Below are 57,671 nucleotides of genomic sequence, written 5' to 3' on the forward strand. Positions count from 1 at the left end.
AACTGCTGGAAGATCGACAGCCCGAGGCCGACCCACACGATGCCGTAGATCCCGCCGGTCGGCTTCTTCAGATCGCGCAGGGACGGCTTGTCCTCGCGTTCCAGAGACTCCTTGATCCGGTCGATGGTGATCTCGAGGTTCTTCTCGCCCAGCAGCATGTTGAGTACCCGCCGCGCCTCCGGAATCTTGTGACTGGCAACCAGATACCGCGGAGATTCGGGAATGGTGAAGGCCAGGACCCCGTAGAGGATGGCCGGCAGCGCCATCGCGAGGAACATCCAACGCCAGGCGTCGAGACCGAACCACAGAACTTCGTTGGGTCCACCCGCCAGCCGTTGCAGCAGATAGTTGATGGCGAACGACAGGAAGATGCCGGACACGATCGCCAGCTGCTGCAACGAACCGAGTCGGCCGCGGATCCGCGGAGGTGAAGTTTCGGCGATGTAGGCAGGGGCGATCACCGACGCCACGCCGACGCCGATGCCGCCGACGATGCGGAACAGCACCACCGTCCAGACCTCGTGCGCGAAGCCGGTGCCGAATGCGCTGATGAGGAACAGCACTGCGGCGATCTTCATGACCGCGATGCGGCCGATCTTGTCGGCGATCCAGCCTGCCGTCATCGCCCCCGCTGCCGCACCCAAGAGCGCTGAGGCGACGGCGAAACCGAGTTCGGCGTTGCCGATGCCGAAATCCTCTTGGATCGAGTCGACCGCACCGTTGATCACCGCGCTGTCGTAACCGAACAGCAGGCCGCCGAGCGCGGCGACAGAAGCGATTCGGACGGCAGTGCCGCCCGACGAGAAGTCATCGTCGGCGATCGGTAGTGAGGATTCATCCCCGGCGGGGGTGTTGGAGCCTGCCATGGGCGTCCCTTTCGCAGCGTTGCGTGACCCAGGTCACATGAGTACCCCTGTCTTACCACTGGCAGGTGCGCTGCGGGGTGAACTTAGGCCGAGCGTTCTCCTGCGCCGCCGACGAGGGCGGCATGGATACGTCGCAGCGCGGCGGCGTCCACCCCGCTCAGCGAACTCAAGTGAGTTCGCCCCATCCCGCGGGGCACTTCGACGTCGTTCGGCACCACAAGGACGGGGCACCCCGCGCCCTCGGCCGCCGCTGTCCCCGTCACCGAGTCCTCGACTGCCAGGCACTGCCGCGGCGCCATTCCCAGCAACTCGGCGGCCCGCAGATACGGGTCCGGAGCGGGCTTGCCGTTGACGACCTCGTCGCCGCAGACCGTGGCCGCGAAATAAATTCGGCCGATGCCGTTGAGCGCACGCTCGGTCAGCTCGCGCTGTGTGTTGGTCACCAGCGCCATCGGAGTGCCTTCGGCGGCAAGCTCTTCCAGTAACTCGTGCGCCCCCGCGCACCACGGCAAACCGCCATCGAACAGGTCGGCGGTGTAGTCGTTGAGCCAGCGACTGGACTCGGCCATCGCCTCGGGATCGAGTTCGAGCCCGAGGTCTGTGTAGACGATCCGCATGGTGTTCTCCGCGACGCTGCCGACCATCGACGCCCTGACCTCAGGCGTCAGTTCGCCGCCGAGTTTCTCGTACAGGGCGGCCAACGACACGTCCCACACTTTTTCGGAGTCGACGAGGGTGCCGTCCATGTCCCACAGCACCGCTTTCACGTCCGCGATTGTGTCACGGGCGGCACGTAGCGTGAAATCATGACCATTCTTGTGACCGGGGCCACCGGCAACATCGGCAGGCGCATCGTCGATCACCTTATCGACATGGGCGCCAACGACATCCGCGCATTGACCACCGATCCGGTCAAGGCGAACCTGCCCGCCGGTGTCACCCCGGTGATCGGGTACCTGGGCAGGCCCGAGTCGATTTCGGCTGCTTTGGCCGGCGTCGATCGAATGTATCTCGCGCCGCTGCCCAAGACGCTGGACCTGACACTCGAACTGGCCAGGGCGGCCGACGTCTCCTATCTCGTTGCGCTGTCCGGCGTCGGACACTGGCAGGCCCACGCCGACGCCGTCGCTTCCTCCGGCCTGGCTAATACGCAACTCGGGCCGGGCGAGTTCCTGGAGAACCTTGCCCTGTGGGCCGACCAGATCAAGACCACGGCGACCGTGCGCGACCCGTATCCGGGTGTGGTGGAGGCACCGATCTCGATGGACGACATCGCGAGGGTCGCCGCGGCGCTGCTGATGAATCCGGAGCAGTCTCATCACGGCCGGATGTATGCGATCACCGGCCCGGAGTCGTTGACCCGCGCACAGATCGCCGAACAGATCGGGGTCGGTATCGGCGTCGACGTCGCGTTCGAGCAGTGCAACCGGGATGAGGCGATCGAAGCACTGCAACCGGCGATGGGCGCCGAGGCCGCCTGGTATCTCGACACCGTTGCCGATTTCATCGACAAGCCGCAGGCTGCCAATCAGCTGGTTGCCGAGCTCACCGGCGTGCCCGCCCAGTCGGTCGCCGACTGGGCGCGACAGAACGCCGCGCTGTTCGGCGTGGGTTAGACGTTGAAGTACTTGGCCTCCGAAGGTGAACCGAAATCGTTCGGCCGCATGGTGTTTCGGCTCGGTGAGCGCAACGACGCCGTCACAGCTCAGTCCTCCGGGTTGTAGCCTAGGTTGGGGCCGAGCCAGCGCTCGGCTTCCTGCAGGGTCCAGCCCTTGCGCCTCGCGTAGTCGGCGACCTGGTCCTGGGCCAACCGGCCGACCACGAAGTACTGCGATTGCGGGTGCGAGAAATACCAGCCGCTGACGGCGGCACCGGGCCACATCGCCATCGACTCGGTCAGCTCGATGCCGGTCCGCTCCTGGACGTCCATCAACTCCCAGAGCGTCGCCTTCTCGGTGTGCTCCGGGCAGGCCGGGTAGCCGGGGGCGGGGCGGATGCCCACGTACTTCTCACCGATGAGCGCCTCGTTGTCCAGCTGCTCGTCGGGCTGGAATCCCCAGAACTCCTTGCGGACCCGTTGGTGCATCCGTTCGGCGAACGCCTCTGCCAGCCGGTCGGCGAGCGATTCCAGCAGGATCGCGTTGTAGTCATCGTTGGCCGCCTTGAACTCGGCGATCAAGGCTGCGCTGCCGAGCCCCGTGGTGACGGCGAACGCGCCGACGTAGTCGGCCAGACCGGTGTCCTTGGGCGCGACGAAGTCGCCGAGGCTCCGGTTCGGGATACCGTCCCGGTGCTCACCCTGCTGGCGCAGGTTGTGCAACGTGGTCAGCACTTCGGTACGGGTCTCGTCGGTGTATACCTCGATGTCGTCGCCGACCGCGTTGGCCGGGAAGAACCCGATCACGCCGTTGGCGGTCAGCCACTTCTCCTTGATCAGGGTGTCGAGCATCTCCTGGGCGTCGTCGTACAGCTTGCGGGCCGTCTCGCCCGAGACCGGGTTGTTGAGGATGTCGGGGAACCTGCCCTTCATCTCCCAGGCGTTGAAGAACGGCTGCCAGTCGATGTACTCGCGCAGCTCGGCGACGTCGTAATCCAGGAACTCCCGCACGCCGAGCCCCTGGGCGGGCACCGGCGGTGTGTAGGCGTCCCATTCGATCGGCGTCCGGTTGGCGCGGGCCTTCTCCAGCGTCAGCATCGGCCGCTCACTCTTCTGGGCGTGCCGTTCGCGCAGTGACGCGTAATCCTTCTCGGTGGCCTCGAGGAGGGCCGGCCGCTGCTTGTCGTCGAGGAGCGCGGCGGCCACCGGCACCGAGCGAGAAGCGTCTTTGACCCAGACCACCGGACCGGTACGACGCGGCGACACCTTTACGGCCGTGTGAGCCCGCGAGGTAGTCGCGCCACCGATCAGCAGTGGGATCTCCAGCTCCTGACGCTCCATCTCGACGGCGAAGTTGACCATCTCGTCCAGGGATGGGGTGATCAGGCCGGAAAGCCCGATGATGTCGGCGTTGTGTTCCTTCGCCGCGTCCAGGATCTTCTGGGCAGGCACCATCACACCGAGGTCGATCACTTCGTAGTTGTTGCACTGCAGGACGACCCCGACGATGTTCTTGCCGATGTCGTGGACGTCACCCTTGACGGTCGCCATGATGATCGTGCCGTTGGTGTCCTTGCTCGCGGCGGCACCGGACTGTTCCTTCTCCGCCTCGATGAATGGCAGCAGGTACGCCACGGCCTTCTTCATCACCCGGGCCGACTTCACGACCTGCGGCAGGAACATCTTGCCCGAACCGAAGAGGTCACCGACGACGTTCATGCCGTCCATCAGCGGGCCCTCGATGACTTCGATCGGGCGACCGCCTGCGGCCTCGATCTCGGCCCGCAACTCCTCGGTGTCCGCATCGACGTTGGCGTCGATCCCCTTGACCAGGGCGTGCGTAATGCGCTCACGGATCGGGAGGTTGCGCCACTCGGCTGCCACCGGGTCGTCGGCCTTCTCGGAACTATTGAACCGTTCGGCGATCTCCAGGAGCCGCTCGGCCGCGTCCTCGCGCCGGTTCAGGACGACGTCCTCGATCCGGTCCCGCAGCTCGGGGTCGATCGAGTCGTAGGGCACCAGCGCACCCGCGTTGACGATGCCCATGTCAAGGCCGGCCTTGATGGCGTGGAACAGGAACACCGCGTGGATCGCCTCGCGGACGGGGTTGTTGCCTCGGAACGAGAACGACACGTTCGAGATACCGCCGGAGATGTGCACCCCGGGAAGGTTCTCCTTGATCCAGGCACAGGCCTTGATGAAGTCGATCCCGTACGTCGCATGCTCCTCGATACCGGTCGCCAGCGCGAAGCAGTTCGGGTCGAAGATGATGTCCTCGGCCGGGAAGCCGACCTCGTCGGTCAGGATCCGGTAGGCGCGTCCGCAGATCTCCTTGCGGCGCTCCAGGTTGTCGGCCTGACCCTGTTCGTCGAAGGCCATCACGACGACGGCGGCGCCGTACTTGCGGCACAGCCGAGCCTCGCGGACGAACTTCTCCTCGCCCTCCTTCATGGAGATCGAGTTGACGATCGGCTTGCCCTGCACGTTCTTCAGGCCCGCCTCGATGACCTCCCACTTCGAGGAGTCGATCATCACCGGGACGCGGCTGATGTCCGGCTCGGCGGCGATCAGCTTGGTGAACCGGTCCATCGCGGCGACGCCGTCGATCATGCCCTCGTCCATGTTGATGTCGATGACCTGAGCACCGACCTCGACCTGCTGCAGGGCGACCGACAGCGCGGTGTCGTAGTCCTCGGCCTTGATGAGGTTGCGGAACCGAGCGGAACCGGTGATGTTGGTTCGCTCACCGATGTTGACGAACAGGGAGTCGTCGGTGATGTTCAGCGGTTCCAGGCCCGAGAGCCGGGTGGCCACCGGGATTTCCGGCAGCTCGCGCGGCGGTTTGCCCTCGACGACCTTGGCGATCTCGGCGATGTGCGGCGGCGCCGTTCCGCAGCAACCACCGACCAAGTTGACCAGGCCGGCCTCGGCGAACTCGGCGATGTAGCCGGCCTGAGCCTCCGGGGACTCGTCGTACTCGCCGAAGGCGTTGGGCAGGCCGGCGTTCGGGTAGCAGGACACGAAGGTGTCCGCGATCCGCGCCACCTCGGCGATGTATGGCCTCATCTCCGGCGCGCCCAGGGCGCAGTTGAGGCCGACCGCGATCGGCTTCGCGTGCCGGATCGCGTTCCAGAACGCTTCGGTGACCTGACCGGACAACGTCCGCCCCGAGGCATCGGTGATGGTGCCCGAGATGATCAACGGCCAGCGGCGTCCGCGCTCCTCGAACAGCGTCTCGACGGCGAACACCGCCGCCTTGGCGTTCAGCGAATCGAAAATCGTCTCGATGATGAGGAGATCGGCACCACCATCGACCAGTCCGTTGGCGGCATCGAGGTAGGCGGCGACCAGCTGGTCGTAGGAGACGTTGCGGGCTCCGGGGTCGTTGACGTCCGGCGAGATCGACGCGGTCCGCGTCGTCGGCCCGAGGGCGCCGGCCACGTAGCGGGGCTTCTCCGGAGTGCTGAACTCGTCGGCGGCCGCCCGCGCAAGCGCGGCTCCGGCGTAGTTCAGCTCGTATGCGAGCTCATGCATGTCGTAGTCGGAGAGCGACACCGCGTTCGCGTTGAACGTGTTGGTCTCGAGGATGTCGGCACCCGCCTCGAGGTACTCGCGGTGGATCCCCTCGATGATCTGCGGCTGGGTCAGGTTGAGCAGGTCGTTGTTGCCTTGCAGAGCGGTCGGCCACTCGCTGAACCGTTCGCCGCGGTAGCCGGCCTCGTCGGGGCGGTCCCGCTGGATCGCCGTGCCCATCGCGCCGTCGATCACCATGATCCGCTGGCGCAGAGCAGCCGTCAGTTCATCGGTGCAGTCGGGGCGGATGTTCGGCTCCCCGATCTTCGGCTCAAGGACGTTCACGTGCGTTCCTTCCGTAACGGAAGGCGTCCTTTACTCCGTCGAGCGTGGCGGCTACCGGTAGCGACCCGGAGCCGTTGCAACGCCTCTCGACCAGGAAAGTCTACGTCGTCACCCGATCGACGTCCGGACGCCCAGTTCATTGCACTTGAGCGACAGCTCGCGAACCTTATCGGCAGTGTCAGCCGCAATGTCGTGCCCCAGAGGTTAACCAGATTGCAGGCGAACGTATTTCGTATCGACCGCGCCCTCACCGTTGTTGACGTCGCCGAGGGTCGGGTCGTACGGATGGTCGTTCGCGAATGTCACATAAACAGGGTAGTCGGTCTACCAAGTCGGGCTCGTGTCCAGTAGGGCTCGCCAAGCCCGTTCAAGCCTTAGGCTGGCGTAGTGACCCCGTCGGATGCGACCGGCCGCAAGCCCGCCGACCTGCCCGAACTCCGCAACACCATCGTGGTTGCGGCGTTCGAGGGGTGGAACGACGCCGGCGACGCGGCCAGCGACGCGCTGGAGCACCTCGACGCCATCTGGGAGGCCGAACCGATCATCGAGATCGACGATGAGGCCTACTACGACTACCAGGTGAACCGGCCGGTGATTCGCCAGATCGACGGCGTGACCCGTGAGCTGGTGTGGCCGTCGATGCACATCTCGCATTGCCGCCCGCCGGGCAGCGAGCGTGACATCGTGCTGATGCACGGCGTCGAGCCGAATATGAGATGGCGCACATTCTGCGCCGAGCTTCTGGCCATCACCGACAAGCTCAACGTCGACACCGTCGTCATCCTCGGCGCATTGCTCGCCGACACGCCGCACACCCGGCCGGTGCCGGTGTCGGGCGCCGCCTACTCCCCCGACTCGGCGAAGTTCTTCGGGCTGGAGGAGACCCGCTACGAGGGCCCGACCGGGATCGCAGGCGTGTTCCAGGACGCCTGCGTGGCCGCGGGCATTCCCGCGGTCACATTCTGGGCGGCGGTACCGCATTACGTCTCGCAGCCACCCAATCCCAAGGCCACCGTCGCACTTCTGCGCCGCGTCGAGGACGTCCTCGACATCGAGGTGCCGCTCGCCGACCTGCCGACCCAGGCCGAAGAGTGGGAGGAAGCGGTCACCGAGATGACGGCCGAGGACGAGGAAATCGCGGAGTACGTGGCCTCCCTCGAGCAGCGCGGCGACGCCGAGGTGGACATGACAGAAGCGCTTGGCAAGATCGACGGCGACGCGCTGGCCGCCGAGTTCGAGCGCTATCTACGTCGGCGCGGGCCGGGGTTTAGAGGCTAAGAGTCTGCGCGAGCGTGCGGTGTTCTAGACCTTCTCGGGTTTGGGCGCCTTCCAGGTTCCGTTGAGCGCGTCCGGTTTCGGCCAGTAGAGCCGGAGCACCACCACGAACGGGCCCTTCGGCGCGGGCAGCCAGTTGGACTCCTTGTCCGCGCCAGGCGACGCGTTCTGCAGGTAGAAGGTGTACCCGCCGTCCTTGTCGGGAACCAGGCTGGTCAACATCGGCGAGTTGATCAGGTAGCGGTTGATCGGGTTGGCGACGAGCAGGCTCTGCGGCAACTGATACATCGTCAACGACCAGAATGCATTCACCGGAGGAAGCTGATCCTTCGCGAATTTGTACACGTAGTTGTTCGCGCCGGTGAGCGGGGCGCCTGTGGAGTCGGTGAAGGACGAGGGATAGAGCGCCTCGGCGGCGGTGTTGCCGTAGATGCCGAGCACGGCGCCTGCCATCCGGTACAGGTAGTTGCCCTTCAAGTCGGCCGAGGTACCGAACAATTGCGCAGCGGTGACCTGATCGGTGTCGAGCTTTTCCTTCTTGAAGGCGTCGAACTCGGTCCACGCGTCGGCGATGCCGTCCTCGACCGCCTTGCGCATCTCCGGACTGAGCTTGTCGGCGTCGAAGTCGCCGTCGGGCCCGATTCCGATGGATGCGAACCGGTCCCGCAATTCCTTCTCGTCGGGTAGCACAGGGGCGTATCGCATTGCGAAGCCGAGGATTTCGAAGAACTGGGGCGACGTCTTCTGCTGGTCGGGTGTCAGGGGCGGAACGAAGTCGATCGCGGGCGCGGGAGCCGGCGGCGGCTGGTTCAAAAACACCGACAGCGGGGTGACCTGATACCCCGCCTGGATTTCCTTCACCTTGTCGAGGTCGGACGGTCCGAACAGCTGGGTGCGGTACAGCACGAGGTTCAGGTCGGTGTCGGACCGGATGACCTCGTTGACCCCCTCGGGCTTGTCACCCTTCCAGTTCGGTCCGGCCAGCAGATACTTTCCGCCCCCGTTGCCCGTGGTGCGGCTGCCGACGTAATGAAAGTTGGCGGTGTAGGCATCGATGAATTGCAGCGAGAAGTAGCGGTCCTGCTCGATCGGCGGAATCGTCAGGACAAGCGGTTCCGTGCGAAGGTCGGCACCGACCGCCGAATACGGGGTGTCCGAGTTCGGCGTCTGGATCGCGGTGTCCTCGGGCGTGTACACCCGTGCGGTGTTGTGTATCTCGTTCCAGCCGCCCTTGTACTCGGGATCCTGCTTGTTAACGAAGTAGGCGTACTGCACCCGGTAGTTGTCGACCATCGGAAAGCCCCAGATATAGACCTCTTTCGCGATTGCGCGGGCCTGATCGGGGGTGACGGCAGCCGGAGCCGGCGGCGGCGCAGACGTCATCGCCTCGTCTCCCTCCTTGGCCGTGCAGCCGGCAAGTACCACGAGCATGCTGAGCACCGCGAGCAGGCGGACCATCATTTCTGCACTTCCTGGGTGCGTGCACTCAACGACCGGCCCAGCGCCTCGACCTCGGCATCCATCTGCGGCAACAGTGTTGAAACCGACTTCAGTACCGGGGCCTCGCCGAGCCGGGTGGCGAGCAACGGCTTGAGCCAACGCAGCACCGCAACGTATTCGGGGCAGTAGACGTAGCGTTTGCGCTTTTCGATGCCCTTGACCAACGCCTCACCGCACGCCTCGACCGAGGTGGTTTTGCCAAGCGGGCCCGGCAGCGCGCCGAGCATTCTGCGGAAGCTCGGTAGGTCCGACTTGGCGTCCTGCACCAGCGGGGTGTCGATCCACAGCATGTGCGCGCAGCCCACGTCGACGCCGAGATGGGTGACCTCGAGGCGCAACGCGTTGGCGAACTGTTCGACTCCCGCCTTGGCGGCGCCATACGGCGCGAGGCCAGGCGACGCAGCGAAAGCCGCAGCGGAGGACACGATCAGCACGTAGCCGCGCCGGTCGATGACCGCGGGCAGTGCGGCGCGGACCGTGTTGAAGACGCCGACGATGTTGACGTCGACCAGAGTTCGAAATGCTTCGGGGTCGACCTTGAGAACCGAGCCGTAGGTCGAGATCCCGGCGTTGGCCATCACGACGTCGATGCCGCCGAACCGGTCGGTGGCGCGGGACGCCACATCCTGCATGGCCGCAAGGTCACGGACGTCGGCGACGGCCGTGAGCACCCGGTCCTCACCCAAGTCGCTACCGATCTCACGCAGGGCGGCCTCGTCGACATCGGTCAGCACGAGTTGGGCGCCGTTGGCGTGCAGGCGGCGGGCCACTTCCGCGCCGACGCCGCGGGCGGCGCCGGTGATCAGCACGACCTTCTGGTTCACGCCGCTCATCGAGCACTCCCTTTCCGTGGGTCCGCTAGAGCTTGATTCCGAGCAGTGCATCGACCGCTGTGGCCACCGTTTGCGGCGCCTTGCTGTCATGACCACCGTAGCTGAGCGCATCGATGCTCCAACCATCAAGCGCGGCAAGCGCTTTCGGAGTGTCGAGATCGTCGGCCAGATAGCCGCGCACCCGGGCAACCACATCGGTTGCATCGGGTCCGGCCGCCAATGTCGTCGCGTCGCGCCAGCGCTGCAGCCGGAGAGCCGCATCGGCAAGCACCGCGTCACTCCACGACCGGTCTGTGCGGTAGTGACCGGCCAACAGTCCCAGCCGGATCGCCGCCGGTTCGACGCCGTCGGCGCGCAATTGGGAGACCAGCACCAGGTTTCCCCGGCTCTTGCTCATCTTGTGGCCACCCCAGCCGATCATCCCCGCGTGCACGTAGTGTCGGGCGAATCGCCGCTCCCCCGTTACACATTCGGCATGGGCGGCGGAGAACTCGTGATGGGGGAAGATCAGGTCGCTGCCGCCGCCCTGGATGTCCAGCCCGGTGCCGATCCGGTCAAGGGCGATGGCCGCGCATTCCACATGCCAGCCCGGCCTGCCAGGGCCGAACGGCGACGGCCAGCTTGGCTCACCGGAACGCTGCGCCCGCCACAGCAGCGCGTCGAGGGCGTCGCTCTTGCCCGCACGGTCGGGGTCACCGCCACGCTCCCCGAACAGCCGCAACATGGTCTCGCGGTCGTATCCGGACTCGTAGCCGAACTGCGTGGTGGCGTCGGCCCGGAAATAGACGTCGGGGTACTCGGCGTCGTCGACGACGTAGGCCGCCCCCGAGGCGAGCATCTTCTCCACCAACTCGACGACCTCGCCGATGGCTTCCGTCGCCGCGACGTACGCATGCGGCGGAAGGATCCGCAACGCGGTCATGTCCTCGGCGAACAGCGCGGTCTCCCGGTCGGCGAGTTCACGCCAGTCGATGCCGTCGCGATTGGCCCGCTCGAACAGCGGATCGTCGACGTCGGTGATGTTCTGCACATAGTTCACCCGGTGACCCGAGTCGAGCCACAGCCGGTGCACCAGATCGAATGTCAGATAGGTAGCGGCATGGCCGAGATGCGTGGCGTCATACGGCGTGATGCCGCAGACGTACATGGTGGCTTCCTCACCCGCGGATACCGGTCGCACCTGCCGGTCTGCGGTGTCGTACAGCCGCAGCTGTGGACCACGACCGGGCAGTATCGGGATGCTAGGTGGCTGCCACGACTGCATGCCCTCGACTCTAGGGGGTTCGTCCTTGGCGGCCTCTGACGACCGACCGGATCCCGGTCAGCAGCACCTCGGCAAGCTCCAGACGGCACATCAACAGGTCGGGCAGATACGGGTCGCGGCGGTTGTAGATCAGCGGCGAACCGTCCAACCGCGACGCATGCAGACCCGCCGCCCTGACCACCCCCGCAGGGGCGGCCGAATCCCACTCCCACTGGCCGCCCGCATGTAGGTAGGCGTCGACCTCGCCGCTCACCACCGCCATCGCCTTGGCGCCCGCCGAGCCGATCCGGACCAGCTCGACATCCATCTGGTCGGCCAACCGCCACAGCACCGCGGGCGGGCGGCTCGCGCTGGCCGTGATCCGGATCGGCCCTTCGCCGCGCGGCGCGGGCGGGCTGACGGTGTCTGTGCGGAAGACCTTGCCGAACGCGGGCAGCGCCACCGCCGCGTCGGTGATTCCGCCGTCGGATCCACGTGACCCGCCGGCTCCGGTCCGCTGCCAGAGGGCGATGTGCACGGCCCAGTCATTGCGCCGAGTGGAGAACTCCCAGGTTCCGTCGAGCGGGTCGACGATCCACACCCGGTCGGCATCGACCCGCGACAGGTCGTCGACGGCCTCCTCCGACAGCACGGCATCGGCAGGCCGCTGGCGCGCCAACCCGTCCAGGATCAGCGTGTTGGCCCGCTTGTCCCCAGCGTCGCCGAGGTCATACGGATCCCACAAACCCTCCTCCTGCCATACCTCCAGAAGCAGTTCACCGGCTTCGCGGGCCAGCTCTGCGGCCAGCGCTGCGTCGGTGAGGGTCACAGGAGCAGTATTGCCGAATAATGAGGTGGTGACCGATCGGGGCATCAAGACCGCGCAGGTCGCACCACCGACGGTCAAGGTCGCCGACCTCACCGGCCCCGGCAGTTCTGCGGAGAAGTTCGGCGTCGGAGGCACCGATCTCGGCATCGCCGTCGCGCTCGCCGACGGCAGCACCGGGTTCATCTTCGGCGACACATTCGACGAGTGCCGCGCTGGAGGCCCCGGCTGGCGCAGCCCGGTGATGCTGCGGTCCGACGACACCTCGCTGCCCAGCCTGAACGACGGCATCACCTTCGACGATGCGGTCGGCGGTGACTACGCCCGCCAACTGTGGGACTACCAGCACGACGCACCGCCGTGGAAAGGCAGCGGGTACTCGACGGTGCTGCCCGCCGACGCCATCACGATCGACGGCCGGCTCTACCTGTTCGCCATGGTCAACCGCGGACTGCACAACGTGTTGTGGACCGAGATCAACTACAGCGACGATCGCGGCGAAACCTGGCATGACGCAGGGCCGGACGCCCGGCGGCTCGGTTCCCACATCGACGGTCGTCAGCAGCTGATCACCTGGGAGCACGACCCCGACTCCGGCTCGGTGTACGTCATCGCGAGCGCATTCAACCGTTGCGAGAATGCCTACCTCTACCGGGTGAAGGCCGCTGACCTGCTGGACCGCTCGGCATGGCACCCGTGGACCGGCGGTTGGTTCAACAACGACCCGATGCCGCTGCTACCTGCGGGCACCACGGTCGGCGAGATGAGCCTCCGCCGGGTCCAGAACCGTTGGGTGTTCAGCTATTTCGAGTCGAGCTCGGGAACAATTCGGGTCAAGGTGCTCAACCATCCGACCGACGATTTCCAGGCCGCGCACACGACGACGGTGCTCCGTAACACGTCGTGGCCTTCGCCTCGATGCAGCCCACCCGACGGGTGCACCACCGGCGCACTCAGCCAGCTCTACGGCGGCTACATCGTTCCCGGCTCGACGCTGCGCAACCTGCATCTGGTCGTCAGCCACTGGAACACCACCGACGAGTCCAACTGGCCATACCGCGCGATGCAGTACCGGCACAACGCGTCGGGGCCGGTCTAGCTCAGAATGCCGGCCACGGGATCGGGCGGTGCCGGTCCGGTGACGGCATCACCGGATTGTTCAGCAGCGCAACCGCTCTGCGCCGCAACGCATCGACCTCGCGACCAGTGATGTGCTCGCGCAACTGCTCGCCGAGCGTCCCACGCAGGTCGTCGCGCAGTCGGCCGACTGTCTCCAGCGTCTCGTCGTCGACGGGCTTACCCGCCCATCCCCACAGCACGGTGCGCAGTTTGTCCTCGACGTGCAGGCTCACACCGTGGTCGACGCCATAGACATGCCCGTCGACAGCGGACAGGATGTGCCCGCCCTTGCGGTCGGCGTTGTTGATCAGCACGTCGAACACCGCCATCCGGCGCAGCCGTACGTTGTCTGCGTGCACCAGGGTGACCTCGTCACCCGCGTAGTCGTAGGCGCGTAGCACCGGCAGGAAACCTGGCGGAATCCGGCCCGCGGGAAGCAGATCCACCAGATCGGGGCCGGCTTCGGGGTTCTCGCCCACCTCGTCTGCTTCGCTCCTCACGTCCGCGGTGTCGCCGGGTTGGTCCACCCACAGCTGAAGCATTCCTGCGCCTGCAGGCCCATCGCGAATGATGGTGTAGGGCACGATGTCCCAGCCCGAGGCGGCCGACACCAGGTACGCACCGAGCTCACGGCCGGCCAGCGTGCCGTCGGGGAAGTCCCACAGCGGAGCCTCACCGGCGATCGGCTTGTACACGCAATGCACCGTCAGTTCGTCGAGGTGTGCCTCGCAGAGAAATGTGGCGTTGCTCGCGGAACGGATTCGTCCGATGACGGTGAGTTCGCCGCCGCGCAACGCCTCCTCTTCGCTAGGCGTCGGGTTCATCGTCGGGCTCGAGCAGGCTCCGCCGATAGCCGTTGGTGCGCACGCAGATGTGGCCTTCCGGGTCGAGGGGCTCGTCGCAGAGCGGGCAGGGCGGCCTTCCTGCCGAGATGACCCGGTTGGACCGCGTCGCGAACTGACGCGCGGACTCCGGGGTGAGGAACACGCGCACAGCATCGGGCCCGTCCTCGGCGTCGTCGAGCACGACCGAGGCGTCGAACTCGGTTTCAGAGACCGCGAGCAGCTCCACAACCACCGTCTCCGCCTCTGAATCCCAGCCAAGGCCCATCGTGCCGACCCGGAACTCGGCGTCGACGGGCGTGACCAGCGGGCTCAGGTCCTCCACGTCGGCCTCCGGAGGTACCGGGGTGCCGAACCGTCGGTTGATCTCCACCAGCAGCGCCGCGATCCGTTCGGCCAGCACTGCGACCTGCTGCTTTTCCAATATCACGGAGACGACCCGCTTATCGTGTACCGCTTGCAGGTAGAAGGTGCGGTTCCCGGGCTGCCCGACGGTCCCGGCCACGAAACGGTCGGGTGTGCGGAAGACGTGGATTGCGCGAGCCATGGCTACTCCAAAATACCGCGCTCAGTCGGTCGTGCCGCCCACCACCGCGTCGCTCGGCGGCACGTCTTTCGCCTCGCTGTCGGAGGTTTCTGGCGGTTTGGCGGTCAAACCCGAAGCCAGTTGGTCGCCGGTGTGGTTCACGTGAACCACGAAGGGCCGCAGTGTTGTGTAACGGATCACACTCATCGACGCGGTGTCGGCGGTGATCCGCTGGAAACTGTCGAGGTGGGTGCCCAGTGCGTCGGCCACGATCGCCTTGATCACGTCGCCGTGCGTACAGGCAATCCACAGCACGTCGCCGCCGTGCTCCTCGGCGAGGCGACGATCGTGCTCGCGCACCGCCTCAACCGCGCGGGCCTGCACGTGTGCCAGGCCTTCGCCGCCGGGAAAGACCGCGGCGCTGGGCTGCTGCTGCACCACCGCCCACAGCGGCTCCTTGACCAGGTCGCCGATCTTGCGGCCGGTCCACTCGCCGTAGTCCACCTCGGAGATGCGGTCGTCGACGACAGGCTCGAGGCCGAGGGCGGCGGCCAACGGTTCGACGGTGCTCGCGCATCGCAGCAGTGGTGAACGCACCACCGCGCGGATCGGCAGCGACCCGATCCGGTCGACCAGCGCCCTGGCCTGCTCCCGACCCTTCTCGTCGAGGTCGACGCCGTCGCTGCGGCCCGCCAGCGTCTGCGCGGTGTTGGAGGTCGAGCGGCCGTGCCGCAGCAGGATGACTGTCACGTCGCGGCCACCACCCCCGTGCCGAGCAGGATCAGCACCGTCGTGCCGAGAACGACGCGATAGCCGACGAACCAGTACATGCTGTGGTGCGCCAGGAACTTCAGGAACCAGGACACCGCCGCGAAGCCGACGACGAACGCGATCAGGGTGGCCACCAGGAGTTGTGGGCCACTTGCACTCATCCCGTCCCCCACCGGATGAAACGCGTCGGGCAGCGAGAACAGGCCCGATGCGAACACCGCGGGGATGGCCAGCAGAAAGCCGAACCGGGCGGCCAACTCGCGGTTCTGCCCGAGAAACAAGCCTGCGCTGATCGTTGCGCCGGACCGAGAAACCCCCGGCACCAGCGCCAGGCACTGGGCAAGGCCGACGGTCACGCTGTCGCGCCAGCTGAGCTGCTCGACATCGCGGGTCTGCCGGCCGAATCGCTCGGCGGCCGCGATCACCGCCGAGAACACCACCAAGGCGGACGCGATCAGCCAGAGATTCCTTGCCCCCGTGCGGATTTCGTCCTTGAAGAGTAGTCCCAACACGGCGATTGGGATGGTGCCGACGATGACGTACCAGCCAAGGCGGTAATCGGCGTTGCGGGCGGCGGCGTTGAAAAGGCCGCCGACCCAGGCCTTGACGATGCGTACGATATCGCGGGCGAAGTACACCAGCACCGCGAACTCGGTGCCCAGTTGGGTTACCGCAGTGAACGATGCGCCCGCGTCATCGGCGAAGAACACCCGCGAGGCGATCGCCAAATGCCCCGACGAGGACACCGGCAGGAACTCGGTGAGCCCCTGCAGGATCGACAGCACGACAACTTGCAGCCATGACATTGCCGGCGCCTCGATCACGACGACGACCGTACCGTGCGGGTTCGTCAGCGTGCTGTGCGCGGCACCGGTTGTGCGCCGGCCAACGCGTCCCGCACTGCTGCGGTGAGGCTGCGTTCGTCGAACAGGTCGATGTCACCGACCTTGCGCGTCGCGGCGGCCACCACGTCCTCGGCCTGCGGAACCGGCCCCGCGAGCCGGGGACGGTAGATCTCGACGATCAGCTGCTGATGCTCGACGTGGAAGGAGAAACTGCGCCCGTCGCCCAGCTGACCGAAACCGCTGGCGTGCAGACCCGTCGAAATGTCTTCGACGGCGAACCCTTTTTCCCTTTTGTCGGCCGAATCAGGGCTGGGCGCGAGGCTCATGACCGAACCCTACCGCTCGGGCAGGCATGCCTACACTTGCTGTTCGACTGCTGTCCACTTCGCACGCACGAAAGCTACCCGTTGCTAACACGTATCAAACATGCAGGTCAGGTGGCTTGTTGTGGTGTGCTCGTTTTTATCGGGTGTGGTGTGACGGCGTGCACATCGGACGCCACCGACGCGCCGCCGCCGACGATCGCACCCGCCGAGGCCGCGGTTTCCCCTCCCACGAACAAGCCGCCCGCGGGGGTCGTTCGCCCGATCGCGGGTCATGCGAAGTCCGTGCTGTTCGACCCCGCGACGGCGTCGTTGGTGGTGCTCGGGCCCGATAAGGCCGGACCCGCCGTGGTCACCGTGCTGCCTGCCAAGGGTCTTGGCCGCGCCGTGTCCCTACCCGCCGCGGCAACGGCGATGACCGGCGACAACAGTGGCCACGCCTACGCGTCGACGCGGGGCGGGTATTTTGTGGTCGATATCGCGCAGGGCCGGGTGAACCGGGTGCCGGTCGAGGGCCAGGACGGCACCGAATTCACCGCGATCGCCCGCCGCGCCGACGGCAGGCTGGTTCTCGGCAGCGCCGACGGTGCCGTCTACACGCTGAGCTCCGACACCGCCGTCGGGGCAGAGTTGAAGATCTTTGCTCGGGTTGATGCTCTTGTCGCACAGGGGAATACGGCCGTGGTACTGGATCGCGGCCAGACCTCGGTGACGACCGTCGACGCGAGTGGGAGCAAGGCCGAGCACGCGTTGCGCGCCGGTGAAGGGGCCACCACGCTGGCTGTCGACCCGGCGGGCAGGGTATTGGTCGCCGACACCCGTGGAGACGCCCTGCTGGTATTCGGCACCGACCCGCTGATGCTGCGTCAGCGCTACCCGGTGCGGGACGCGCCCTACGGCCTGGCTGGGTCGACCCGGCTGACCTGGGTGTCACAGACCACCACAAATATGGTCATTGGTTACGATCTGGCCACCGGAATACCTGTCGAGAAGGTGCGTTATCCAACCGTGCAGCAGCCGAACTCCCTGGCCTACGACGAGGCGTCTGGCACCCTGTATGTGGTGTCGGGTTCCGGAGCCGGGGTGCAGGTGATCACCGACGCCGGAGGCGCGCGATGACAGAAGACACCGGAGTGAGCCGGTGACGTCAGTTCAGCGTGGCCTCATGCCGCCGGGCTGGGATGCCGACCTGTCAGACGAATACGAGTGGGTGCCGCTGCGCCTGCCGCCTGACCTCACCCGTATCAGCGCGTCCACCAGGTTGTCGATCGAAGCGGAATACCGCGGCTGGGAGCTGACCCGCGTGCGGCTGTACACCGACGGCAGTCGCCGAGTGCTGTTGCGACGCAAGAAGTCCGCCGTCAACAGCCTGGACATCGCCGACCAGCCGGCGATGTAGTCGCGTGATTTACCGCGCCGTTCGGGGGGCGTTCTTCCTTGTCCCCGCCGAGCGTATCCACACCTGGGTCTTCAACGCGCTGCGCACCGCCACGTCCACGACACCTTCCCGTCGCGCGTTGGCGAAGCGGTTGGCGCCGTGCGATCCCGTGCTGGAAAGCGCCGTGTTCGGCGTTCGATTCCCCGGGCCGATGGGGCTGGCGGCCGGCTTCGACAAGAACGGCGCCGGACTGGCCGCCTGGGGCGCGTTGGGCTTCGGATACGCCGAGGTCGGCACCGTGACCGCGCAGGCACAGCCGGGCAATCCCCGGCCGCGGATGTTCCGGCTGCCCCAGGACCGGGCGCTGCTCAACCGGCTGGGCTTCAACAACAACGGAGCGGGCGAGCTCGCGCTGCGCCTGGCGCGGCACACGCCCGATGTGCCGATCGGGGTCAACATCGGCAAGACCAAGGTCGTGCCGGTCGAGCGCGCCGTCGACGACTACCGGGAGAGCGCCCGGCTGGTAGGCCCGCTGGCGGCCTACCTGGTGGTCAATGTGAGCTCACCGAATACGCCCGGGCTGCGCGACCTGCAGGCCGTCGAATCGCTGCGGCCCATTCTGGCCGCGGTGCTGGAAGAGACGAGCACACCGGTTCTGGTCAAGATCTCACCCGATCTATCCGACGCTGATGTCGACGAGATCGCTGATCTGGCAGTCGAATTGGGACTGGCGGGCATCGTCGCAACCAACACGACGGTGTCCCGTGACGGCCTGCTGACGCCCGGGGTGGACGAGCTAGGCGCCGGCGGAATATCCGGCCCGCCGGTCGCCCGCCGGTCGGCGGAGGTGCTGCGCCGGCTTTACCGGCGGGTGGGCGACCGACTGGTGTTGATCAGTGTCGGCGGCATCGAGACCGCCGACGACGCGTGGGACCGCATCACCTCAGGAGCCTCGCTGTTGCAGGGCTACACCGGATTCGTCTACGGCGGCGGCTTGTGGGCCAAGCACATTCACGACGGCATCGCCAGGCGCCTACACGACGGCGGGTTCTCGACGCTGGCTGACGCCGTCGGCTCTGCGGTCCGCTAGCGATTTTTCTACCGTCTACCGTCGCGAGCGCACACCTAGGTACAGAAAAGTGGCTCGAAACCGTACAAGGGTGAGCGCTCGCTAGTTCTGTTCGTAGGTGCCGTGAATGATCGCCCTCGCGATCGCCTGCTGGAACAGGTTGAAGCCGAGATATGCCGGGGTGGCCCCCTGCGGCAGGTCCAGCTTCTCCGCCCCGACCGCGTGCACCACGACGTAGTAGCGGTGCACGCCGTGCCCTGGCGGCGGTGCGGCGCCGATGAAGCGCTTCACCCCTGCGTCGTTCGTCAATGTCATTGCCTCGCCCGGCAACCCGCTACCGTCCCCGACACCGGCAGGCAGGTCGGTGACGGTGGCAGGCAGGTTGGCGACGGCCCAGTGCCAGAAGCCAGATGCCGTCGGCGCGTCGGGGTCGTAAACGGTCACGGCGAAGCTGCGCGTCTCCTCGGGGAACCCCGACCAGCTCAGCTGCGGGGAAACATCCTCGCCGCCCGCGCCCATGATGCCGCTGACCTGATCGTTGGACAACGCGCCACCATCGGTGAACGACTCGGACGTCAGCGTGAATGAGGGCAGCTTCGGCAAGAAGTCGTATGGGTTGTACGGAAAAGCCATCGGTCGTCCTTTCAATTTCATTGATCAGCAGTGCAGCAGGAAGTGCTCGAGAACTTGTGCGCCGAATGTCAGTGCGTCAACGGGTACCCGTTCATCGACGCCGTGGAACAGCGCGGCGAAATCCAGGTCCGGCGGCAGCTTCAGCGGCGCGAATCCGAAACAGCGAATTCCGAGCCTGGCGAAGTGTTTTGCGTCGGTGCCGCCCGACAACATGTACGGCACCGTGCGGGCGTCGGGATCGGCGGCCAGCAGCGCATTGTTCATCGCATCGATCAGGTCACCGTCGAAGCTGGTCTCATACGGCGGCAGTTCGGTGATCCATTCGCGGGTCACGTCGGGCCCGATGATCTCGTCGACCTCCCGCTCGAAGGCGGCCAGCCGGCCCGGCAGGACGCGACAGTCGACCACGGCCTCCGCCGTCGCGGGGATCACGTTGGCCTTGTAGCCGGCCTTCAGCATCGTCGGATTGGCGGTGTCACGCAGTGTCGCGCCGACGATCTTGGCGATCCCACCGAGTTTGGCGATAGCGCCCTCGAGATCCGGCGACTCCACATCGAACGTGTAGCCCGTTTCCTCTGCGACGGCCGTCAGGAACTGCTCGACGGAGTCGGTCAGAAAAACCGGGAACTGATGGCGGCCCAGCTTTGCCGTCGCCTCGGCGACCGCGGTGACGGCATTGTTGTCGTGGATCATCGAGCCGTGGCCCGCCCGCCCACGAGCGCTCAACCGCATCCACATCATCGCCTTCTCGGCCGTCTCGATCAGGTAGAGCGTGCGCTCCCCGCCCTCGCGCCGCGGAATGGTCAGCGAGAAGCCGCCGACCTCGCCGACCGCCTCGGTCACGCCATCGAACAGGTCGGGCCGGTTGTCGACGAGCCACTTACAGCCGTAGTTGCCGCCCGCCTCCTCGTCGGATACGAACGCGAACACCAAGTCGCGCGGCGGCACCGTACCCGATCGTTTGAAGGCGCGGGCGACCGCGATCAGCATGCCCACCATGTCCTTCATGTCGACCGCGCCGCGGCCCCACACGTAGCCGTCCTCGAGGGCACCGGAGAACGGGTGCACGCTCCAATCCGACGCCTCGGCGGGCACCACGTCGAGGTGCCCGTGCAGCATCAGGGCGCCGCGCGAAGGGTCGGCGCCTTTCAGCCGGGCGAAGACATTGGCCCGGCCGGGTGCTCCCGCCTCGATGTACTCGGTCTGGAAGCCGACCTCCTGCAGCTGCTCGGCGACCCACCGGGCGCATTCGGCCTCGCCTTTGGTGGTGGCGAGCTCCCCGGTATTGGAGGTGTCGAACCGGATCAGCGCACGGACGAGGTCGACGACCTCGTCGACTGCGTTGAGAGGTTGGCTCACAGTCACCTTGTCTACCACCTGCACCGCCGTCGGGTTTGAGTGCGGGCTTGTCGATCCGATAGCCTTAGCTGCTCCCAGCACTGGTTTGGGGGCGAGGTCCGAGTGGCGGAATGGCAGACGCGCTAGCTTGAGGTGCTAGTGCCCTATTAACGGGCGTGGGGGTTCAAGTCCCCCCTCGGACACAACATCTAATAGACATCGCGACGCATCGACGCAGCTAGACAGCGGTTATGCGGCGCTTGCGGCGACGGTCGACGGGCGCCTTGGACACCGTTTGGACAGCAACGAGGTTTTTCGCGTCCAAGTTGGCGGCCACCGCATGGAGGTCGCTGTCGAACAGGTCGGCGTAGATCTTCAGCGTGACGCTCGGGTCTTTGTGGCCAAGCATTCGTGACACCGCAAGGACATTCGCGCCGGAACTGACAGCCAGGTCCGGTAGCGCAGCGGTGACGTAGTTTGCTGCCGGGAGGGCCCGCGTTCGGTCAACGTCCGCGTCGGCAGCGATCACCGGCGTCACTTGTGCGTCTCGTTTTCTACAGAACCGAGGCACCGCTTGGGCGAATGATTTTCAGGCGATGTCCGCAACGAGAACACCCATGCGGCGCGCTCCTAGTCGAGCGATTCGCGGCAGTTCCCGCGCCTCGGTCCCGGCGGGCAGGACCCGCAGGTTGGTGATGTGCACCTCACGTCCCTGAATCTGCAGATCCGCCTCGCCCGCCGCGAGCAGGTTCTTGACCCAGTCGGTCTTGCCGTGGCCCAACAGGATCGCAAGCAAGTTCCCTTTGCGGTAGGCGTTCACAATGGTCTCGTAGGGCGCGCCCGACTTGCGACCGCGGTGTTTGACCACCGCGAACGTCGGCAGATGGCGTGACATCCGCCGCACGACCGGATTCATGTACTTCATCTGCCACCGGTCCAACCAGGTCGGAAACAGCATCGGCAGGCCTGGGGCGTTGTTGGGATGATCCTTCGCGGACACGACCGCTCCGTTCGTAAACGCTGGTATGGGGTCTCAGGTGGGCAGTTTGGCGGCGGTTGCCTGCCTGCTGCCCAGTTGCGCTGGCATTCGGGCGAATCCGCGCAGGTTGACCAGTCCGCGCGGCTGTGGCGGCGCGGTCAGGCGCAGATCAGGGAACGACTCGAACAGTGCACGCAGCGCGGTGGCGCCTTCGATGCGCGCCAGCGCGGCGCCGATGCAGGCGTGAATACCTGATCCGAACGCCAAGTGCTCGCGCGCGTTGGGCCGGGTGACGTCGAAGCTCGCGGGATTGGGAAACACGCGCGGATCGCGGTTGGCGCCGCTGAGCAGCAACGCGACCATGTCTCCCTCCTCGATGCGGTATCCGGGGATGTCGATGTCGCACAGTGCGGTGCGTGCGGTCATCTGGACGGGGCTGTCGATGCGCAGGATCTCCTCGACGGCAGCGGGCCAGCGCCCGGGTTGGTCGCGCAGGAGGGTCAGCTGTTCGGGGTGGTTCAACAACGCCTGGATACCGTTGCCGATGAGGTTGACAGTGGTTTCAAAGCCCGCACCGACGAGAAGCGCAGCGTTGGCGGTGAATTCGCGTTCGGACAGGTCTCCGTCGGACGCCAGCCGGGCGAACGGCGTATCGCCGGGCTCGCCGGAGCGCAGTTGATGGAAGCGTTCAAGCAGATCGTGGTCGGCGTCGCGAAGGCCTTCGATTGCGCGGCGATAGGTCGTCCAGCCGATTCCGACGTCGAGTAGCGGCGTGCCGCTGTTGGCCCATTTCAGCATCCGGGGATGCATGTCGGCGGGCAGGCCGAGGATCTCGGCGATGATCGCGACCGGAAGTTGTACCGCGAAATCGGTGATCAAATCGGGGTGCGGCATAACGGCAATGTGGTCGATCAGTTCCTGAGTCACCTCGCTGACGCGGGTCGCAAGGGTCTCGGTCGCGCGCGGGGTGAAGCTTTGCGCCACCAGCTGGCGATAGCGAGTGTGATCGGGCGGGTTGACGATGACCATGGCGGGCGGCTCGACCGGGTTGGCCACGCCAGGATCGGTGCGAGAGATCAATGCGCGCAGCGGCCGCGGCAGGTCCATGTCGGCCGGTGGTGTCACACCGAAACGTTTGTCTCGCAAAATGGCTCGGCATATTTCATGATCGACGCTGACCCACGTGAATCGTGTGCGCACCAGGCGCCCGTTGCCCCGGATCTCCTCCATCATCGGGTAGGGATCATGGCTGTGTCCGTGATTGGCGATCAGCCGCGCGAGCGGATCACCTCGTCGCGCTCGGACCGCCATGTATGCCCGCGGCACGCCATGCATCGCCATCCACCGGGCCCAGAGACCGACGCGCATTGCAACTTCCTCCCTGTGAGCGCGGCACCCGCTAAGATGAAACGTGTGAGACAGAAAGACAATCACTGTCTCTGATGCTTCGGTCACACGATACGGCGACCGAACCGTAGGAGCAAGGGAGACGGAGATGACGTCGACGCGAACGGCGGAGTTCGTCCGGCGAATCGCTGCGCCCGACCCAGCCGTTGTGGCGCAGGTCGACGAGCCCGACGAGATCACCACGCGCATCCTGCGTGCCGCATTCGAGCAGGCCGAACTGATCGGGATGCGGCGCACCACCATGGAAGACGTCGCGCGGCGTAGCGGTGTCGGGCGTGCGACCCTCTACCGGCGCTTCCCCACCAAGGCCGCACTGGTCGACGCCGTCGTGCTCGCCGCGGCACGCCGCTTCTTGGAGGGCAGCGCGCAGGCTCGCTCGCATGCGACCACGCTGGAAGATCGCATCGTCTTCGGCACGGTGTTCACTGTGACGTTCCTGCGTGAACACCGTCTACTCAAGCAGCTGTTGCGCACTGAACCCGAGACGATCATGCCAAGTTTGACCGTCGATGCCGGTGCCATCATCGATTTCGCCACCGACTACTCCGTTGAGTGGTTGCGGACTGAGCTCTACGGCAAGAGGAAGACAACGGCCGCCCAGGAGCGCCACCTGCACACCGTCGCAGAGCTGCAGACCCGCCTCACCCTGTCATTCATCGTCACCCCACATACCAGCATCAACCTGGCCAGCATCGACGACACCCGCGCATACGTGCGTGCCTACCTCCTGCCGATGATCACCGGCTCGGCCTGACCGACCGGCGGTCCCCTGGCTTGAACCACGACCCCAATCCCACCCAACAGTGACCGCCCGCCTCCGCCGCGGCACGCATTGCGATAGCACGAAGAATGTTGCTCGCCAAGGGGTTCGCCCAAGCGAGACCATGGGGTCCGTACAACCTCAGTCCCGAGAACCGCGTCGGTCTGTAACAAGACCTCAAGGTCCGATAAAACTCAGGCGTCCCATCCCAGGGACTGACGGTCGTTCGGATCTAAGGAGATAACTAGCGTGATCTACGGTGACCTCTTTTGCAGCTAGAGCCATGTTCGACCGCCTGGGCAGGTAGCTCTGTGGGGGTTCAAGTCCCCCCTCGGACACAAAATCTAATAGACATCGCGCACGTAACGCTTCTCGGCGACCAGCTCGCGCTTGTAATGGTGGGCAGCCTCGTCAGACATTCCGCCGTGAGTTTTGATCACCGACGTCAGTGCGGCGTCGACGTCGCGGGCCATCCTTGCGGCGTCACCGCACACGTAGAAGTGCGCACCCTCGTCCAGCCAGCGCCACACGTCGGCGCCATAGTCGAGCATTTTGTGCTGGACGTAGACACGATCGGCCTGATCACGCGAGAACGCCAAGTCCAGTCGGTTGAGGAAACCGTCGGTGACCATCGACTCGAGCTCATCGCGGTAGTAGAAGTTGTCACTGCGATGCTGGTCGCCGAAGAACAGCCAGTTCCGTCCGGCATGGCCGAGCGCTCGGCGTTCCTGCAGGAAGCCGCGGAACGGCGCAATCCCGGTGCCGGGCCCCACCATGATCATCGGTCGATCGCCGTCCTCGGGCACCCGGAAGTGCGGCGAGCGCTGCAAGAACACGGGGACGGGCGCCGCTGCCCGATCGGCGAGAAATGTCGTAGCGACCCCACCCCGCGGGCCACCATCGGTGCCGCGGTACCGGATCACCGACACCGTCAACTGCACTTCGTGCGGGCTGACCAACGGGCTGCTCGAGATGGAAAACTGCCGTGGTGTCAGCCGCACCAGCGCGTCCTGCCACTGCGTTGCGTCGGCACGTACGGCGAACTCGCGCACAATATCGATCCCGTTGCGGTTGACGAGCCATTTGTCGAGCTTGTCGCGAGGCGCCAGCAACAGCTTGGCCGCCGAGGGATCCGGGCAGTGTTCGGCGACGAAGCGCAGTAGGTCGGGACTGACCCTGCAGATGTCGTAGCAGGACGTCAGGGCGTCGCGCAGGGGGCACTCCGCTCCGTCGACCTCGACGGTTTCCTCGCCTGTCAGTCCGGTCGACGCCAGCCAGGCGTCGACGGCATACTCGCTGTTGGTGGCGTAGACGCCGACCGAGTCGCCCGCCGAATAGGCCACATCGTGACCGGAGAGGTCAAACCCGAACTGCCGCACTTCCTTTGCCGACATCGGTCCAGACAACCTGGTGTTGGTGCACAGCGGGGCGAGCAGCGGCCTGGCACGCGTGAACGGCTCGGCGATCCTTCTGGGTCTGGTGATCGTCGAAACCGCCGCTCGGCCGTTCGTCGACTCGCCGGTGGCGGAGTCGGCGAGTCGAGTCACCTCGTCGGCCCATCGGGTCATCGGTTCGTCTTCGTGGACTTCGCATTCCGCGCGGTCGAGAAGTCTGGTCGCGCCGAGGTCAGCCAACCTGGTGTCTATCGACTTGGCGTGTCCGCAGAAACTGTCGTAGGACCGGTCACCGATGCCCAACACCGCGTAGCGGACGCCGTCGAGCGGCGGCGCATCCGGTGATTCCAGCCGCTGCCAGAAGTCCGCCCCGTTGTCCGGCGGGCCACCGTCACCGAACGTGCTGGTGATCACCAGGACATGTGCTGCCTGCGCAAGGGATTCGAGTTCGACGTCGTTCATGTTGGCCAGCCGGGCGTCGGACAGCATCTCGGCCACCTGCGCGGCGAACTCCTCGGCGTTGCCGGTCTGGGAGGCCCACAACACAAGCGGCCCATCGGCGTTCGCCGCATCCTGCTCGTCGACGGTCGCACGGCGTGAGTACTGTCCGGCCAGCACACCGTCGATCCACAGGCGCACCTCGCGGCGGACCGGGGCGGTCGTCGGCAGCACCGGCACGCCCGATGGGACCCCACCAAGCCCGGAGAAAAAGCCTGCCAGATAAAGCTTTTCATCTTCGTCGAGCGTCGGCGCCTTGGTGGCAAGCCCGAGTTGAGCTGTGACCGGGTGACTGTGGGCAGCACTGGCGCCCGTCTTGAGCGGGCGCAGGCTGATGGCACACAGCTTGAATTCGGGCTGCAGGGAATCGGGGTCGACCGCGTCGTTTGTCAGCGCGTTGATCGTCAGGTATTCGCCGTGTTCGTCATTCCAGTGAAATGGCACAAAGCAGTTGCCCGGCCGCACGCGGTCGCTGACGACCGCGGGCAGCACCGCACGGCCACGGCGGGATGTCAGCTCGACGGGCTGATCGTTGGTGATCTCGAGCGACACCGCATCCACCGGATGGACCTCGACGAACGGCCCGCTGTTGAGCTTGTTCAGTTTGTCGACTTTGCCCGTCTTGGTCATGGTGTGCCACTGGTGTTGCAGCCGACCGGTGTTCAGAATGAACGGATAGTCGTCGTCGGGCAGCTCGTCGGCGTCCATATGCGGACGCGGGTAGAACACCGCTCGGCGAGACGGCGTCGGGAAAGCCAGCCTTGGTCGGCGTCCGTTCTCGTCGACGAACAGCTCCTGGCTGACGCCGTCGTTGAGGTAGCGGATCGGATGCCGATCGGAATCGTCGTCGGGCGGCACCGGCCACTGCAGCGGGGTCTCCCGCAATCGCGAATAGCTTGCGCCTCGCAGATCGTATCCCGTTGCGGGATTGGAGAACTGGCGGATTTCATCGAACACTTCCGCGCTTGAGGAATAGCTGAAGTGGTCACCGAAGCCGAGCTCCGCTGCCAGCTGGCAGATCAGCAGCCAGTCGGGTCGGGTCTGACCGGGCGCCGGGATCGACTGCTGCAGCAAGGTCATGTTTCGATCGGAATTGACCATGACCAAGTCGGATTCGGCCCACAACGTCGACGGCAGGACGATATCGGCATACCGGTTGGTCGCCGTGTCGCGGTAGGTGTCCTGGGTGATGACGAGCTCGGCGGCCTCGAGACCGGCGATCGTGGTCTTGCGGTTCGGCATCGTGACCACAGGGTTGGTGCAGATGATCCAGCACGCCTTGATTTCACCCGCCGCGAGCCGTTCGAACATGTCGACCGCTCCCGGGCCGAAGTCCGGGCGGATCGTTCCAGCCGCCAGTCCCCACTTGTCCTCGACGAACGCGCGGTCACGGTCCGACAGCACAGACCTCTGACCGGGCAGCCCAGGCCCCATATAACCCATCTCGCGGCCGCCCATCGCGTTGGGCTGGCCCGTCAGCGACATCGGGCCGCTACCCGGCCTGCAGATGGCCCCGGTCGCCAGATGCAGATTGCAGATCGCGTTGGTGTTCCACGTTCCATGGGTGCTCTGGTTCAGCCCGACAGCCCAGCACGTCATCCAGTCGCCCGCTTCAGCGATCATGCCCGCCGCCAACCGCAGGTCCGACTCGCCGAGCCCGGTGATCCGGGACACCACGGCGGGCGGATAGTCGGCAAGGAAGGCCGGCATCACATCCCAGCCCTCGGTGTGCTCGGCGATGAACTGCTCGTCGATATGGCCGTCTTCCACCAACAGGTGCAACAACCCGTTGAGCAGCGCCACGTCGGTGCCCGGTCTGATCTGCAGATGAAGATCGGCTCTCTCCGCGGTCGTCGTGCGCCGGGGGTCGACGACGATCAGCTTGGCTCCGGCCTTGAGCCGATCCGCCATCCGCAGGAACAGGATCGGATGGCAGTCGGCCATGTTCGAGCCGATCACGAAGAAGAGGTTGGTCGCGTCGAAGTCGGTGTAGGAGCCGGGCGGCCCATCGGCGCCAAGCGACTGCTTGTATCCCGTCCCCGCGCTGGCCATGCACAGCCGTGAGTTCGACTCCATATATTTGGTGCGCAGGAAGCCCTTGGCGAGTTTCGTTGCCAGATATTGGGATTCGAACGACATCTGGCCCGAGACATAGAGCGCGACGGCGTCGGGACCGTGTTCGTCGATGATGGCGCGCAGACGCCTGCCCGCTTCTGCGATCGCATCGTCGACAGGTGCCGGCATCGGCTCGTCGTTTCGCGACGGGCGGAGCAGCGCGGACTTCAGCCGGCCGTCGGCCCGCATCATCTCTGCGTGCGTGGCTCCCTTGGTGCACAACCGCCCGAAGTTCGTCGGATGCAGCTTGTCACCCGACACCCGGGCGATGACGGGGTCACCGGTGACCCCGTCGGTCGCCGTGTGCACTTCGATACCGCAGCCGACGCCGCAATACGAGCACGCCGTACGGGTCACAGGTCAGGCCATGCCCGCCGGTTGGGCGACCCCGATGTGCTCGCCTGCCTTGGCCCGCACCGGCTGGATGCGCAGGAACACCACCCAGGTGACGACGGCGCAGACCACGTAGAAGGCCAGGAAGACCCAGAAGGCATTGGTCGCCGACTTCGCTTCACCGACGTAGGACAAGCGCAGCACGACATTGATGAACACCCCTCCGAGCGCCCCGACGGCACCGGCGAACCCGATCAGTGCGCCTGACATCCGCCGCGACCACGCCGCCTTCTCCGCGGCGGTCCATCCGTCCTTGTCCTGCGCCTTGGCTTCGAAAATCGACGGGATCATCTTGTATGTCGAGCCGTTGCCGATGCCCGAGAGCACGAACAGCAGGATGAATCCGACGACGTAGCCGATCATCTGGGTGCTGGTGGCGGCGCCCGCCATCCCGTCGTCGACCATTCCGACAGCTACCAGGATTCCTGCTGCGAACATCATCGCCACGAACGTGTACAGCGTGATCCGGCCGCCACCGATCCGGTCGGCGAGCTTGCCGCCGAACGGGCGCGATATCGAACCGAGCAGAGGGCCGATGAACGAGATCTGGGCCGCGTGCAGGGCGGCCTGCGCGGCCGTGTCACCGCCGGCAAGGAAGTTGATCTGCAGCACCTGACCGAATGCGAACGAAAAGCCGATGAACGACCCGAAGGTGCCGATGTAAAGAAAGCTCATTACCCAGGAGTGCTTGTAGCGCAACGCTTCCGCCAGGGCGCCCAGGTTCGAGGTCTGGTTCTCGAGGTTGTCCATGAAGAGAGCGGCGCCGACCGCCGCGCAGGCAATGAGGACGAGATAGACGGCGCAAACGACTTCGGGAGCCGTATTGCTGACCGCTGCGATGACCAGCAGGCCGACCAGCTGAATGACGGGCACCCCGATGTTGCCGCCACCGGCGTTGAGGCCAAGCGCCCATCCCTTGAGGCGCTGCGGATAGAACGCGTTGATATTGGTCATGGATGACGCGAAGTTGCCGCCGCCGACGCCCGCGAATGCCGCCACCACCATGAATGTGGTGTAAGACGTCCCTGGACTCGTCATCGCCCACCACGCCAACGCTGTCGGGATCAACAGCAGCAATGCGCTCACGATCGTCCAGTTGCGGCCGCCGAACTTGGCGGGCGCAACGGTGTACGGAATGCGCATGAGCGCGCCGATCAGAGTCGGCATGGCCACCAGATAGAACTTGCCTGCGGCATCGATGTGGTAGACGTCCTGCGGCATGAAGAGCACCATGACCGACCAGATGGACCAGATCGAGAAACCCACGTGTTCGGCGACGATCGACCAGATCAGGTTGCGTTTGGCGATGTTCTTACCGCCCTGCTCCCAAGCATCGACGTCCTCGGCGTCCCAGTGCTCGATGTTGCGTTCTCGGTTCAGAATCGACACAGTTCTCCCACCTCTGTTCACCTGTTTGACCTAGGTGTACGCCTGCGGCATTCCGGTGCAGTTGCATGACTATGTCGTCGGGGTCAACACCAACTCACATGGCTTTTCGCCGACGATGTGCGCAACGGGACTCACAGCGGTGTTCGCGACGAAACGATACGGAAACATTTGCGCCCTAGCTTCGACAAGGCATGAGCGACGGCAGCATTCCACATTTCCTGCAGGGCCCCTTCGACTTCGAGGGCAATGGGCTCGACAAACCGCAGCTGATCGACGACTCGTTGCGCTACGTGGTGCCAGGAGGCTCCGTAACGCAGCCGGTCTACTTCCGCGGCGGCAACTCGAGCGACGAGATGATCACGGTGGTGCTCTTCCGGGACGGCAAACCGATGCGGTACTTCCCTATCGCGGCCAAGGGCGCCACCCACGTGGCGTTGCGGGTGGTCGAGGATCTACTCGCCGACACCGTGCTCGAGCTGTACCTGGCCGCACCGAGTGGATGCTCGGGCACCGTCGTCGTGGACCTCGGGCTGGTGGACATCTGATGGCACGAAGGCTTGTTGTCGTCGGCAACGGCATGGCAGGGGTCCGTGCGATCGAGGAGATCCTTGCCCGTGACGGCGAACTGTTCGATATCACCGTTTTCGGAGACGAGCCGTACGGCAACTACAACCGCATCCTGTTGTCGAATGTGTTGGCAGGCAGTCAACCAGTCGATGACGAAGACGGAATCTATCTCAACGCGCTGGACTGGTATCGGGATAACGACATCGACCTACGGGCAGGCGTCAGGGTGGTGCGCATCGACCGGTTTGCGCGGTTGGTGCATGCAGACGACGGCACCGTCACTCGATACGACAACCTGATCCTGGCCACCGGCAGTCGCTCGTTCTTCCCGCCGATGGCGGGACTGTGGGCCGACAACAAGACGTTGGCCGACGGCGTTTTCGGGTTTCGTTCCCTCGATGACTGCATGGGAATGATCTCCCAAGCTGAGCACCGCACCAAGGCAGTGGTGATCGGAGGCGGGTTGCTCGGCCTTGAGGCCGCACGAGGCCTGCAGAACCGCGGACTTGCAGTCGACGTCGTTCATGCGGGGACGACGCTGATGAACGCGCAACTCGACGACTCGGCAGGAGCGATCCTGCGAAGGTCAGTCGAGCACATCGGCATCACGGTGCACACCGACAAACGCACCACCGAGGTGGCGACCCAAGACGGCAAGTTGACCGGAATCGTCTTCTCCGACGGCACTTCCGTCGACTGCGACATGCTGGTCATCGCGGCGGGCATCCGCCCCAACGTCGGCCTGGCGCAACGAGCGGGTCTGACCGTGGAGCGGGCCATCGTGGTCGACGACCACATGCGCTCGATCGACGATGACGCCGTGTACGTGGTCGGCGAGTGCGCGCAGCACCGAGGTCAGGTCTACGGGCTGGTGGCACCGCTGTGGGAACAGGCGAGCGTGCTGGCCGACCACATCACCGGCGCCGACAGGTCGGCCGCCTATCACGGGTCGCGGACCGCGACCAAACTCAAGGTCGCGGGCGTTGACGTCGCGTCGATGGGCCTCAAGGCGCCCGAACTACCCGACGACGAGTTCGTGCAGTATTCCGAACCCAAGCATGGCGTCTACAAAACGATCGTGATCCGAGACGGGAAGCTAGTTGGTGCAACCCTGCTCGGCGATGTCAGTAAGGTCTCCTTTCTGACGCAGGCCTTCGACAGCGGACTGCCGCTGCCGCAAGAGCGGGTGTCGCTGATGTTCGACATCGGCACGCCGGAAGTGGCTGTCGGCGTCGCCGAGCTGGCCGATGACGCGCAGGTGTGCAACTGCAACGGGGTCAGCAAAGCCACGATCGTTTCCTGCGTGCAGGGCGGCGAGACGTCGGTCAGCGGTGTGATGGCGAAGACCAAGGCGGGCAAGGGTTGCGGGTCGTGCAAGGAACTCGTCGGCCAGATAGTGGAATACGCAACGGGCGGGGAGCTGACCGAGGACCCGTCCGCATCGTGGTATGTCCCGGCAATCCCCTACGACAAGCCGACACTGATGCGTCATATCCGAGAACTCCAATTGCATTCGGTGTCTTCGGTGTTCGCCGCGCTCGCCCCGGACGGCAGAGAGGACGCCAACTCCAAGATGGCATTGGCGTCGCTGCTCGAGATGATGTGGGCAGACGAATTCGTCGACGAGCGCGATGCTCGTTTCATCAACGACCGGGTGCACGCCAACATTCAGCGGGACGGCACCTTCTCGGTCGTTCCGCAGATGAAGGGCGGTGTCACCAACTCGTGGCAGCTGCGTCAGATTGCCGATGTCGCAGACAAGTACGCGATCCCGATGATCAAACTGACCGGCGGCCAGCGCATCGACCTTCTCGGGGTGCGCAAGCAGGACCTGCCCGCCGTGTGGTCAGACCTGGATATGCCGTCCGGCTACGCGTACGGCAAGAGCTTTCGGACGGTGAAAACGTGTGTCGGCACTGACTTCTGCCGCTACGGCCTCGGCGACTCGACGGCGCTGGGCATCGCGATCGAGGAACGGTTTCAGGGACTTGCCAGTCCGGCGAAGATGAAGCTCGCGGTGACAGGCTGCCCGCGCAACTGTGCCGAGGCGCTGTGCAAGGACCTCGGCGTCGTCGCCGTCGGCGACGGTCGCTGGGAGATCTACGTCGGCGGAGCAGCGGGTGCCCACATCCGCAAGGGCGACCTGATGGCCACAGTGGAAGATCCCGCCGCGGTGATCACCCTCACCGGCCGATTCCTGCAGTACTACCGCGAGAACGCCAACTGGCTGGAACGCACCTACGCGTTCGTGCCACGCGTCGGGATCGACACCATTCGCGCCATCGTCGTCGACGATTCGGATGGCATCGCCGATCAGCTCGATGCCAACATGCAGAAGTCCATCGACGCGTACCGCGACCCCTGGCAAGACGGCCGAAAGCCGGTGACGGAGGGACAGTTCCGCACATCGCTGCCCCTGCTGCCGCTGCCTCAGGTGCCGGTGCGATGACGGACGTGATCGTCGGCTCCGTCGATGAGATCCCGCTCGGTGAGGGAAGGACCTTCGCTGTCGACGGCGCACAGATCGCGGTCTTCCGGCTGCGGGACGGATCGCTGCGCGCCGTCGACGCAGTGTGCCCGCACAAGGGCGGCCCCCTCGCCGACGGGCTGTCCGACGACAGGGTCGTCGTCTGCCCGCTGCACGGCCACTCGTTCGACTTGTCCAGCGGAGTGGAGTCGGCCGGCGCCGCGATGTCGGTGCGAAGCTATCCCGTGGCGGTCAGCGACGGAGCGATCCGAATCAACCTTCGTCCGGTTTGACCGCGAGCACCGGCTTCGGACACTCCAGGAGCAACTGCTGCGCGACGCTACCCAGCAGCAGCTTGCCCACCGGGTTCCGGTCGCGAATGCCGATCACTAGCAGCTCCGCGTCGTCGCGTTCCATCTGCTTGAGCAGCTCATCAGCCGCGTCGACCCCAACCGGTTGGGTGAGCTCGAACTCCACCCCGCAGTTCGCGAGCCGCTCCTCGACGTCGTGCACCTCCGTCGGCTGCGCAAAACGGGCGTCGACGTAGGCGTCGCCCGCGGTTGAATTCACCACGCACAGCGAGCCGCCGCGGAGTTTGGCTTCGGCGATGCCGTGCTCAAGGGCGGCCCGGCCGAACGGGTCAGCGCTATATCCGACCACGATTGTCATGACTGTGCCGCCTTCTCTTGCTGGTCCCTGTCGTCCTCGACGATCAGTAGTGTCTCCTCGCTGCGGTGCATCAGCTTGAGCAGGAGCGGCATCAGAAGCAGCACCGCCATCAGCACGTAGGTGATGATCGCTACGGGCTCGGTGAACAGGCCGCTCCAGTTGCCGTCGGCGAGCTGCAGGGATTGCCGCAGCTGGCGCTCGATCCGCGGACCGAGGATGACGCCGATGATCAACGGCAGCACCGGCAATCCGAACCGCCGCATCATCAACCCGAGCAGGCCGAACACCAGCAACAGCGCCAGGTCCATCGGCTGCACGTTCACCGCGAGTGCGCCAAGCGTGGCGAAGAACAAGATTCCCGCGTACAGGTAGGGCCGCGGCGTGCGCAGCAGCTTGGCCCACAAGGGCGCCAGCGGGAGGTTCAACACCAGCAGCAAGAAGTTTCCGATGAACAGGCTGGCGATCAACGTCCAGATCAGCAGCGGCTCCTTCTCGAAAAGAGTTGGGCCGGGCTGGATTCCGTATGACACGAACGCAGTCAGCATCACCGCGGCAGTTGCGTTGGTCGGGAGTCCCAGTGAAAGCATCGGCACCAAAGTGCCTGCAGCCGAGGCGTTGTTGGCCGCCTCCGGACCTGCCACGCCTTCGATGGCACCCTTGCCGAACTCTTCCTTGTGTTTGGAGAGCCGCTTCTCGGTGACGTAGGACAGGAAGGTCGGCAACTCGGCACCGCCTGCGGGCAATGCGCCGAACGGGAACCCGAAGGCGGTACCGCGCAGCCACGGCTTCCACGAACGCTGCCAATCCTCACGACCCATCCACGGCCTGCCGACCGGAATGATGTCGGACGGTCGGCGGCGGAGATGAGCTGCCACCCAGAGCGCTTCGCCGACTGCGAATATCGCCACGGCGATGATCACGATGTCGATGCCGTCGGAGAGTTGCGGGACCCCGAATGTCGCCCGCGGCTGCCCGGTGAGGAAGTCGATTCCCACTACGCCGATCGCCAGGCCGAGGAACAGCGAGATCGCACCACGCATCTTCGACGAGCCAAGCACGGCGGTGACGGCGACCAACGCGAACAGCATGATCGCGAGATAGGACGGGGCACCGAGGGTGACGGCGAATCTCGAGATCGCCGGTGCGAACGCGGCCAACAGGATCGTGCCGATGGTCCCCGCGACGAATGACCCAATCGCCGCGGTGGCAAGCGCTTGGGCCGCGCGCCCCGCTTTCGCCATCTTGTTGCCCTCGATCGCGGTGATCACCGAGGACGACTCCCCTGGCGTGTTCAACAGGATCGATGTCGTCGACCCGCCGTACATGCCGCCGTAGAAGATGCCCGCGAACATGATGAAGGCCGCACTGGGGCTGACGTTGTAGGTGATGGGCAGCAGCAAGGCCACCGTCATCGCCGGCCCGATACCCGGCAACACACCGACCGCGGTACCCAGCAGGACCCCGATCACCGCGTAAAGCAGGTTCATCGGAGTTGCGGCTTGTTCGAAACCCTGAATCAACCAGTCAAGATTTTCCATGTCAGAGAATTCCGTCCAGAATGCCTGCGGGCAGCGGGATTCCGAGCCCGGAATAGAACGCATAGAAGCTGCCGACCGAGAGCACCGCACCTATGACGATGTTTCGGACGTAGTGCCGGCTTCCGAGGATCGTCGCCGCACCGGCGAACAGGAGCGCTCCGGTGATCGCCCAGCCGAGCGGGTTCACCAAGAGGATCGTTGCGACGAAGACACCGACGAGCATGCCAACGGTGCGCCAGTCGCTCGGCATGTTCGGGTCGACGTCCTCCCCCGCGTCGGCCTCACCGACCGAACCGCGCGGTATCGCAACCGCCAGCACGATGGCGAGCAAGATGAGGATGACACCGATTACGATCGGGAACAGTTTGGGGCCAACGGGATCGACCTTCGCGAAACCTGCTTCGAGCGTCACGGCGTCATAGATCAAGAAGGCGCCGACCACCACGAGAACGACGCACACCAAATACTGCGCCTTGTCGACGGTCTTCGCGACGGCGTGTTCCTGCGGCTCTTCGGTGGTCGTCATAGCAGCCCCAGTTCGGTCAGCGTCGACGAAACCCGCGCGTCCTGGTCCTTCAGGAACTGTTCGAACTCTGCACCGGTCACGAATGCATCGGTCCAGCCGTTCTTCACCAGCGCCTCCTTCCATTGCTGCGTGCCGTGCAACTCTTCGAGCACCTTCACCATCGCGTTTCTGGAATCGTCGGAAATCCCCGGCGGCGCAAGAACCCCACGCCAGTTGGCGAATGTCATGTTGATCCCGGCCTCTTTCAGCGTCGGGGCGTCGATGCCCTCAACCCGCTCGTCGCTGGACACCGCCAGCACCCGCAGTTGACCGCCCTCGACCTGGTCGATGAGCTCGCCCGGACTCGACGTGCCGACGGTGATCTTCTTGCCGAGCAGCGCGGTCAGCAGGTCACCGCCGCCGTCGTAGGTGACGAAGTTGACCTTCTTTGGGTCGACCCCGACGGCTTTGGCCAGTTCCATCGGAAAGAGGTGGTCCGGGCCGCCGGGCGACGAACCGCCGCCGATCGTCACCTTGGACGGGTCGGCCTTCCATGCGGCGACGAAGTCCTTCACCGTCTTGAACGGCGAGTCGGCGGGAACGAAGATGGCACCCGGGTCCTCGATCAGCTTGGCGATCGCCGTCGCGTCGGACGCCTTGATCTTGGATCCATTGGTGTAGGTGGCGCCGACGACGCCGAGCCCCATCGTCATCATCAGGTCGTCGTTGCCCTTTTCGTTCATCAAACGCGCCATCGCGACCGTGCCGCCTGCGCCGATGACGTTGAAGACCTCGATGCGCCCGGTGATGTCGTCCTCTTCCATGATCTTGACCGCGGTGCGCGCGGTCAGGTCATAGCCGCCGCCGGGGCTGTTCGGCACCATCATGCGCAACCGGTGGAATCCCTGCGCCTCCTCGCCACGCGTCACGCCGCAGCCGCTGAGCAGCAGCGCCGCGATCACGGCGATGATCAATATCGCCTTCTGTCGGGTTGCCAACACGTTCGTCCCCAATCACTTCAGTTGTGATGCTCAGCAATACTGGACCCTGACAGTGATTCAAGTCACTAATGAGAACGCAAAGGAAGTATTGGTCATTAAGTACATGGCCTGGTCACGGAGCCTGGGCGGGCAGTTCCTGGTCTTCCAGCTACTGGTGGTCGTCGTTGTGCTGTTCGCGGTCGCTGCGGTCTCGGTGACCCAGTCCACCAGCGAGTTCCGCGAGGTCCGGGGGCAGCGGATGATCGCGGTGGCCGAGAACATGGCCTCGACACCCGTCGTCCGGGATCGCTTCGCCGACCCGTTCGCCGCCAAGGTGCTCGCGCCGGAAGTGGATCGCGGTGTGGCGCTGTCGGGCGCTGACCTGGCCGAGATTCTCGATCCGAACGGCACGATCCGGGTCTCGTCGGATCCTTCGCGGGCCGGCTCGCGGATGGACTTGGGACCCAGCCGGGCCGACGAGGGCAGGGCCTGGTTCGGCGACGACGACGTCGACGGTGTGCACAGCCTTGTCGGCCAGGTGCCGATCCTCTCGATCGACGGCGATGTGTTGGCGGTCGCGTCGGTGAGCGAGGGTTATCCGTCGGTGTGGGAGCTACTGAGCGGCGCAGGTGAGCGGCTGTTGTTCTATCTCGGCCTGGGTGCGGCGCTCGGCCTGCTGGCGTCGTGGCTGCTGTCCCGGCGCATCAAACGGCACACCCGCGGATTGGAGGTCGCCGAGATCGCCGGCCTCGCCGATCACCGGGAAGCGTTGCTGCACAGTATTCGTGAGGGTGTGGTCGCGGTGAACAACGAGGGCGACGTCACGCTGCTGAACGACAGCGCACAGGAGCTACTCGGCGTCGGCGGTGACGCGGTCGGACGGCGCGTCGACAGCATCGGCCTGGACCCGGCCGTCGTCGAGTTCCTGCTCTCCGGGGACGACGGCCGTGACGTCGTGATCGCCACCCGCACCAAGGTATTGGCGTTGAACCGACGGTCGGCCACGAGCCAGGGCAAGGTGATCGGTACGGTGACGACGATGCGCGACAGCACCGAGCTCGCGGCGCTGCAGGGCCAACTGTCGTCGCACAAGAGCGTCACCGACACGTTGCGTGCGCAGACACACGAGTTCGCCAACCAGTTGCACACCATCTCGGGACTCGTGCAGCTCGGCGAGTACGACTCCGTCCGTGACCTCGTCGGGACGCTCACGCGGCGGCGTGCCGAGATCAATGACACCGTCACCAGTCGAATTTCGGATCCCGCGGTGGCGGCACTGCTGATCGCGAAGACCTCGCTGGCGGCGGAAAGCGGCGTGTCGCTGCAACTCGCACCGGAGTCACATCTGGCCGCGCTGACCCCCGCGGTGGCCACGGATGCGATCACATTGCTTGGCAACCTGATCGACAACGCGGTCGATGTGTCGGTGGGAGCGGAGCCAGCCCGGGTGACGGTGCATATCGACGACCGGGACGGTCTGACGATTTCGGTAGCCGACTCCGGACCCGGTGTGCCAGAACACCTTCGCGAAGAGATCTTCGCCAGGGGCGTGACGTCCAAGCCGGACGCGCCGGGCGGTCGTGGCATCGGGCTGGCATTGGTGCGGTTGGTCACCGCGCAACACGGTGGCGCCGTCGAGGTGAGCGATGCCGCGACGGGTGGCGCGCTGTTCGTGGTGAGGTTGCCGGAGACGGTGACGGCGAGGCAGGCCGCTCATGCGTGACGTGCTGGTCGTCGACGACGACTTCATGGTGGCCGAGATCCACCGTCGGTTCGTCGAGCAGGTCAACGGCTTCCGCGCGGTCGGTGTGGCCCGCACGGGGACGGAAGCGCTGACGGCGGCCCGCGAACTGCAACCACACCTGATCCTGCTCGACGTCTACCTACCGGATATGACCGGGCTCGAGGTGTTGCAACAGTTGCGATCTGGCGGCGACCGGGTGGGCGTCATCATGATCACCGCGGCCCGCGAGCTTGACACCGTGACCGGTGCACTCGACGGCGGCGCGGCCGACTACCTGATCAAGCCGTTCGAGTTCGATCAGTTGAAGGCCAAGCTGGAAGCATTCGCGGCGCGGGCCGATGCACTGGAATCCGCCGACGGCGTCGACCAATCGCTGATCGACTCGCTTTTCGGCGGTGCGGGAGCGCCGTCGCCGCAGGCGTTGCTGCCCAAGGGCCTCGGCGCGGAGACCGGACGCCTGGTGCTCGATGCCGTCAACCACGCTGGTGAGGTTTCCGCGGCGGAATGCGCAGAGCGCGTTGGCATCTCCCGGGTCAGCGCGCGCCGCTATCTCGAGCACTACCTCGGCACCGGCGCGTTGGAGATCCGGCTGCAGTACGGCGTCGGCCGCCCCGAGCGGCGCTACCGCGCGATGAAATGACCGAAAGGTCCGTTGAGACTGCGGCTACGCAGACAAAGTCCGAGAAGACGCCTGCGTAGTCGCAGTCTCGAACGATCAGCCGTTCCTGGCGGCCTCCTGGGCCAGCGCGACGCGCGACGTGATTCCGAGTTTGGAGTACACGTGGGTCAGGTGCGTCTGCACTGTGCGATGGGAGATGAAGAGGCGCGAAGCGATGTCCTTATTGCCGAGTCCGTCCGCGACCAATCGCACGACGTCGAGTTCGGTCGGCGTCAGCGACCCCCATCCGGTCGACGGCCGCTTTCGTTCGCCGCGACCGCGCTGAGCGTAGGCGATGGCCTGGTGGAGCGACAGTGCCTCGCCTTCCACCCAAGCCGCAGCGAAATCGTTCTCGCCCAGTGCATCTCGAACCTTCGCGACTGCCGCCTCGTGTGCAGGCTGATAAATCTTGTACCGGACGGTGCCGCCTTGCTGTCGCCTGATCGCCGACGCCGCGCCCACGAAGCGCGCCGCCTCCTGGTGATTATCTGCCGCGGCAGTCAGTTGCCCGATGACCTCGAGTGCGTCGGGAACGATCTGGAAGCACTCCAGCTCGCTGACCGTGTTGAGCGCCTGATGAAGATCGTGCTCGGCATGCTCAAGGTCACCTTGTCCTGCAAGTATGTGAGCCCGCGTCACCAGGGCTTTCGCCAGGAACCACCCGTGGGTGGCCGGGATGGATGCATCGACCCACTGCTTGGCCTCATCCAGATCACCGCGGGCAAATGCGAGTTCGGCCACCGGGGTGAGATCCGCGACGGCCAGCTCAGGCTGTTCGCCGAGCCGCTGCGACGCTGCCTGCGCTGCGTCGACCGCTGCCTGCACGTCACCCTCTGCCAACGCTGCCTGCGCCAACGGGGCGTATGCCCATGGCTCGAGGTAGGGACCAAGTCCTCTCGACATCTCGACCGCTTGCTCGGCAAGGCGTCGTGCCTCCGCGGTGTCTCCGAGCAACACGAGCGCATTCGCCATCGCGACCCGGGCAAGAAACACGTGATTCACATCGCCCGCGGCATCCGCCTCAGCGTCAATGGCGCGGTACATGGCGATGGCGCCCGACACGTCACCTCGTTGAAAAGCCGACGTAGCGAGACCCCAGTACCGACAAAAGCGGGACATGAACCGGTCGCCGACCTCGTCGGCGAGCGCCTGGCCCTCTTCGCCGACGGCTACCGCCGCCTTGGGATTACCGGCCAAAATCGCCGCGAGCGCCCCGAACCCGAGAACCTGGCTCAGCCTCCATTTTTCGCCCAGCCGCCGGGCCAGCTCCGTCGCCTCGGCGAGGTAGGGACGCGCGGCGTCCGCGTTGAAGGCAGCCGCAGCGACGCACGATGCCAGGGCGCGAACAACGAGTACCGGATCGTCCAGCTCACGTGCTATCACGAGCGCTTCCTCGGCCTGTTCCAGTCCGGAGGTAACGACTACTGCCCACGAATGCAGGACGGCTTGGTCTGCCACCGCCCTCACCCGGGTCGCCGGTGGGATCGTGTTGTCTGAGGCGATAGTGCCGTTGTGGACCAAGTTGAACCACGCAAGGCCTTCCTGGACGCGCCCGCGCGTGGTCCACAGTGGCTGAAGTGAGCATGCGAGCTCGAGGGCGCGCACCATCTCGTCGTGTTCATGACTCCATGCGAATGCCGCACGCATGTTGTCGATCTCGGTCTCGACCTGCTTCACGAGATACTCGAGACGCGGAGTCGGTGTATCGAGCTGCGCTGCCATCGACGTGTAATGGTCACGGTGCGCATCCCGGATATCGTCGGCTTCGCCCGACTCGCCGAGCTTTTCCATAGCGTATTGACGAACTGTTTCCAACAGCCGGTATCGCGTTCGCCCGCTTGTGCTTTCGGCCACTACCAGCGACTTGTCGACCAACAGCGTCAACTGGTCGAGAATCTGGTGTCGCGGTAACGAGCCGCCGCTACACACCTGCTGTGCAGCGTCGAGATCGAACCCGCCCATGAATGTGGAGAGCCGACGAAAGAGCGTGCGCTCGGGCTCGGTCAGCAGGGCATGCGACCAGTCCACAGACGCTTCGAGACTCTGCTGGCGGCGTACCGCGCGGCGCGAGCCGCCCGTCAGTAATCGGAAGCGGTCACGCAGGCTGTCGAGGATCTCGGTCAACGACAGTGCGCGCACCCGCGCGGCCGCCAACTCGATGGCAAGGGGCATACCATCCAGCCGCTCGCAGATCTCACCGAGCGTCTTGGCTTCGTCGTCGGTGACGGCGAAGTCGGCGCGCACCCGACGCGCGCGATCTAGGAACAACTCGACCGCCTCGTCGTCCACGGACAGCGACGGCACCCGCCAGGAAATCTCACCCGTCAACCCGATGGGCTCACGGCTCGTCGTCAACAGCGTCAGACCCGCACATGCTTCGAGCACCGCAAGGATGAGGTCCGCCGACGAGTCGAGCAGATGCTCGCAATTGTCGAGGACCATCAACAGCCGACGATCGCCGATGAACTTGACCACCGTGTCGATCGCCGACCGGCCCGGCTGGTCTGGCAGGCCGAGCGCGCGAGACACCGCGACGGGCACCAGGTCGTGGTCGGTGATCGGCGCCAGGTCGACGTACCGAACGTCGTCGCCGAATTCAGCTGCGACCTCGATTGCCATGCGTGTCTTGCCCGAGCCGCCTGCTCCTGTTAGCGTCACCAGACGGTTGGCGCCCAACAGCTTTCGCACCTCGTCGATCTGTCCGTCACGTCCGACGAAACTCGTCAGCTGCACCGGCAGACGCGCGACCGACTCGGTTTCCGACGCTCGCAGCGCAGGAAAATCATTTCGGATATCCGGGTGACACAGCTGCAGAACGCGTTCTGGCCGGGGTAGGTCGCGCAGCGGGTGCGCGCCGAGGTCATTCAGCCAGGCATCGTCGGGCAGGTGGTCGATCACCATCGACTCGGTCGCGCCCGACAACAACGTCTGTCCGCCGTGGCCGAGGTCGCGAAGCCTTGCGGTGCGGTTGATTGTCGGGCCGATGTAGTTGCCTTCGTCGCGTAACTGGATCTCGCCGGTGTTCACGCCGATCCGCAGCCGGATCGGCGCAAGGGGCGCGCGCTGCAGCGCCAACGCGCACGCGACCGCATCGCTGGCGCGGGCGAACGCGACGACGAAACTGTCGCCCTCACCCTGCTCAACAGGGCGGACGCCGCCATGGGCGGCCACCAGGTCCGTCAGCATCGCATCCAGCCGCGCGATCGCAGCCGTCATCTCCCCTGGCTGGGTGTCCCAGAGCCTCGTCGAACCTTCGACGTCGGCAAGCAGCAGCGTCACCGTTCCTGTCGGTAGCCCGCTCACGGCGGAGGCCATACTGCTCCTCACGTCCGCGGGTTCGCTCCACTCGAGTTGGCTCATGCTAGCCAGCATGCGGTCCTGACAAGGCGCAAAACATCAGCGTAAGCGCGTATATCTGGGCTGGCGCACCGAAAGTACGCTTGGCGTACTATCGGAATCGTGACCGTTCCGATGACCGAAGCACCACAGGTCGCCGCCTTTGGCCAGGCGGTGCACCGATTGTCGCGGCGACTGCGCAAGCGCGCGGACCTTCCGCTGACGGCGTCGCAGACCTCGGCGCTCACCACCGTGGAGCGGCACGGCGAACTGCGACTGGGCGATCTCGCCCGGCTGGAGCAGGTCAGCAAGTCGACGATGACGCGAGCGGTGAGCAAGCTCGAGGCCGTCGGCTACCTACGGCGCTCGGTCGACCCGAACGACGGGCGCGTTTTCCTGGTGAGGCTGACCGACCACGGCTTTGACGCCCTGCGGGATGCACGGTCCCGCCAGCACGCCTACCTAGTGAGGCAGTTCGAGGCACTCGACGCCGCCGACCAGAAGGCACTGCTGGCGTCGGTCACCGCACTCGAGCATCTGCTGGCGGTCAAGGCGTGAAGCGCTACCTGACCGCCACCTTCGCCTCGCTGCACACCCGCAACTACCGCCTGTACTTCATCGGCCAGTCGGTGTCGCTCGCCGGTACGTGGATGCAGAAGATGGCGCAAGCCTGGCTGGTCCTGGAACTGACGAACTCCGGTGCGTGGCTAGGCATCACGCTTGCCGCTCAGCAATTGCCGGTGCTCCTGCTCGCCCCGTGGGGTGGTCTGCTGGCCGACCGGATGAGCAAGCGCAACATACTGATCGTCACCGCAACGGCGGCGATGATCCCATCGCTCCTTCTTGGCGTCCTGACGCTCAGCCACCACATCAACGTCGCGTTGGTGCTGGGTCTGGCTCTCCTCGGAGGACTGATCGACGCGCTGGACAAGCCTGCGCGACAATCCTTCCCGAGCGAAATGGTGTCGGCCCCGCACCTGGCGAACGCGGTGATGCTCAACAACATCATCCAGGACACCGGGAAGGTGGTCGGCCCCGCCGTCGCCGGCATCCTGATCGCCGCAGTGGGACTCCCCTACACCTTCTTCTTGAACGCGCTGTCGTTTCTTGCGGTCGTCGCGGGCCTGCTCCTGATGCGCCCCGGCGAACTCGCGGTTCCAGATCCCGTCGCCAGGGGCGCCGGTCAGCTGCGTGCCGGTCTGGCCTACGTTCGTAATACACCCAAACTCTTTGTCCCCCTTGCTCTATTGGCGTCCGTTGGGCTGGTGGCCTACAACTTCCAACTCCTTCTCGCCCTGCTCGGGCGCGAGACGTTCCACGGGGACGCGCGCACCGTCGGCTATCTGCTCGGCGCCCTCGGCGCAGGGTCGGTGATCGGCGGTCTCGCGCTGGCAGGCCTGCTGCAGGCGACGATCGGGCGGATCGTCGGCGCGGCGCTGGTGCTGGCCGTTCTCTTGCTGGCCACCGGCCTCTCGCCCACCCTGGCGGTCGCGTTCGGCTTGGTGTTCACGCTGGGCGCGGGCAGCGTTCTGTTCAAGTCGCTCGCAAGTACGTGGTTGCAGTTGACGGCCGCCCCCGAGATGCGTGGCAGAGTCCTGGCGCTACTGGTCGTTGCCATCGGCGGCACCACACCGATCGGCGCGCCGATGATGGGCTGGGTCGCCGAGCAGGTCGGTACGCGCGCGACGTTCGTGCTGGCCGGTGTGCTCACCGCGATCGCGGGCGCAGTCGCCTATGTGTGCCTGCGGCGCACGGTGGCAGCATCCGACGATCTTCACCATTCGTCCCTGAGCCGAGCGCGGTAGGACCGACCATCGGGGTCATAGAACACCCGATACGCCGGAACGGCCCACGACCGGGTCAGCACGCCGAGCTTCTCCGGGCGGTGTGGGCGTAACCGGCCGGGTGGTCGAGGGCCTGTCTTGCCGCCTGTGTGCCAGTCCTCGAGCGCCTTTGCGGACGCCTCGATGACGTCGACGACGGTGTCGGGGTCGGCAAGCCCTTCGTCATCGATTCCATCGGCGCGCCGATCGAGATGCTCGCGCAGCAGCCGCAGCCGCAGGTCTCTGGCGAACTCTCCGGTGTCATCCAGTACCGCACAGGACAATTCGCTGTCGTGGGTCCACGACCTCCGATTGAGGTTGTCACTGCCGACCGTGGCCCAGATATCGTCGACAACGCACACCTTCGCGTGCACGTACACCGGCGTACCCTCGTGATTCTCCACATCGAAGATGTGCACCCGTTCCGGATCGGCGGCTCTGCACGCTTCGATGGCCTGCTGACGGCCGACTTGGTTGGGCGGCAACGACAACCGCCCGTCGACATCGGGATGTCGCGGCACGACGGCCACCAGATGCAGTTCGGGGTTGTCCGCCAGGGCGCGCGCGAATAATTTCGCAACGCGCTTCGACCACAGGTACTGGTCCTCCAGATAGATGAGTCGCCTGGCCTTCCGAACCGCCTTCGAATAGCCGCGGGCGATGCTGCGTTCACCATGCGGGGCGAAGTCGTATTCGAAATGCGCGTCGGGGTAGGTGCGCAGCACCTGGACGGTGTGCGGACCGCACGGCGGCGGATCGGCCGGCTGCTCGGGCAGCGCCCCCGGATCCAGATCGGCGCCGCGGAGCTTGTCGGTGAGCCACGCGATCGGTGAGAGCATGTCCAGCGGAGCGGGATCGTCCCATCGCTCACGGAACGAGGTGTCCAAAGCGCCGACGACCGGACCCTGCAGCCGAAGCTGGACGTCATGCCACGGCGGGTGCTCCCCGTACTGCTTGGCCATCTGCTGTGCTTGGCGGTCCCCCCGGTGGGTCTCGTCGTCGCGGCGGGAGTGGCACAGGTCGATGCCGCCGGCGAACGCGACATCGCGCTCGGGTTCGCCGGCGTGCCGGATCACCACCAGCTTCTGGTGGTGCGAGCCACCGAATCGGACGCGCTGGTCGAGCAGGACCTCACCGCCCGCCGCCTCGATCGCCTCGCCCAGGTGCTGATTCTCCTCCTCGCTGTAGGCGAACTTGTCCAGGTGCGAGCGCCAGACCAGTCCCTTGACGACGACACCGCGGTGCGCCGCCGAGCAGAACAACTCCCTGACGGTCGGGCCGTCGTCGCGCATCTTCTGGTCGGGGTCGCCACGCCAATCAGTGAAGAACAGGTAGTCACCCGCACCGAGCGCCTCGACCTCGGTCACCAGCCGGTCGAAATAGGTCGCACCGTGGATCAACGGCTCTACGCGACTACCCGCGCTCCAGGCCGGAATCTTGGTGGCCGGGTTGCCTCGCTCTGCGGCGCTGAGGAACCAGTCTGCGAGTTCCGCCACGCCACCCGGAATAGCCGAAGGCGACCGTGTCCAAACTCGCGGTCTGTCAAGATCGCCGCATGTCCCGGACCCGTCGCACCGTCGGCCTTGCCTGCGCGCTGTTGCTGCTTGCCGGTTGCGCTCCGGCGCCGCCCCGTCCGGCGGACTCCCCTGCTTCGACGAGCGATCCCGCCACGGCGGACGCGGTGATGGCGATAGTGCGCGACACAATGGCGCAAGCGCACCTGAAGGCGGTCATCGTCCGAGTCACCGTCGACGGCAAAGAGGTCGTCACGCGGGCCGCCGGCGACTCCATGACCAATGTTGCGGCGACGACGAACATGCATTTTCGCAACGGCGCCGTCGCGATCTCCTACGTTTCGACACTGCTGATGATCCTCGTCGACGAGAAGTTGGTCACCCTCGACGACAAGTTGTCGAAATGGCTACCGGACGTGCCCAACGCCGACCGTGTCACGCTCGGCCAGCTAGGCCAAATGACTTCCGGTTACGTCGATTACGTGATCGGCAACAAGGAGTTCGAGAAGGCGCTCTACCAGGACCCGTTCCGCCAGTGGGAGCCCGATCAGCTGCTCGGCTTCGCGACGTCGAGACCGCTTCTGTACGAGCCGGGCACGAACTGGAACTACGCGCACACCAACTACGTGCTTCTGGGCAAGGCGTTGGAGAAAGCCACCGGCGAGGACATGCCAAAGCTCTTGGACGACAAAGTGTTACGGCCACTCGGGTTGACCAACACCGCGAACTCGTTCACCCCGGAGATACCGGTCCCGGTTCTGCACGCGTTCAGCAGCGAACGGCGCGAGGCGCTCAACATACCCGGCGGCACACCGTTCTACGAGGAGTCCACCTATTGGAACCCGTCATGGACGATCACCCACGGCGCGATCCAGACGACGAACATCTACGACATGGAGGCCAGCGCGGCGGGGCTCGGCTCTGGCAAGTTGCTGTCGAAACAGTCCTACCAGAAGTTCGCGTCCACCGATCTGCGCGGCAAGACCCGCGCCATGCCCGACTGCACGACCTGCATGGAGATGAACGACGGCTACACCTACGGGATGGGCGTCGTGATCTCCGGCGACTGGCTGCTGCAGAACCCCCTATTTGCCGGTGAGGCCGGTGTGATGGCCTACCTTCCCGCCAAGAAGATCGGGATTGCTGTCGTCGTCACCTATCAACCCGAAGCATTCGATGACCAGGGCAATTACCGAAACGAGGCCGACACGCTGTTCCGGCGCATCGCCAAGGAACTCGCCCCAGACGACGCGCCGCCGGTGCCTCCGAAATAATCTTTGACCATGGCGCCCCAAGTACTGTTCATCCACAACGAGCACCTGGCGACCGAGGGCTTGCTCGGCGAGGCGTTCACCGAATGCGGCTATGACGTCTCCACATTCAGCGTGGTGCCCGCCGACCGGGTCAACGACCCCGTCGGCGATGTGGCGTTCCCCGATCCGACGGCCTACGACGTGATCGTGCCGCTGGGCGCGCGGTGGGCGGTGTACGACGAAGCGCTGCGCCAGACCTGGGTCGGCACCGAAATGCAGATGCTGCGCGATGCCGCGGACGCGGGTGTGCCGACACTCGGCGTCTGCTTCGGCGGCCAGTTGCTCGCCCAGGCTTTCGGCGGGTCGGTGGCCCGGTCCACCCGACCGGAGATCGGCTGGTACGACGTGACGAGCGACGACGAGGGTCTGATACCCGGCGGCCCGTGGTTCGAATGGCATTCCGACACATGGAAACTGCCGCGAGGCGCCACCGAAATCGCGAGAACCGCCAATGCGTCACAAGCGTTCGTGCTCGGTCGGGCGCTCGGGCTTCAGTTCCATCCCGAAGTGGATCACGACCTGCTCGACACCTGGCTGGCCGATGATCCCAACGGTGAGGTAGCCAGCTTCGGCCTCACCAATGACGAATTGCTTTCGGCTACAAAGGAACTCGAGAGCGACGCGGCCCGCCGCATTCGCGGTCTGGTGCGCGGATTTCTATCTCAGGTCGCTCATCAGCCGTGCCCGAGCTGATGGGCTAAGGCGTCGGAGACGGTTTCGTGCCGGAACCGGTGCCCCAGCTCGGCCAGCTTGGTCGGCACCACCCGCTGATCGGCCTCGGCGAGTTCGCGGGCACCCTGAGCGCCAAGCAGCAGGCGCGGCCCGAATGACGGCACGGGCACCAGCGCAGGCCGGTGCAGTACGTCGGCCAGTGCTTTCGTGTAGTCGACGTTGCGAACCGGCGCAGGCCCGACCGCGTTGACCGGACCGGTCAGTCTGTTGTCGTACAGGGCGCGGTAGTAGACGTCGAGCAGGTCGTCGAGGCCGATCCAGGACAGCCACTGTCTGCCGCTACCCATCCTGCCGCCAAGCCCGGCCAAGAAAAGCGGCCGCAGCAGTCTCAGCGTGCCGCCCGCCGCGGCCTGCACGATTCCGGTGCGAACAGCGACCACCCGCAACCCCGCGTCGGCGGCCGGGCCGGTGGCGGCCTCCCAGTCGGCCACAAGGTCAGCCAGGAATCCGTCACCGCGCATGCTGTCCTCACACAACAGCGCGTCGCCCCTGTCGTACCCGTAGATCCCGATCGCCGAGGCGCTGACGAACACCTTCGGGCCGTCGTCGCTGTCGGCCGCCGCGCGCGCGAGCATGCGCGTCGGTTCGATGCGGCTGTCGCGGATGGCGGCCTTGTGCGCCTTTGTGAACCGACCCGCGATCGAGGCACCGGCCAGGTGCACCACGGCATCGACCCCCGACAGCAGGTCGGACGCGGGAGCATCGGGCCGCCAATGCCGTTCGTCCTTGGTGCATGCCGGCCGTCGGACCAACCGAATCACCCGGTGACCGCCGGTCGTCAACAGGGCGGTGAACGCCGACCCGACCAGGCCTGCCGCGCCGGTGACCGCGACGACCATGGGCCGGGCACCCGCCGAGGCGGCATCGCGATGTGCGGCCAGGTCGTCGGCCAGCTGACGGTGTCGATAGACGAAGGTCGGCCGCAGTGCCGCACCGGGAACCGTGGTGTCGACCTCATCGCGCACCGTTGTTCGGCCGCCGGGCGCTTCGGAGAACTTGTGGGTGTGTCGCCACCAGCCGATGACGCGCGGTGGCAGCGAGCGCGGGCCCGCCGATGACAGCACGTCGGCAAAGCGGTGCGGCGGGTCGAAGCTGTCCCGGTCATGCTTGGCGATCCAGCGCAGCCCACCCGGCAGCCCCAGCACCGCCTGACCGTCGGCCAGCGAGTCGGTTTCCGACACCACCGTCATCGGCTGCCATGGCGGAACGAGGCGGGCCATGGCGCCAGGCCTGGTGTGCCATGCGAATACCTCATCCAGCGGATGATCGACGACGCTTTCGTACTCGATGCCCATGGTCCCTTTCGGCCGCGCTCATGCTCGGCCCAACTTGTCTCAGTAATTCGGAGTCGAGGCGCAGTTGGATTGCCCGTCGTAGGCTAAATCAGTCCCCAATTGGGAATCCGCCCCTGAAATGGGAACACATAGTCATGGCCGGTTGGAGTGGACTCGCGCGACGAAGCGCAAAACGTACCTTCCGGGACCGCCGCGAAGCCGGCCAGGTCCTGGCTCAGGCGTTGACGGCCTATCACGGCAGAGACGACATTCTGGTTCTCGGGTTGGCGCGCGGCGGCGTTCCGGTCGGCTGGGAGGTTGCCGCCGCCCTGCGGGCGCCGCTCGATGTCTTCCTGGTCCGCAAGCTCGGCGTGCCGCAGTGGGAAGAGCTCGCGATGGGTGCCCTCGCCAGCGGCGGCGGCCTTGTGGTCAATGACAACCTGATGAAAAGCCTGAATATCAGCGACGAAGCGCTGCGCACCGCGATCGAACGCGAGACCTGCGAGCTCAACCGACGCGAGCAGGCCTACCGCTGCGGTCGGGAGGCTGCCGACGCCAAGGATCTGGTCGCGATCATCGTCGACGACGGGATCGCCACCGGCGCGAGCATGCTCGCCGCCGTACGCGCGGTGCGTGCCGCACAGCCGGCACGCGTTGTGGTCGCGGTTCCGGTCGGCCCGCCGTCGGCCTGCCGTGAACTCGGCCGCGAGGCCGACGACGTGGTGTGCGCGACGATGCCGACCTCGTTCGAAGCGGTCGGGCAGGTGTACGTGGACTTCCACCAGGTCTCCGACAGCGAGGTCCGCGAGCTGCTGGCCACGCCGACGCGCTAGCGCGGGTTGCTGTCTTCCTCGGCGACCTCAGCAGCGTCGCTGTCGACGGTTTCGGTTGGGGCCGCAGTGGTTTCGGCGTCCACCTCGTCCTCCGGCTCTTCCGGATAGTCCTCGACGATCTCCTCGTCGGCCTCCTGCGACGGCGCGGTATCGGCGCGGGAACGCTCCCGCAGCGCGTCGACGATCAGCAGTACGACGCCGATCACGCTCGCGGCGATGCAGACCCAGGCGATCAGCTCATTGCTCGTGACGACCGCGGTCACCAAGGCCGCAAGGCCGATTACGGCGAGCACAAGAGCAACGATCAGCATTGGTCAATCCCTTCGCCGAGGGGCGCGGGGCTCAGTTGTTGCCGCGGTTGAATTGGTTGAATCCGGCGCCGCTGTCGTTGTTGGCGCTCGAATCCACCGGAGCAGCGGAGCCGCGCTGGCCGAGTTCCTCGAGCTGGGACTCCAGGTAGGTCTTGAGCCTGGTGCGGTACTCGCGTTCGAACGTCCGAAGCTGCTCCAACCGGCCTTCGAGCACGGTGCGCTGCTGGTTGATCGTGCCCATGATTTCGGAGTGCTTACGCTCGGCGTCGGCCTGCAGCGCGTCGGCCTTCTCCTGGGCCTGACGCAGCTGGGTCTCCGACCGGGCCTGGGCATCGGCGAGCATCGTGTCAGCACGCTGACGGGCCTCGGCCACCGTCGATTCCGCGGTCAGCCGCGCCTCGTTGACCATCTGGTCGGCCTGGGCGCGCGCGTCGGACAGCAGCTTCTCCGACTCGGTCTTGGCGGTCGACGTCAGCCGGTCGGCGGTGTCTTGGGCCAGGCCAAGTACGCGGGCCGCCTTGAGGTGCTGATCCTCGGTCATCGGGGCGGGAGCAGGCGGCGGCGCCTCGTAGACGGGCTGCGGAGCCGGCTCCGGTTCGGGCTCGGGCTGATACAGCGGAATGGCCTGGGTTGGCTGCGCTCCGCCACCGGCCCGCGCGGTCGCCAGCTCCTGGTCGAGCTCGCTCACCCGCTGACGAAGGTCGGCGTTCTCCTCGACGAGGCGAGTCAGTTCGTTCTCAACCAGATCGAGGAAGGCGTCGACCTCATCCTCGTTGTAGCCACGCTTGCCAATGGGCGGCTTGCTGAAGGCGACGTTATGAACGTCGGCTGGAGTGAGCGGCATTGTCTGCCCCCTAGATGGTCCGGACCGTCAATCGATCTCAAAGTGTAGAACGTCAGTGAAGTAACTGGCGCCCATCCTGTCACACCAGACTCGCCGGTTGCACCCGAGGCCAAAATTTAAGAGCGAAATTCAATCTTCTTAAAGCCAATTGCGGCGCTCGGCAAACGGCGATTCACGGCCTCTCAGGCCGCGGCGCTGAACGCGAGCTGCATGCCGATGAACGCGACGAGCAGCAGCACCATGATCGACAGATCGAAGCGGATCGCCCCTATCGTGAGCTGCGGAATGATGCGCCGCAACAGCTTCACCGGCGGATCGGTAAGCGTCATGATCATCTCGAGGATCACCACGGTGACGCCCCTTGGGTGCCAGTCGCGGCTGAACGAGCGGATGAACTCGACCACCACGCGGGCGATGAGCAGCAGCCAGAAGACGAACAGCGCGAAACCCAGAATCTCAAAGAACAGGGCCAACTAAGCCGACCTCACTACTGCGATGTGTGACGTTGAATACTGCGGCGCTGGGCCGCTGCCGGCCGTCGCGATGCCGTCAGCCTACCCGGCCCATGCGCGCACGCGGGGAGCACAGAGCTGCCCGCGGCACGGCGGCCGACCTACTGATAGGCGTAGAAGCCGGTCTCGGCGATGCGCCTGCGATCGTCGGGCGTGACGTCGACGTCGGCTGGCGACAGCAGGAACACCTTCGTGGCGACCTTGTCGAAGGATCCGCGCAGCGCGAACGCCAGGCCGGCGGCGAAATCGACGAGTCGCTTGGCGTCCGCGTTGTCCATGGTCACCAGGTCCATGATCACCGGGGTGCCATCGCGGAAACGCTCACCGATGGTGCGGGCCTCGCTGTAGTCCTTGGGCCGCAGCGTCGTGATCTTCGAAAGCGGGCTGCTCTCGTCGAACAGCATCGCCATCCGACGGGGATCCATCGCCAGCGCGCCCCGTGTCGAGCCACGCAGAGGGGCGTACCTCGGTGCGGCGCGATCGAATTCACGCGGGTGGAAGCGGCCCTCGTCGGCGTAGCCGCCCCGGTAGGCGCCTGCCATCTCCTCTTCGCCGTAACGGTCGTCGAAGCGGCCGTAGCCTTCTTCGCCGAACCGCTCACGGCGCGGATATCCGCGCGACGGACGGTCCTCGTCGTCGTAGTACTCGTCGTCGTAGTCGTCCATAGGCGCCATCCCGAAGTACGCCTTGACCTTGTGCAGTGTGCTCATCGCTGGACCCTTCTTGCGTGATGCCTGTGATGAAGATGTGACTGGAGTGACTACTCAGGGTGACGTTAGAGGACGTTGCCCCAGAACCGCGGTACCGACACGCACACACGTCGAACCATGTTTGACCGCCGCCTCGAGGTCGCTGGACATCCCCGCCGACAGTCCGAGACGCTGCTGGTAGGCCTGCTGTACCCGCTGATGTTCGGCCTGCAAACGCGCGAATGCGTTGTCGGGGTCGGCGCCAAGCGGCGGGATGCCCATCAGGCCGACGAACTGCAGGCCCTGCGCGCACTGCACCTGCGCGCACAGTTCGTCGACCAGGTCGGGCCGCCCGATGTCGATTCCCCCCCGTTCGACGTCGCCGTCGAGGCTGATCTGTAGGTAGACCCGCAGCGGCTCCGACCGGCCGCCATCGGCGAGCGCGTCCACCGACGCCCGGCTCAGCGCGGTGATCAGCTTGGCGCTGTCGACCGAGTGCGCGGCGTACGCCCAGTTGGCGATCGAGCGCGCCTTGTTGCGTTGAATCCGACCGACCATGTGCCAGCGAATCGGTGAAAGGGGCTCGACGGAATTACATTCGGCGAATTTCGCGGCTGCTTCTTGTTCGCGCGATTCACCAAATGCATGACAACCCAAATGCGACAGAATAAGGACATCGGTTGCTGGAAAAAATTTGGTAATCGGCAGCAATTCAATTTCAGCAATGTGACGTCCCGCCGCCTCCGCCGCGCGCGCCAGCCGTTCGCGCACGAGGGTCAACGCGCCCTCCAGTTCAGCTTCCCGCGTCGTTGCCACGGCGGTCATTCCATCCACACGACGGACGCAAGGCGCCCGGTCGGGGCATCGCGGCGGTGGCTGAACAAGTTGGCGTCGTCCACCGTGCAGCGCGGATCGGCATCGATGGCGGTGATGCCCAAACCCTTTAATTGCCTAGCGATTCCGGCCCGCAGGTCCAGTCCGGGGGTCCCTCGCGACGTCCTGGTCCTGCTGCCGGGCAGGGCGGCCTCCACCTCAGCTGCCATTGCCGCGGGCACCTCGTAGTTGCGGCCGCTGACCGAAGGGCCGAGCAGCACCGAGATGTCCTCGGCGTGCGCCCCGGCGTCATACATCGCCTCGACCGCACGCACGACGACGCCCTTCTGTGCACCGACTCGGCCTGCATGCACCGCAGCCACCACACCGGCGCGGGCATCGGCCAATAAAACGGGAACGCAATCCGCCGTTACGACGGCCAATGCCAATCGCGGTGTGGTGGTAACCAATCCATCGGTTTCCTCGACCGCGGAGCCGCCAGGTTCGTCGACGCGGACCACGCGATCGCCGTGCACCTGGTTCATCCAGACGACCGAGTCGGCGCCCAACCCGATCGCCTTCCCAAGCCGCTCCCGGTTGGCTGCGACGGCGGCCGGATCATCGCCGACGTGGTCGCCCAGATTGAAGGTGTCAAACGGCGGCTTCGAAACGCCGCCGGCACGAGTGGTGGTCACACGCCGAACCCGAACAGTCACGACCTCAGTATCCGGTGCTGCGCGGACGGGAGGCACCGTCGGCGTCGAGCTAGTGCCGCATGAACGGCGGAACGTCGACGTCGTCGTCGTCGTCCCCACCGATACTGACCGTCGCGCCGTTGGTGTGCACCGGCACGCTGACCGCTTCGACCGGCTCGAACAGCGGCGAGGTGACCTTGCCTGCCTTGCCGGGGGCGATCGCCTGGCCCGCACCGACCACAGGTTTTCGGCTTGGACCCGAGGCGTCGAAGCCCGCGGCGATCACCGTCACCCGTACCTCGTCACCGAGGGAGTCGTCGATCACGGTGCCGAAGATGATGTTGGCGTCGGGGTGCGCGGCGTCCTGCACAAGGGAGGCAGCCTCGTTGATCTCGAACAGACCGAGGTCGCTGCCGCCTGCGATGGACATCAACACGCCCTGCGCGCCCTCCATGGATGCCTCGAGCAGCGGCGAGTTGATGGCGATCTCGGCGGCCTTCAGCGAGCGTCCGTCTCCGCGCGCCGAGCCGATGCCCATCAGTGCGGTCCCCGCGCCGGACATGATGCCCTTGACGTCGGCGAAGTCGACGTTGATCAGGCCGGGGGTGGTGATCAAGTCGGTGATGCCCTGCACGCCGTTGAGCAGTACCTCATCGGCGCTGCGGAACGCGTCCATCAGAGATACAGCGGCGTCACCCATCTGCAGCAGCCGATCGTTGGGGATGACGATCAAGGTGTCGCAGCTCTCCCGCAGCGCGGCGATTCCCGCCTCGGCCTGGTTACTGCGACGCTTGCCCTCGAACGAGAACGGCCGTGTCACCACGCCGACCGTTAATGCGCCGAGCTTGCGTGCGATGGTGGCGACGACGGGCGCGCCGCCCGTACCGGTGCCACCGCCCTCGCCCGCGGTCACGAACACCATGTCGGCGCCGCGCAGCAGCTCCTCGATGTCATCCTTGGCGTCATCGGCGGCCTTGCGTCCGACCTCGGGGTCTGCACCTGCGCCGAGGCCGCGGGTGGAGTCACGTCCGACGTCGAGTTTGACGTCGGCATCGCTCATCAACAACGCCTGCGCGTCGGTGTTGATCGCGATGAACTCCACGCCCTTGAGACCTTGCTCGATCATCCGGTTGACGGCGTTGACGCCGCCGCCGCCGATGCCGACCACTTTGATGACGGCGAGGTAGTTGTGCGGGGGGGTCATCATCGCCTTCCTCCCTGGTTGCCTGACGGAGCAGAATCTCGAGCAAACTCTCAACCTCAACTAAAGGCTTACAGTTATGTCAAGTTGTATCTGCGCAAACAGAACGGTAGGTCGAGGTCAAGCACTATCCATGCAGGCGCGCCGACGGAAACGTCAAGAATTTCGGGTGATTTCGCAGACGCCGGATTACTTGACCGTCGGCAAATCAGGACTGGAGACGTCGTAGGTGTGGCCGGGCTGGGTCAGCAGCGCCGCGAGCTTCTGCGCCTTCTCCTCTGTGCGCTCATTGGTGCCCCACACCACCTCCCTGCCGTCGACCAACGTCAGGGTGACCGCAGCGACCGACGGCGCCGACACCCTGGCGACCTGTCCGGCCACCTCCGGCCGCAGCGCCGTCATCACTTCAAGCGCCGCCTTGGTCGACGGATCGCTCGGCCCGGGGTTGTCGGCCTCCAGGTACGGAAGGTTGGGCGGCGGAGGCGCGGTCGCGAAATCCACTCCGTCGCGGTCGAACAGATGTGGCCCGTCGGGGTAATCCTTGACGACGATGGGGACCCGTTCGACGACCGTGATCCGAAGCGTCGACGGATATTCGCGCTGCACGCGCGCGGTCGCGACGCGGCGAATCGTGGCCACGCGCTCGGCGACGTCGTCCGTATTCACCTGCAGCAGCGGCGTGCCCTCCTTGACGGCTGCGGCGGCGACGACTTCCTCCTGCGTGACCGCACCCAGGCCGGTGATGACGACATCTCGCGCCGCCATGATCGGGGTGAAGTACAGCAGCAGTCCGAGGCCCACGAACAGCGCGACCAGCAAGACCGTCCACACCACCAGCTTCAGACCCCGAACCGACCCCCGCGCAACATGTTTGGAATCATCGCTCGATTTGCCCTGCGCGCGTCGCTTGGCTTCCCTTCTGGCCTGCTCGATCGCGACGGCGCGGGCCTGGGCCTCGCGGCGCGCTTCGCGTTCCCGCCGTGCTCGCCGCCGCGGGCCCTCGAACTCCTCTTCTGATGGCTCCTCGGGCTCGGCGGTCGCCTCGCTGCCGTCGTCGTCGGGTTCAGCCGCCGCTTCACTGCCGTTCTCGGGTTCGGCGGTCGCCTCGCCGCCGTTCTCGGGTTCGGTCATTGTGCGCCCGTCTCGGGTCCGCGTTGCGGCATCGAGCGGTTGGCTCGTGCGGCGAGCGCCTCGACGATCTCGGGAGCCAGCATCGTGACATCGCCTGCGCCCATGGTGATCACCACGTCTCCCGTGCGAGCGGCGTTGGCCACCTGCTCGGCAACGGCGGAGAAGTCCGGCACGTAATGCACCGGCTTGGTGACGTGTTCGGCCACCGACGCTCCGCTCACGCCCGCGATCGGTTGTTCACGCGCGCCGTAGACGTCGAGCACGAAGACCTGGTCGGCATCGCTGAGGGCTTCACCAAATTCCCGTGCGAAAGTCTGTGTGCGCGAATACAAGTGAGGTTGAAAGACGACGATGGCGCGACCAACTCCCGCGTGCGTCGTCTCACCCTGGCGGACCAGCGTGCGCAACGCCGACAGGGCGGCGCGGACCTTCGTCGGATGGTGGGCGTAGTCGTCGAACACCCGCACACCGTTGGCCGTGCCGACGAACTCGAAGCGCCTGCGCACACCCTCGAAACCTGCTAGGCCGTCGAGGATTCCGTCAACGGGCGCGCCCGCCTCGATCGCCGCCAACAGCGCCGCTAAGGCGTTCAGTGCCATATGCCTACCGGGCACCGCGAGGCGCATCACCCGCGGATGCGGCTCGCCTGACAGCGCGATATGCGCCACCGCGCTGGTGCCGTGCTGCTCCCAGCCGAGCAGCGTGCCAGCCAGGCCGGGTGCAGGCTTGCCGTCATGCGCGCTGCCGTAGCGCAGCACCCTGATGCCCTGCTCCGCCGAGCGATCGGCGAGCGCGGCGGCGCCCTCATCGTCGGCGCACGCGATCAGCGCGCCTCCAGGCGCCAGCCGTTCGACGAACTTGTCGAACACCGCGCTGTAGGCCTCGGCAGTACCGAAGAAATCCAGATGATCGGCCTCGATGTTGGTCACCACCGCCACGTCGGGTGTGTACTCCAACAACGAGCCGTCGCTCTCGTCGGCCTCGGCGACGAAGCACGTGCCGCTGCCGTGATGGGCGTTGGTGCCTGCCTCGCCGAGGTCGCCGCCGACCGCGAACGACGGGTCGAAACCGGTGTGCTGCAACGCCACGATGAGCATCGAGGTCGTTGTGGTCTTGCCCGCCGTGCCCGTCACCATCAACGTGGTGTAGCCGTCCATCAGCCTGGCCAGCACCACCGGCCGCAGGATCACCGGGATACCGCGGCGCCTGGCCTCGACCAGCTCGGGGTTGGTCTTCGGTATCGCGGCGTAGGTGGTGACCACCGCGGTCGGTCCGCCGGGCAGCAGGTCCAGCGAGGACTCGTCGTGGCCGATGCGGATCACCGCGCCGCGTGCGCGCAGCGCCGCAACGCCACGTGATTCCTTGGCGTCGGAGCCCGATACCAGCCCGCCCCGGTCAAGCAGGATGCGTGCGATGCCTGACATGCCCGCACCGCCGATGCCGACCATGTGAACCCGCTGCAACTCGTCGGGCAAGTCCCTGGGTCGCCGGCCTCCCGGCTCCGGTGCGTTCACCGGTGAGCCTTGCGACTGTCGCGCCCGCTGCGCGCCACCTCGAGGGCGATCTCGGCAACCTTCTGGGCGGCGTCGCGGTGGCCTGCCATCGCCGCGGCGGCCGTCATCGCCGTGAGCCGGGGAGCATCGCCGAGCAGCCCGGCGACGGTATCGCCGACGAACTCGGGCGTGAGGTCGGCATCGTCGACGAGAAGCCCTCCGCCCGCATCGACGACGGGCAGCGCGTTGAGT

At 65.8% G+C, this 57,671-nt stretch carries 53 protein-coding genes and 1 tRNA gene (2 of these 54 cut by a window edge); 18 read left to right on the forward strand and 36 right to left on the reverse strand.

Annotated elements, in window-relative coordinates:
- Together D6M19_RS13935 and D6M19_RS13940 are read right to left on the reverse strand one after the other, a co-directional pair.
- Positions 1-866, reverse strand: partial view of a sugar porter family MFS transporter gene (locus tag D6M19_RS13935; RefSeq protein WP_123025811.1) — the 5' portion only. It extends 610 nt beyond the left edge of the window; only the first 866 of its 1,476 coding nucleotides appear in the window; the start codon lies at positions 864-866; its stop codon lies off the left edge, out of view.
- 83 nt (positions 867-949) lie between these two features.
- Positions 950-1,633 (reverse strand): HAD family hydrolase, encoded by a 684-nt coding sequence (locus D6M19_RS13940; protein WP_123025812.1) that lies wholly within the window; start codon positions 1,631-1,633, stop codon positions 950-952.
- A gap of 39 nt (positions 1,634-1,672) precedes the next feature.
- On the opposite strand from D6M19_RS13940, the gene D6M19_RS13945 reads away from it, so the two are divergent.
- Positions 1,673-2,482 carry an SDR family oxidoreductase gene (locus D6M19_RS13945; protein WP_123025813.1) on the forward strand — a complete coding sequence of 270 codons (810 nt, stop codon included), beginning with the start codon at positions 1,673-1,675 and terminating at the stop codon, positions 2,480-2,482.
- An 89-nt stretch (positions 2,483-2,571) separates the two neighbouring features.
- Here the strand turns inward: D6M19_RS13945 and metH are convergent, their stop codons facing one another.
- The gene (gene metH / locus D6M19_RS13950) at positions 2,572-6,234 is read right to left on the reverse strand and encodes a methionine synthase (protein WP_234834853.1); all 3,663 of its coding nucleotides are present in this window, start codon (positions 6,232-6,234) and stop codon (positions 2,572-2,574) included.
- Positions 6,235-6,708: 474 nt separating this feature from the next.
- Between metH and D6M19_RS13955 the strand changes: the two genes are divergently transcribed.
- Positions 6,709-7,599: a PAC2 family protein gene (locus tag D6M19_RS13955; protein ID WP_123025815.1), complete on the forward strand. Its 891-nt coding sequence runs from the start codon at positions 6,709-6,711 to the stop codon at positions 7,597-7,599.
- Positions 7,600-7,623: 24 nt separating this feature from the next.
- On the opposite strand, the gene D6M19_RS13960 is transcribed toward D6M19_RS13955, so the two are convergent.
- From D6M19_RS13960 to D6M19_RS13975, 4 genes are read right to left on the reverse strand one after another with little or no spacing between them, the layout of a single operon-like run.
- Entirely contained in the window at positions 7,624-9,057 is a 1,434-nt protein-coding gene (locus D6M19_RS13960) for a DUF1254 domain-containing protein (protein ID WP_123025816.1), read from the reverse strand.
- Complete coding sequence (locus D6M19_RS13965) at positions 9,054-9,929, reverse strand: SDR family oxidoreductase (protein WP_123025817.1); 876 nt, start codon at positions 9,927-9,929, stop codon at positions 9,054-9,056. Before D6M19_RS13965 ends, D6M19_RS13960 begins: the two co-directional genes overlap by 4 nt.
- 25 nt (positions 9,930-9,954) lie before the next feature.
- Positions 9,955-11,193 (reverse strand): cysteine--1-D-myo-inosityl 2-amino-2-deoxy-alpha-D-glucopyranoside ligase, encoded by a 1,239-nt coding sequence (mshC, locus tag D6M19_RS13970; protein WP_123025818.1) that lies wholly within the window; start codon positions 11,191-11,193, stop codon positions 9,955-9,957.
- Positions 11,194-11,203: 10 nt separating this feature from the next.
- The gene (locus D6M19_RS13975) at positions 11,204-12,001 is read right to left on the reverse strand and encodes a 3'(2'),5'-bisphosphate nucleotidase CysQ (RefSeq protein WP_123025903.1); all 798 of its coding nucleotides are present in this window, start codon (positions 11,999-12,001) and stop codon (positions 11,204-11,206) included.
- 28 nt (positions 12,002-12,029) lie between these two features.
- Between D6M19_RS13975 and D6M19_RS13980 the strand changes: the two genes are divergently transcribed.
- Positions 12,030-13,097, forward strand: coding sequence for a glycoside hydrolase family 183 protein (locus D6M19_RS13980; protein ID WP_164478482.1), 1,068 nt, complete (start codon positions 12,030-12,032; stop codon positions 13,095-13,097).
- Between the two features lies 1 nt (position 13,098).
- Here D6M19_RS13980 and D6M19_RS13985 read toward each other — a convergent pair whose 3' ends face one another.
- From D6M19_RS13985 to D6M19_RS14005, 5 genes are read right to left on the reverse strand one after another with little or no spacing between them, the layout of a single operon-like run.
- A complete protein-coding gene (locus tag D6M19_RS13985) occupies positions 13,099-13,941 on the reverse strand; it encodes an Rv2133c family protein (RefSeq protein ID WP_123025820.1) in 843 nt (280 codons plus the stop codon).
- Positions 13,925-14,506: an Rv2134c family protein gene (locus D6M19_RS13990; protein WP_123025821.1), complete on the reverse strand. Its 582-nt coding sequence runs from the start codon at positions 14,504-14,506 to the stop codon at positions 13,925-13,927. The genes D6M19_RS13985 and D6M19_RS13990 overlap by 17 nt, the downstream gene beginning before the upstream one ends.
- 21 nt (positions 14,507-14,527) lie before the next feature.
- Positions 14,528-15,235 carry a histidine phosphatase family protein gene (locus tag D6M19_RS13995; protein ID WP_123025822.1) on the reverse strand — a complete coding sequence of 236 codons (708 nt, stop codon included), beginning with the start codon at positions 15,233-15,235 and terminating at the stop codon, positions 14,528-14,530.
- The gene (locus D6M19_RS14000) at positions 15,232-16,062 is read right to left on the reverse strand and encodes an undecaprenyl-diphosphate phosphatase (RefSeq protein ID WP_123025904.1); all 831 of its coding nucleotides are present in this window, start codon (positions 16,060-16,062) and stop codon (positions 15,232-15,234) included. The genes D6M19_RS13995 and D6M19_RS14000 overlap by 4 nt, the downstream gene beginning before the upstream one ends.
- Before the next feature lie 44 nt (positions 16,063-16,106).
- Complete coding sequence (locus tag D6M19_RS14005) at positions 16,107-16,427, reverse strand: hypothetical protein (RefSeq protein WP_123025823.1); 321 nt, start codon at positions 16,425-16,427, stop codon at positions 16,107-16,109.
- 81 nt (positions 16,428-16,508) lie between these two features.
- Between D6M19_RS14005 and D6M19_RS14010 the strand changes: the two genes are divergently transcribed.
- From D6M19_RS14010 to D6M19_RS14020, 3 genes are read left to right on the forward strand one after another with little or no spacing between them, the layout of a single operon-like run.
- Positions 16,509-17,543, forward strand: a complete 1,035-nt coding sequence (locus D6M19_RS14010; RefSeq protein WP_407665338.1) for a YncE family protein — start codon at positions 16,509-16,511, stop codon at positions 17,541-17,543.
- 22 nt (positions 17,544-17,565) lie between these two features.
- The gene (locus tag D6M19_RS14015; RefSeq protein ID WP_123025825.1) at positions 17,566-17,823 is read left to right on the forward strand and encodes a DUF5703 family protein; all 258 of its coding nucleotides are present in this window, start codon (positions 17,566-17,568) and stop codon (positions 17,821-17,823) included.
- Positions 17,824-17,830: 7 nt separating this feature from the next.
- Complete coding sequence (locus D6M19_RS14020; RefSeq protein ID WP_123025905.1) at positions 17,831-18,892, forward strand: quinone-dependent dihydroorotate dehydrogenase; 1,062 nt, start codon at positions 17,831-17,833, stop codon at positions 18,890-18,892.
- Positions 18,893-18,973: 81 nt separating this feature from the next.
- On the opposite strand, the gene D6M19_RS14025 is transcribed toward D6M19_RS14020, so the two are convergent.
- Positions 18,974-19,504: a YbhB/YbcL family Raf kinase inhibitor-like protein gene (locus D6M19_RS14025; RefSeq protein ID WP_123025826.1), complete on the reverse strand. Its 531-nt coding sequence runs from the start codon at positions 19,502-19,504 to the stop codon at positions 18,974-18,976.
- 24 nt (positions 19,505-19,528) lie between these two features.
- Positions 19,529-20,863 (reverse strand): M20/M25/M40 family metallo-hydrolase, encoded by a 1,335-nt coding sequence (locus tag D6M19_RS14030; protein ID WP_206428524.1) that lies wholly within the window; start codon positions 20,861-20,863, stop codon positions 19,529-19,531.
- 96 nt (positions 20,864-20,959) lie between these two features.
- Between D6M19_RS14030 and D6M19_RS14035 the strand changes: the two genes are divergently transcribed.
- Positions 20,960-21,045: transfer RNA gene (locus tag D6M19_RS14035), tRNA-Leu, on the forward strand.
- Positions 21,046-21,080: 35 nt separating this feature from the next.
- Here the strand turns inward: D6M19_RS14035 and D6M19_RS14040 are convergent.
- Genes D6M19_RS14040 through D6M19_RS14050 form a run of 3 tightly spaced genes read right to left on the reverse strand, consistent with a single transcriptional unit; the run spans position 21,081 to position 23,189 of the window.
- The gene (locus tag D6M19_RS14040; RefSeq protein ID WP_164478473.1) at positions 21,081-21,380 is read right to left on the reverse strand and encodes a hypothetical protein; all 300 of its coding nucleotides are present in this window, start codon (positions 21,378-21,380) and stop codon (positions 21,081-21,083) included.
- A 51-nt stretch (positions 21,381-21,431) separates the two neighbouring features.
- Entirely contained in the window at positions 21,432-21,842 is a 411-nt protein-coding gene (locus tag D6M19_RS14045; protein ID WP_123025827.1) for a nitroreductase family deazaflavin-dependent oxidoreductase, read from the reverse strand.
- Positions 21,843-21,875: 33 nt separating this feature from the next.
- A complete protein-coding gene (locus tag D6M19_RS14050; RefSeq protein WP_206428525.1) occupies positions 21,876-23,189 on the reverse strand; it encodes a cytochrome P450 in 1,314 nt (437 codons plus the stop codon).
- A gap of 127 nt (positions 23,190-23,316) precedes the next feature.
- Between D6M19_RS14050 and D6M19_RS14055 the strand changes: the two genes are divergently transcribed.
- Positions 23,317-23,982: a TetR/AcrR family transcriptional regulator gene (locus D6M19_RS14055; protein WP_123025828.1), complete on the forward strand. Its 666-nt coding sequence runs from the start codon at positions 23,317-23,319 to the stop codon at positions 23,980-23,982.
- A gap of 350 nt (positions 23,983-24,332) precedes the next feature.
- Here the strand turns inward: D6M19_RS14055 and D6M19_RS14060 are convergent, their stop codons facing one another.
- Positions 24,333-28,352, reverse strand: coding sequence for a bifunctional nitrate reductase/sulfite reductase flavoprotein subunit alpha (locus D6M19_RS14060; RefSeq protein ID WP_123025829.1), 4,020 nt, complete (start codon positions 28,350-28,352; stop codon positions 24,333-24,335).
- Between the two features lie 3 nt (positions 28,353-28,355).
- Entirely contained in the window at positions 28,356-29,768 is a 1,413-nt protein-coding gene (locus tag D6M19_RS14065; protein ID WP_407665344.1) for a nitrate/nitrite transporter, read from the reverse strand.
- A 200-nt stretch (positions 29,769-29,968) separates the two neighbouring features.
- On the opposite strand from D6M19_RS14065, the gene D6M19_RS14070 reads away from it, so the two are divergent.
- The 3 genes from D6M19_RS14070 to D6M19_RS14080 are packed head-to-tail and all read left to right on the forward strand — an operon-like array spanning position 29,969 to position 33,104.
- Entirely contained in the window at positions 29,969-30,322 is a 354-nt protein-coding gene (locus D6M19_RS14070) for a molybdopterin oxidoreductase (protein ID WP_123025831.1), read from the forward strand.
- A complete protein-coding gene (gene nirB / locus D6M19_RS14075) occupies positions 30,322-32,793 on the forward strand; it encodes a nitrite reductase large subunit NirB (protein ID WP_123025832.1) in 2,472 nt (823 codons plus the stop codon). The genes D6M19_RS14070 and nirB overlap by 1 nt, the downstream gene beginning before the upstream one ends.
- Positions 32,790-33,104, forward strand: coding sequence for a Rieske (2Fe-2S) protein (locus tag D6M19_RS14080; protein ID WP_123025833.1), 315 nt, complete (start codon positions 32,790-32,792; stop codon positions 33,102-33,104). Before nirB ends, D6M19_RS14080 begins: the two co-directional genes overlap by 4 nt.
- Here the strand turns inward: D6M19_RS14080 and D6M19_RS14085 are convergent.
- From D6M19_RS14085 to D6M19_RS14100, 4 genes are read right to left on the reverse strand one after another with little or no spacing between them, the layout of a single operon-like run.
- Positions 33,085-33,480: a universal stress protein gene (locus tag D6M19_RS14085; protein ID WP_123025834.1), complete on the reverse strand. Its 396-nt coding sequence runs from the start codon at positions 33,478-33,480 to the stop codon at positions 33,085-33,087. The genes D6M19_RS14080 and D6M19_RS14085 overlap by 20 nt on opposite strands.
- A complete protein-coding gene (locus D6M19_RS14090) occupies positions 33,477-35,018 on the reverse strand; it encodes a tripartite tricarboxylate transporter permease (RefSeq protein WP_123025835.1) in 1,542 nt (513 codons plus the stop codon). Before D6M19_RS14090 ends, D6M19_RS14085 begins: the two co-directional genes overlap by 4 nt.
- Position 35,019: 1 nt before the next feature.
- The gene (locus D6M19_RS14095) at positions 35,020-35,544 is read right to left on the reverse strand and encodes a tripartite tricarboxylate transporter TctB family protein (protein WP_123025836.1); all 525 of its coding nucleotides are present in this window, start codon (positions 35,542-35,544) and stop codon (positions 35,020-35,022) included.
- Positions 35,541-36,521 (reverse strand): Bug family tripartite tricarboxylate transporter substrate binding protein, encoded by a 981-nt coding sequence (locus D6M19_RS14100; protein WP_123025908.1) that lies wholly within the window; start codon positions 36,519-36,521, stop codon positions 35,541-35,543. The genes D6M19_RS14095 and D6M19_RS14100 overlap by 4 nt, the downstream gene beginning before the upstream one ends.
- A gap of 106 nt (positions 36,522-36,627) precedes the next feature.
- Here D6M19_RS14100 and D6M19_RS14105 point away from each other — a divergent pair, with 106 nt between their 5' ends.
- A complete protein-coding gene (locus tag D6M19_RS14105) occupies positions 36,628-38,226 on the forward strand; it encodes a sensor histidine kinase (RefSeq protein ID WP_123025837.1) in 1,599 nt (532 codons plus the stop codon).
- The gene (locus tag D6M19_RS14110; protein ID WP_123025838.1) at positions 38,219-38,887 is read left to right on the forward strand and encodes a response regulator; all 669 of its coding nucleotides are present in this window, start codon (positions 38,219-38,221) and stop codon (positions 38,885-38,887) included. The genes D6M19_RS14105 and D6M19_RS14110 overlap by 8 nt, the downstream gene beginning before the upstream one ends.
- 75 nt (positions 38,888-38,962) lie before the next feature.
- Here D6M19_RS14110 and D6M19_RS14115 read toward each other — a convergent pair whose 3' ends face one another.
- Positions 38,963-42,277, reverse strand: a complete 3,315-nt coding sequence (locus D6M19_RS14115) for a LuxR C-terminal-related transcriptional regulator (RefSeq protein WP_123025839.1) — start codon at positions 42,275-42,277, stop codon at positions 38,963-38,965.
- 87 nt (positions 42,278-42,364) lie between these two features.
- Here D6M19_RS14115 and D6M19_RS14120 point away from each other — a divergent pair, with 87 nt between their 5' ends.
- Together D6M19_RS14120 and D6M19_RS14125 are read left to right on the forward strand one after the other, a co-directional pair.
- Entirely contained in the window at positions 42,365-42,799 is a 435-nt protein-coding gene (locus tag D6M19_RS14120) for a MarR family winged helix-turn-helix transcriptional regulator (RefSeq protein ID WP_123025840.1), read from the forward strand.
- The gene (locus tag D6M19_RS14125) at positions 42,796-44,046 is read left to right on the forward strand and encodes an MFS transporter (RefSeq protein ID WP_123025841.1); all 1,251 of its coding nucleotides are present in this window, start codon (positions 42,796-42,798) and stop codon (positions 44,044-44,046) included. The genes D6M19_RS14120 and D6M19_RS14125 overlap by 4 nt, the downstream gene beginning before the upstream one ends.
- On the opposite strand, the gene D6M19_RS14130 is transcribed toward D6M19_RS14125, so the two are convergent.
- The gene (locus D6M19_RS14130) at positions 44,016-45,560 is read right to left on the reverse strand and encodes a phospholipase D family protein (RefSeq protein WP_123025842.1); all 1,545 of its coding nucleotides are present in this window, start codon (positions 45,558-45,560) and stop codon (positions 44,016-44,018) included. The two genes, D6M19_RS14125 and D6M19_RS14130, sit on opposite strands and share 31 nt — an antisense overlap.
- Before the next feature lie 59 nt (positions 45,561-45,619).
- Between D6M19_RS14130 and D6M19_RS14135 the strand changes: the two genes are divergently transcribed.
- Both D6M19_RS14135 and D6M19_RS14140 read left to right on the forward strand, forming a co-directional pair.
- Entirely contained in the window at positions 45,620-46,852 is a 1,233-nt protein-coding gene (locus D6M19_RS14135; protein WP_123025843.1) for a serine hydrolase domain-containing protein, read from the forward strand.
- Between the two features lie 9 nt (positions 46,853-46,861).
- Entirely contained in the window at positions 46,862-47,584 is a 723-nt protein-coding gene (locus tag D6M19_RS14140; RefSeq protein WP_123025844.1) for a type 1 glutamine amidotransferase, read from the forward strand.
- On the opposite strand, the gene D6M19_RS14145 is transcribed toward D6M19_RS14140, so the two are convergent.
- Complete coding sequence (locus tag D6M19_RS14145) at positions 47,566-48,918, reverse strand: TIGR01777 family oxidoreductase (RefSeq protein ID WP_123025845.1); 1,353 nt, start codon at positions 48,916-48,918, stop codon at positions 47,566-47,568. The genes D6M19_RS14140 and D6M19_RS14145 overlap by 19 nt on opposite strands.
- Positions 48,919-49,052: 134 nt before the next feature.
- Here D6M19_RS14145 and D6M19_RS14150 point away from each other — a divergent pair, with 134 nt between their 5' ends.
- Positions 49,053-49,730, forward strand: coding sequence for a phosphoribosyltransferase (locus tag D6M19_RS14150; RefSeq protein ID WP_123025846.1), 678 nt, complete (start codon positions 49,053-49,055; stop codon positions 49,728-49,730).
- Here D6M19_RS14150 and D6M19_RS14155 read toward each other — a convergent pair.
- From D6M19_RS14155 to murG, 10 genes are all read right to left on the reverse strand, one after another.
- On the reverse strand, positions 49,727-50,041 hold the full coding sequence (locus tag D6M19_RS14155) for a DUF308 domain-containing protein (RefSeq protein WP_123025847.1): 315 nt from the start codon (positions 50,039-50,041) through the stop codon (positions 49,727-49,729). The genes D6M19_RS14150 and D6M19_RS14155 overlap by 4 nt on opposite strands.
- Before the next feature lie 31 nt (positions 50,042-50,072).
- Positions 50,073-50,885 (reverse strand): DivIVA-like cell division protein Wag31, encoded by an 813-nt coding sequence (gene wag31 / locus D6M19_RS14160; protein ID WP_123025848.1) that lies wholly within the window; start codon positions 50,883-50,885, stop codon positions 50,073-50,075.
- 182 nt (positions 50,886-51,067) lie between these two features.
- Positions 51,068-51,358: a YggT family protein gene (locus D6M19_RS14165; RefSeq protein ID WP_123025849.1), complete on the reverse strand. Its 291-nt coding sequence runs from the start codon at positions 51,356-51,358 to the stop codon at positions 51,068-51,070.
- A gap of 140 nt (positions 51,359-51,498) precedes the next feature.
- Positions 51,499-52,107, reverse strand: a complete 609-nt coding sequence (locus D6M19_RS14170) for a cell division protein SepF (protein ID WP_123025850.1) — start codon at positions 52,105-52,107, stop codon at positions 51,499-51,501.
- Positions 52,108-52,161: 54 nt separating this feature from the next.
- Complete coding sequence (locus D6M19_RS14175) at positions 52,162-52,911, reverse strand: YggS family pyridoxal phosphate-dependent enzyme (RefSeq protein ID WP_123025851.1); 750 nt, start codon at positions 52,909-52,911, stop codon at positions 52,162-52,164.
- Positions 52,908-53,615 carry a peptidoglycan editing factor PgeF gene (pgeF, locus tag D6M19_RS14180; RefSeq protein ID WP_123025852.1) on the reverse strand — a complete coding sequence of 236 codons (708 nt, stop codon included), beginning with the start codon at positions 53,613-53,615 and terminating at the stop codon, positions 52,908-52,910. The genes D6M19_RS14175 and pgeF overlap by 4 nt, the downstream gene beginning before the upstream one ends.
- Positions 53,616-53,664: 49 nt before the next feature.
- The gene (ftsZ, locus tag D6M19_RS14185; protein ID WP_123025909.1) at positions 53,665-54,798 is read right to left on the reverse strand and encodes a cell division protein FtsZ; all 1,134 of its coding nucleotides are present in this window, start codon (positions 54,796-54,798) and stop codon (positions 53,665-53,667) included.
- 186 nt (positions 54,799-54,984) lie between these two features.
- Complete coding sequence (locus tag D6M19_RS14190; protein ID WP_123025853.1) at positions 54,985-55,926, reverse strand: cell division protein FtsQ/DivIB; 942 nt, start codon at positions 55,924-55,926, stop codon at positions 54,985-54,987.
- Positions 55,923-57,374 (reverse strand): UDP-N-acetylmuramate--L-alanine ligase, encoded by a 1,452-nt coding sequence (gene murC, locus D6M19_RS14195; RefSeq protein WP_234834854.1) that lies wholly within the window; start codon positions 57,372-57,374, stop codon positions 55,923-55,925. Before murC ends, D6M19_RS14190 begins: the two co-directional genes overlap by 4 nt.
- A gap of 62 nt (positions 57,375-57,436) precedes the next feature.
- Positions 57,437-57,671 carry the 3' portion of an undecaprenyldiphospho-muramoylpentapeptide beta-N-acetylglucosaminyltransferase gene (gene murG / locus D6M19_RS14200; RefSeq protein ID WP_123025855.1) on the reverse strand. Its footprint extends 908 nt past the window's final position, so only the last 235 of its 1,143 coding nucleotides appear in the window; its start codon lies off the right edge, out of view; it ends in the stop codon at positions 57,437-57,439.

The organism is Mycolicibacterium stellerae, from assembly GCF_003719305.1.
In the GTDB taxonomy this organism is placed as follows: Bacteria; Actinomycetota; Actinomycetes; order Mycobacteriales; family Mycobacteriaceae; genus Mycobacterium; species Mycobacterium stellerae.

Bases quoted from the DNA above. Each gene is read 5' to 3' on its own strand.
- D6M19_RS14085 (WP_123025834.1), bottom strand. From the start codon at position 33,480: ATGACAATCGTGGTCGGATATAGCGCTGACCCGTTCGGCCGGGCCGCC.
- ftsZ (WP_123025909.1), bottom strand. From the start codon at position 54,798: ATGACCCCCCCGCACAACTACCTCGCCGTCATCAAAGTGGTCGGCATC.
- D6M19_RS14170 (WP_123025850.1), bottom strand. From the start codon at position 52,107: ATGAGCACACTGCACAAGGTCAAGGCGTACTTCGGGATGGCGCCTATG.
- D6M19_RS14090 (WP_123025835.1), bottom strand. From the start codon at position 35,018: ATGGAAAATCTTGACTGGTTGATTCAGGGTTTCGAACAAGCCGCAACT.
- D6M19_RS14145 (WP_123025845.1), bottom strand. From the start codon at position 48,918: ATGGGCATCGAGTACGAAAGCGTCGTCGATCATCCGCTGGATGAGGTA.
- D6M19_RS14105 (WP_123025837.1), top strand. From the start codon at position 36,628: ATGGCCTGGTCACGGAGCCTGGGCGGGCAGTTCCTGGTCTTCCAGCTA.
- D6M19_RS14155 (WP_123025847.1), bottom strand. From the start codon at position 50,041: ATGCTGATCGTTGCTCTTGTGCTCGCCGTAATCGGCCTTGCGGCCTTG.
- D6M19_RS14080 (WP_123025833.1), top strand. From the start codon at position 32,790: ATGACGGACGTGATCGTCGGCTCCGTCGATGAGATCCCGCTCGGTGAG.
- D6M19_RS14135 (WP_123025843.1), top strand. From the start codon at position 45,620: ATGTCCCGGACCCGTCGCACCGTCGGCCTTGCCTGCGCGCTGTTGCTG.
- D6M19_RS14025 (WP_123025826.1), bottom strand. From the start codon at position 19,504: ATGGCTTTTCCGTACAACCCATACGACTTCTTGCCGAAGCTGCCCTCA.
- D6M19_RS14150 (WP_123025846.1), top strand. From the start codon at position 49,053: ATGGCCGGTTGGAGTGGACTCGCGCGACGAAGCGCAAAACGTACCTTC.
- D6M19_RS14110 (WP_123025838.1), top strand. From the start codon at position 38,219: ATGCGTGACGTGCTGGTCGTCGACGACGACTTCATGGTGGCCGAGATC.
- D6M19_RS14005 (WP_123025823.1), bottom strand. From the start codon at position 16,427: ATGAGCCTCGCGCCCAGCCCTGATTCGGCCGACAAAAGGGAAAAAGGG.
- D6M19_RS14140 (WP_123025844.1), top strand. From the start codon at position 46,862: ATGGCGCCCCAAGTACTGTTCATCCACAACGAGCACCTGGCGACCGAG.
- D6M19_RS14115 (WP_123025839.1), bottom strand. From the start codon at position 42,277: ATGCTGGCTAGCATGAGCCAACTCGAGTGGAGCGAACCCGCGGACGTG.
- wag31 (WP_123025848.1), bottom strand. From the start codon at position 50,885: ATGCCGCTCACTCCAGCCGACGTTCATAACGTCGCCTTCAGCAAGCCG.
- D6M19_RS14070 (WP_123025831.1), top strand. From the start codon at position 29,969: ATGAGCGACGGCAGCATTCCACATTTCCTGCAGGGCCCCTTCGACTTC.
- D6M19_RS14055 (WP_123025828.1), top strand. From the start codon at position 23,317: ATGACGTCGACGCGAACGGCGGAGTTCGTCCGGCGAATCGCTGCGCCC.
- D6M19_RS14050 (WP_206428525.1), bottom strand. From the start codon at position 23,189: ATGCGCGTCGGTCTCTGGGCCCGGTGGATGGCGATGCATGGCGTGCCG.
- D6M19_RS14000 (WP_123025904.1), bottom strand. From the start codon at position 16,062: ATGTCATGGCTGCAAGTTGTCGTGCTGTCGATCCTGCAGGGGCTCACC.
- D6M19_RS14175 (WP_123025851.1), bottom strand. From the start codon at position 52,911: ATGACCGCCGTGGCAACGACGCGGGAAGCTGAACTGGAGGGCGCGTTG.
- metH (WP_234834853.1), bottom strand. From the start codon at position 6,234: ATGGTGATCGACGGCGCGATGGGCACGGCGATCCAGCGGGACCGCCCC.
- D6M19_RS13960 (WP_123025816.1), bottom strand. From the start codon at position 9,057: ATGATGGTCCGCCTGCTCGCGGTGCTCAGCATGCTCGTGGTACTTGCC.
- nirB (WP_123025832.1), top strand. From the start codon at position 30,322: ATGGCACGAAGGCTTGTTGTCGTCGGCAACGGCATGGCAGGGGTCCGT.
- D6M19_RS14095 (WP_123025836.1), bottom strand. From the start codon at position 35,544: ATGACGACCACCGAAGAGCCGCAGGAACACGCCGTCGCGAAGACCGTC.
- D6M19_RS13945 (WP_123025813.1), top strand. From the start codon at position 1,673: ATGACCATTCTTGTGACCGGGGCCACCGGCAACATCGGCAGGCGCATC.
- D6M19_RS13985 (WP_123025820.1), bottom strand. From the start codon at position 13,941: ATGAACCCGACGCCTAGCGAAGAGGAGGCGTTGCGCGGCGGCGAACTC.
- D6M19_RS14190 (WP_123025853.1), bottom strand. From the start codon at position 55,926: ATGACCGAACCCGAGAACGGCGGCGAGGCGACCGCCGAACCCGAGAAC.
- mshC (WP_123025818.1), bottom strand. From the start codon at position 11,193: ATGCAGTCGTGGCAGCCACCTAGCATCCCGATACTGCCCGGTCGTGGT.
- D6M19_RS13990 (WP_123025821.1), bottom strand. From the start codon at position 14,506: ATGGCTCGCGCAATCCACGTCTTCCGCACACCCGACCGTTTCGTGGCC.
- D6M19_RS13965 (WP_123025817.1), bottom strand. From the start codon at position 9,929: ATGAGCGGCGTGAACCAGAAGGTCGTGCTGATCACCGGCGCCGCCCGC.
- murC (WP_234834854.1), bottom strand. From the start codon at position 57,374: ATGGTCGGCATCGGCGGTGCGGGCATGTCAGGCATCGCACGCATCCTG.